The 47203-nt window shown below is 59.0% G+C and carries 47 protein-coding genes, 3 pseudogenes and 1 CRISPR repeat array; of the genes and pseudogenes, 20 read left to right on the forward strand and 30 right to left on the reverse strand.

The window, feature by feature from the left end; translation table 11 throughout:
- The 8 genes and pseudogenes from ACK41X_RS06225 to ACK41X_RS06260 all read left to right on the forward strand — a co-directional run.
- On the forward strand, positions 1 to 796 hold a 796-nt coding region (locus tag ACK41X_RS06225), incomplete at its 5' end, for a hypothetical protein (protein ID WP_409720360.1).
- Positions 797 to 934: 138 nt separating this feature from the next.
- Positions 935 to 1486, forward strand: a complete 552-nt coding sequence (locus ACK41X_RS06230; RefSeq protein ID WP_409720362.1) for a hypothetical protein — start codon at positions 935 to 937, stop codon at positions 1484 to 1486.
- An 8-nt stretch (positions 1487 to 1494) separates the two neighbouring features.
- Positions 1495 to 1755, forward strand: a complete 261-nt coding sequence (locus ACK41X_RS06235; RefSeq protein WP_409720364.1) for a hypothetical protein — start codon at positions 1495 to 1497, stop codon at positions 1753 to 1755.
- 75 nt (positions 1756 to 1830) lie between these two features.
- Positions 1831 to 2664 (forward strand): hypothetical protein, encoded by an 834-nt coding sequence (locus ACK41X_RS06240; RefSeq protein WP_409720366.1) that lies wholly within the window; start codon positions 1831 to 1833, stop codon positions 2662 to 2664.
- Positions 2661 to 2948: a hypothetical protein gene (locus tag ACK41X_RS06245; RefSeq protein WP_409720367.1), complete on the forward strand. Its 288-nt coding sequence runs from the start codon at positions 2661 to 2663 to the stop codon at positions 2946 to 2948. The genes ACK41X_RS06240 and ACK41X_RS06245 overlap by 4 nt, the downstream gene beginning before the upstream one ends.
- Positions 2948 to 3400, forward strand: a complete 453-nt coding sequence (locus ACK41X_RS06250; protein WP_409720369.1) for a hypothetical protein — start codon at positions 2948 to 2950, stop codon at positions 3398 to 3400. The genes ACK41X_RS06245 and ACK41X_RS06250 overlap by 1 nt, the downstream gene beginning before the upstream one ends.
- 281 nt (positions 3401 to 3681) lie before the next feature.
- A pseudogene (locus ACK41X_RS06255) lies at positions 3682 to 3996 on the forward strand (transposase); the annotation flags it as partial.
- 129 nt (positions 3997 to 4125) lie between these two features.
- A complete protein-coding gene (locus ACK41X_RS06260; protein WP_409720447.1) occupies positions 4126 to 5892 on the forward strand; it encodes a PHA/PHB synthase family protein in 1767 nt (588 codons plus the stop codon).
- 78 nt (positions 5893 to 5970) lie between these two features.
- On the opposite strand, the gene ACK41X_RS06265 is transcribed toward ACK41X_RS06260, so the two are convergent.
- Genes ACK41X_RS06265 through dnaK form a run of 6 tightly spaced genes read right to left on the reverse strand, consistent with a single transcriptional unit; the run spans position 5971 to position 12981 of the window.
- The gene (locus tag ACK41X_RS06265) at positions 5971 to 6804 is read right to left on the reverse strand and encodes a universal stress protein (protein ID WP_409720371.1); all 834 of its coding nucleotides are present in this window, start codon (positions 6802 to 6804) and stop codon (positions 5971 to 5973) included.
- 23 nt (positions 6805 to 6827) lie between these two features.
- Entirely contained in the window at positions 6828 to 7163 is a 336-nt protein-coding gene (locus tag ACK41X_RS06270) for an NADH dehydrogenase ubiquinone Fe-S protein 4 (protein ID WP_409720373.1), read from the reverse strand.
- A gap of 6 nt (positions 7164 to 7169) precedes the next feature.
- Positions 7170 to 7709: a nucleotide exchange factor GrpE gene (locus ACK41X_RS06275; protein ID WP_409720375.1), complete on the reverse strand. Its 540-nt coding sequence runs from the start codon at positions 7707 to 7709 to the stop codon at positions 7170 to 7172.
- A 44-nt stretch (positions 7710 to 7753) separates the two neighbouring features.
- Positions 7754 to 8413, reverse strand: a complete 660-nt coding sequence (locus ACK41X_RS06280) for a hypothetical protein (RefSeq protein WP_409720377.1) — start codon at positions 8411 to 8413, stop codon at positions 7754 to 7756.
- 43 nt (positions 8414 to 8456) lie between these two features.
- A complete protein-coding gene (clpB, locus tag ACK41X_RS06285; protein ID WP_409720379.1) occupies positions 8457 to 11045 on the reverse strand; it encodes an ATP-dependent chaperone ClpB in 2589 nt (862 codons plus the stop codon).
- 49 nt (positions 11046 to 11094) lie between these two features.
- Positions 11095 to 12981 carry a molecular chaperone DnaK gene (gene dnaK, locus ACK41X_RS06290; RefSeq protein ID WP_409720381.1) on the reverse strand — a complete coding sequence of 629 codons (1887 nt, stop codon included), beginning with the start codon at positions 12979 to 12981 and terminating at the stop codon, positions 11095 to 11097.
- A 234-nt stretch (positions 12982 to 13215) separates the two neighbouring features.
- On the opposite strand from dnaK, the gene ACK41X_RS06295 reads away from it, so the two are divergent.
- On the forward strand, positions 13216 to 14001 hold the full coding sequence (locus tag ACK41X_RS06295) for a TIGR00730 family Rossman fold protein (protein WP_409720383.1): 786 nt from the start codon (positions 13216 to 13218) through the stop codon (positions 13999 to 14001).
- Positions 14002 to 14079: 78 nt separating this feature from the next.
- On the opposite strand, the gene ACK41X_RS06300 is transcribed toward ACK41X_RS06295, so the two are convergent.
- The 15 genes and pseudogenes from ACK41X_RS06300 to ACK41X_RS06370 form a co-directional block, all read right to left on the reverse strand.
- Positions 14080 to 15450: a cation:proton antiporter gene (locus tag ACK41X_RS06300; protein WP_409720385.1), complete on the reverse strand. Its 1371-nt coding sequence runs from the start codon at positions 15448 to 15450 to the stop codon at positions 14080 to 14082.
- Positions 15451 to 15463: 13 nt separating this feature from the next.
- Positions 15464 to 15769 (reverse strand): annotated as a pseudogene (locus ACK41X_RS06305) (cation:proton antiporter); the annotation flags it as partial.
- A gap of 526 nt (positions 15770 to 16295) precedes the next feature.
- On the reverse strand, positions 16296 to 16649 hold the full coding sequence (locus ACK41X_RS06310) for a DUF308 domain-containing protein (protein WP_409720387.1): 354 nt from the start codon (positions 16647 to 16649) through the stop codon (positions 16296 to 16298).
- A 91-nt stretch (positions 16650 to 16740) separates the two neighbouring features.
- Positions 16741 to 17385, reverse strand: a complete 645-nt coding sequence (locus tag ACK41X_RS06315; RefSeq protein ID WP_409720389.1) for a MarC family protein — start codon at positions 17383 to 17385, stop codon at positions 16741 to 16743.
- A 14-nt stretch (positions 17386 to 17399) separates the two neighbouring features.
- The gene (gene lon, locus ACK41X_RS06320; protein ID WP_409720391.1) at positions 17400 to 19760 is read right to left on the reverse strand and encodes an endopeptidase La; all 2361 of its coding nucleotides are present in this window, start codon (positions 19758 to 19760) and stop codon (positions 17400 to 17402) included.
- Entirely contained in the window at positions 19757 to 20176 is a 420-nt protein-coding gene (locus tag ACK41X_RS06325) for an Hsp20/alpha crystallin family protein (protein ID WP_409720393.1), read from the reverse strand. The genes lon and ACK41X_RS06325 overlap by 4 nt, the downstream gene beginning before the upstream one ends.
- Before the next feature lie 37 nt (positions 20177 to 20213).
- Complete coding sequence (locus ACK41X_RS06330) at positions 20214 to 21137, reverse strand: HPF/RaiA family ribosome-associated protein (protein WP_409720395.1); 924 nt, start codon at positions 21135 to 21137, stop codon at positions 20214 to 20216.
- Between the two features lie 112 nt (positions 21138 to 21249).
- A complete protein-coding gene (gene dps, locus ACK41X_RS06335) occupies positions 21250 to 21906 on the reverse strand; it encodes a DNA starvation/stationary phase protection protein Dps (protein WP_409720397.1) in 657 nt (218 codons plus the stop codon).
- A 34-nt stretch (positions 21907 to 21940) separates the two neighbouring features.
- Positions 21941 to 22381, reverse strand: a complete 441-nt coding sequence (trxC, locus tag ACK41X_RS06340; protein WP_409720399.1) for a thioredoxin TrxC — start codon at positions 22379 to 22381, stop codon at positions 21941 to 21943.
- Positions 22378 to 22866, reverse strand: coding sequence for a phosphate-starvation-inducible PsiE family protein (locus ACK41X_RS06345; RefSeq protein WP_409720401.1), 489 nt, complete (start codon positions 22864 to 22866; stop codon positions 22378 to 22380). The genes trxC and ACK41X_RS06345 overlap by 4 nt, the downstream gene beginning before the upstream one ends.
- A 53-nt stretch (positions 22867 to 22919) precedes the next feature.
- Positions 22920 to 23750: an SDH family Clp fold serine proteinase gene (locus ACK41X_RS06350; RefSeq protein WP_409720403.1), complete on the reverse strand. Its 831-nt coding sequence runs from the start codon at positions 23748 to 23750 to the stop codon at positions 22920 to 22922.
- Between the two features lie 21 nt (positions 23751 to 23771).
- Complete coding sequence (locus ACK41X_RS06355; RefSeq protein ID WP_409720405.1) at positions 23772 to 24509, reverse strand: rhomboid family intramembrane serine protease; 738 nt, start codon at positions 24507 to 24509, stop codon at positions 23772 to 23774.
- A 3-nt stretch (positions 24510 to 24512) separates the two neighbouring features.
- Complete coding sequence (gene ftsH, locus ACK41X_RS06360) at positions 24513 to 26390, reverse strand: ATP-dependent zinc metalloprotease FtsH (RefSeq protein ID WP_409720407.1); 1878 nt, start codon at positions 26388 to 26390, stop codon at positions 24513 to 24515.
- Between the two features lie 33 nt (positions 26391 to 26423).
- Positions 26424 to 26774, reverse strand: coding sequence for a chaperone modulator CbpM (locus tag ACK41X_RS06365; RefSeq protein ID WP_409720409.1), 351 nt, complete (start codon positions 26772 to 26774; stop codon positions 26424 to 26426).
- Entirely contained in the window at positions 26775 to 27686 is a 912-nt protein-coding gene (locus tag ACK41X_RS06370; RefSeq protein WP_409720411.1) for a DnaJ C-terminal domain-containing protein, read from the reverse strand.
- Positions 27687 to 27922: 236 nt separating this feature from the next.
- Here ACK41X_RS06370 and ACK41X_RS06375 point away from each other — a divergent pair, with 236 nt between their 5' ends.
- The 10 genes and pseudogenes from ACK41X_RS06375 to ACK41X_RS06420 form a co-directional block, all read left to right on the forward strand.
- Positions 27923 to 28363 (forward strand): Hsp20/alpha crystallin family protein, encoded by a 441-nt coding sequence (locus ACK41X_RS06375; protein WP_409720413.1) that lies wholly within the window; start codon positions 27923 to 27925, stop codon positions 28361 to 28363.
- A gap of 17 nt (positions 28364 to 28380) precedes the next feature.
- Positions 28381 to 28764, forward strand: coding sequence for an Hsp20/alpha crystallin family protein (locus tag ACK41X_RS06380; RefSeq protein ID WP_409720415.1), 384 nt, complete (start codon positions 28381 to 28383; stop codon positions 28762 to 28764).
- Positions 28765 to 28835: 71 nt separating this feature from the next.
- Positions 28836 to 29288 (forward strand): Hsp20/alpha crystallin family protein, encoded by a 453-nt coding sequence (locus tag ACK41X_RS06385; protein WP_409720417.1) that lies wholly within the window; start codon positions 28836 to 28838, stop codon positions 29286 to 29288.
- Between the two features lie 35 nt (positions 29289 to 29323).
- Entirely contained in the window at positions 29324 to 30706 is a 1383-nt protein-coding gene (locus tag ACK41X_RS06390; RefSeq protein ID WP_409720449.1) for a DegQ family serine endoprotease, read from the forward strand.
- Positions 30707 to 30723: 17 nt separating this feature from the next.
- A complete protein-coding gene (locus ACK41X_RS06395) occupies positions 30724 to 32130 on the forward strand; it encodes a M16 family metallopeptidase (protein WP_409720419.1) in 1407 nt (468 codons plus the stop codon).
- Between the two features lie 5 nt (positions 32131 to 32135).
- Positions 32136 to 33455 carry a M16 family metallopeptidase gene (locus tag ACK41X_RS06400; RefSeq protein ID WP_409720421.1) on the forward strand — a complete coding sequence of 440 codons (1320 nt, stop codon included), beginning with the start codon at positions 32136 to 32138 and terminating at the stop codon, positions 33453 to 33455.
- 48 nt (positions 33456 to 33503) lie between these two features.
- Positions 33504 to 33845, forward strand: coding sequence for a DUF5335 domain-containing protein (locus ACK41X_RS06405; protein WP_409720423.1), 342 nt, complete (start codon positions 33504 to 33506; stop codon positions 33843 to 33845).
- A 1-nt stretch (position 33846) separates the two neighbouring features.
- The gene (locus tag ACK41X_RS06410) at positions 33847 to 34374 is read left to right on the forward strand and encodes a hypothetical protein (RefSeq protein ID WP_409720425.1); all 528 of its coding nucleotides are present in this window, start codon (positions 33847 to 33849) and stop codon (positions 34372 to 34374) included.
- 110 nt (positions 34375 to 34484) lie between these two features.
- A protein-coding gene (locus ACK41X_RS06415) for an IS3 family transposase (protein WP_409720427.1) occupies positions 34485 to 35611 on the forward strand; the annotation gives its coding sequence in 2 pieces (ribosomal slippage) (positions 34485 to 34737 and positions 34737 to 35611; 1128 coding nt in all).
- A gap of 720 nt (positions 35612 to 36331) precedes the next feature.
- Positions 36332 to 36529: pseudogene (locus ACK41X_RS06420) on the forward strand (integrase core domain-containing protein); the annotation flags it as partial.
- A 172-nt stretch (positions 36530 to 36701) separates the two neighbouring features.
- On the opposite strand, the gene ACK41X_RS06425 reads toward ACK41X_RS06420, so the two are convergent.
- The 9 genes from ACK41X_RS06425 to ACK41X_RS06465 all read right to left on the reverse strand — a co-directional run bounded on the left by ACK41X_RS06425 (position 36702) and on the right by ACK41X_RS06465 (position 44918).
- Positions 36702 to 37499, reverse strand: coding sequence for an ABC transporter ATP-binding protein (locus tag ACK41X_RS06425; protein WP_409720428.1), 798 nt, complete (start codon positions 37497 to 37499; stop codon positions 36702 to 36704).
- On the reverse strand, positions 37496 to 38302 hold the full coding sequence (locus ACK41X_RS06430) for an ABC transporter permease (protein WP_409720430.1): 807 nt from the start codon (positions 38300 to 38302) through the stop codon (positions 37496 to 37498). Before ACK41X_RS06430 ends, ACK41X_RS06425 begins: the two co-directional genes overlap by 4 nt.
- Positions 38299 to 39276 carry an ABC transporter substrate-binding protein gene (locus tag ACK41X_RS06435; RefSeq protein ID WP_409720431.1) on the reverse strand — a complete coding sequence of 326 codons (978 nt, stop codon included), beginning with the start codon at positions 39274 to 39276 and terminating at the stop codon, positions 38299 to 38301. Before ACK41X_RS06435 ends, ACK41X_RS06430 begins: the two co-directional genes overlap by 4 nt.
- A gap of 62 nt (positions 39277 to 39338) precedes the next feature.
- Entirely contained in the window at positions 39339 to 39812 is a 474-nt protein-coding gene (locus ACK41X_RS06440) for an SRPBCC family protein (RefSeq protein WP_409720433.1), read from the reverse strand.
- 12 nt (positions 39813 to 39824) lie between these two features.
- The gene (locus ACK41X_RS06445; RefSeq protein ID WP_409720435.1) at positions 39825 to 40802 is read right to left on the reverse strand and encodes an amidohydrolase family protein; all 978 of its coding nucleotides are present in this window, start codon (positions 40800 to 40802) and stop codon (positions 39825 to 39827) included.
- A gap of 7 nt (positions 40803 to 40809) precedes the next feature.
- Entirely contained in the window at positions 40810 to 43218 is a 2409-nt protein-coding gene (locus ACK41X_RS06450; RefSeq protein ID WP_409720437.1) for a xanthine dehydrogenase family protein molybdopterin-binding subunit, read from the reverse strand.
- Positions 43215 to 43712, reverse strand: coding sequence for a (2Fe-2S)-binding protein (locus ACK41X_RS06455; RefSeq protein ID WP_409720439.1), 498 nt, complete (start codon positions 43710 to 43712; stop codon positions 43215 to 43217). The genes ACK41X_RS06450 and ACK41X_RS06455 overlap by 4 nt, the downstream gene beginning before the upstream one ends.
- Positions 43709 to 44587 (reverse strand): FAD binding domain-containing protein, encoded by an 879-nt coding sequence (locus ACK41X_RS06460; protein ID WP_409720441.1) that lies wholly within the window; start codon positions 44585 to 44587, stop codon positions 43709 to 43711. Before ACK41X_RS06460 ends, ACK41X_RS06455 begins: the two co-directional genes overlap by 4 nt.
- Positions 44588 to 44594: 7 nt before the next feature.
- Positions 44595 to 44918 (reverse strand): NIPSNAP family protein, encoded by a 324-nt coding sequence (locus ACK41X_RS06465; protein WP_409720443.1) that lies wholly within the window; start codon positions 44916 to 44918, stop codon positions 44595 to 44597.
- A 253-nt stretch (positions 44919 to 45171) separates the two neighbouring features.
- Between ACK41X_RS06465 and ACK41X_RS06470 the strand changes: the two genes are divergently transcribed.
- The gene (locus ACK41X_RS06470) at positions 45172 to 46548 is read left to right on the forward strand and encodes a PLP-dependent aminotransferase family protein (RefSeq protein ID WP_409720445.1); all 1377 of its coding nucleotides are present in this window, start codon (positions 45172 to 45174) and stop codon (positions 46546 to 46548) included.
- 122 nt (positions 46549 to 46670) lie between these two features.
- Positions 46671 to 47152: direct repeats of the CRISPR family, unit length 37 nt; unit sequence GCTTCAATGAGGCCGCGGCGTCGTGATGCCGCGGAAG.
- Positions 47153 to 47203 lie beyond the last annotated feature (51 nt).

The following is a 47203-nucleotide window of genomic DNA, read 5'->3' on the forward strand; positions in this document are numbered from 1 at the left end:
AACTGGGGGGCTAACCTTCTGGGATGTCTCGTCCGGGACTGGCCTGGAATGCCTCACGCTCGTCGGTGCCGTCGACGGCACGCTGCCCAAGCTCGGTATTCTCACCGCGGCCGATACGACGAACCGGCTCGCGGTCAAATCCGACGCCATCCTCTTCAGTCATGATGACGTGACGCCCGGATCGGGCGATCTGCGGGTCACGCTGAACAAAAGCGCCGCCGCGAAGGATGCGGGCTTCGTCTTCCAGGACGGCTTCAGCACGCGGGCGCTGTTCGGGCTGCTCGGGGATGACAATTTCACGATCAAGGTCTCGCCGGACGGATCGGCCTTCCACACCGGCCTGTCGATCGACAAGGCGACCGGCAAGGTCTCCTTCCCGGCCATGGCGAAGCTTTCCGCCTATATCAACTACGACCACTACGCCGCGACGACCTACGTTAACACCGACATCAACAACGAGGATCTGGACACCGCGAACGCTTTTGCTTCCAACGTCTTCACCGCGCCGAGCACCGGGCTCTACAAGCTGGGCTATTCCCTCGGCTGGACGCAGAACGGCACCAACCTGCCCACCTCCATGCATGGCCGCCTGCTCAAGAACGGCACGACCGAAGTGCTGCCCTCGGCATCGTCGGCCTCGAACAACGCGGGCAACAGCGGCAAGATCGTCATCTGCACCGAAGGCATCATCTCGCTGACGGCCGGCGACACCCTTCGCTTACAGCACAAGTTCTCGTCGCTCGACGGCTACGCCTCGGCGAACATCACCCGCTTCTGGATCGAGCAGATCACCTGAGCCGATCGCGCGCCGAAGCATCATCGACCCACTGAGCACAGCCCCCGCAAGGCCGCCGCGTCGCGCCCGCCCTTCCGTCCTGCGCGGAGCGCGGCGGCCGGTTCGCTTTTTCCGACCACACATGAGGCGCGAAGACCAATGCAGAAAATCAACGTCATCGCCTTCGGCGGACTCGGCGGCGCCGTGTTTTCCGCCGGGCTCAAGACCATCCTCATGCGGCTGCAACGCGTCGAGGGCGTCGATTACTGCGCCTATGAGGACTATGCGTCCTGGCGGCGCTGGACGCAGACCCTGCGCGGCTGGCGCGATCCAACGGTCATGATCGGACATTCCTTCGGCGTCACCGCCGCGCTCGCGGTCGCGCGGTCCCTGCGCGACGCCGGCGGCGGCCCGCGCCTGCCGCTCCTCGTCGCGTTCGATCCGTCGAAATGGTGGTGGTGCAATCCGTCGCTGATGGCATCCGGCGGCAACGCCGTGCCGGATACGATCAAGAATGTCGTCAATTTCTATCAGGCGTCCGGCCCGATCGGGCGGCAGAAGCTCTATCGCGAAAACGGATCGCAGGCCGGGATCGACAATCGGCTGATCGCCGGCACGATGCACAGCCGGATCGAGGACCGGCGCGATCTGCAGGATGCGACCGTGATCGCGGTGCGGCTCGTCATCGACAGCCTCAAACAAGCGGCATGAGGACGGCCATGGACCTGCAATGGTGGATCACCGTCATCGGCGTGCCGCTGGTCAGCGCTCTGTTCTGGCTGCGCTTCCATGACCGCAACGAAACCGACGCCGCCCTGCGTGCCCTGAAAGACGAACTCGCCAATTACAAGCTTCTGGTCGCAACGAGCTTCGTGACGGCGACCAGCATGAAGGATCTCGAAGGCCGCATCATGAGCCACCTCGACAAGATCGAGAAGAAGATCGACCGCGTGATCGAGCAGAAGCACCCGCCGGCTTGAACGGCGTCACGCACATCCCCGCATTCTCAACGAAAGCCCGCCGCGCGCGGGCTTCGTCGTTTCAGGAGAAGACCTATGACCCTGACCTTCCCGGCCATGGCGGCCGGATATCGCAATTTGTGGCGCGACATGAAGGTTACGCGCGCCGCCGAATGCGAGGCCGCCGCGCAGCGTATCCTCGCCGGCCGCGCGCGCTATCTCGCGGTCGAACGGCAGACCGGCGTTCCATGGTTCTTCATCGGTCTGCTGCATCTGCGCGAGTCGTCCTGCAACTTCGCCGGGGTGCTCCATAACGGCGAGCACATCATCGGCAAGGGCACGCGCACGCGGCTCGTCCCGGCCGGCCGCGGTCCGTTCGCAACGTGGGAAGAAGCGGCGATCGACGCGCTGCGCCTCAAGGGCCTGCACGCGATCAAGGACTGGCCGGTCGAACGCATCGGCTACGAAAGCGAGCGCTTCAACGGCTTCGGCTATATCCGGCGGGGCATAAACAGCCCCTATGTCTGGGCCGGTTCGAACCATTACACGCGCGGCAAATATGTCCGCGACGGCGTGTTCGATGCCGCGCACGTCGATACCCAGCTCGGCACCATGCCGGTGCTGTGGGCGCTATGTCGCCTGGATTCCGAAGTCGCCGATCGCGTTGCCGGCAAGCCTGCGCCACTGCCTGAGATCGCGGCCGGGGCGGGCGCCGCGACCGCCACCGTCGCCGCAACAGGCGCGGGCTCCGGCTGGGGCGCGCTCGAATGGGCATTCGCCATCGCCGCCGCCGCCATCGCGGTCGCGCTCGCCATCGCGGTCATCCGCGCCTGGCGCCGCAGGACGTCGGCCGATCTTCCACCGATCGAAGTCAACGAGAATGCGACCGCCGACCGGGCGGGCGCGGCCGAAGAAGGAGAACAACCATGATCGTCGTCATCATCGCTCTCGCCGTCATCGCGACGGCCGGATGGTACTGGCGCGCCGAAATCAACGGCTGGCTCAATCGCCTGAAGGGATGGCGCACCGTCATCGTGAACGCGATTCCCGCCGCTCTGATCGCGGCGGGTCAGATCGTCGAATACGCAGCCTCGTTCCCGCTCTGGGAATCGATCATGACGCCACAGGCCGCCGCCTGGACGCTGCTCGGCTTCAACGTGGCCAACATCCTCCTGCGGGTCCAGACGACAACGCCGGTCGGGAGGCGCGACTGATGCTCAATCTTCTGTTCGCGGTCCTCTCGGCGATCCCCGGCCTCGCGGGAAAGTTCCTCGACTGGCAGGTCAAGCGCGCCAACGCCGAGCTTGAGGGCTTCCGCCACGGCGCCACGATCGATCTTGAAGCCTTCCGCGCCTATCTCAACGCGCAGGTCGAAACCAACCGAATGAAGCTTGCGCAGAATTCCTGGTGGGGCGCAAAGCTCATCATCCTGATCGCCGGCGTGACCGCCTCGGTGCATTTCGGGCTGGTGATGGTGGACTCAATGTGCCCGGCGTCATGGGGCTTTGGACGCATCCCCGCCAAGGGAGGCTGCGGGATGGGCATCCCCGCGCTGCCACCGCCCTACGACACATACCAGTGGGCGATCGTGCAGTCGTTCTTCCTCGTCATGCCCGCCATGCCGCTCGCCAACGCGGTGTCGCAGTGGCTCGCGCGGAAACGATGAAGGAATTGATTGACTACATAATCGATCCGAGCCGCGCCCCTCCGATATGTGCCGCGCTTTCTGCCGAGGTCGCTCGTGATTCTGTTCGGTTACCGCGACGATGACAGCTTCAATCGGAGCGCTGTCGCGAACGATAATCGGCCAAAGGCGCGCCTCATCTTCCCCTCGCGAAGAAAAGCAGAAGCAACAACGCGTCAGCGACCGACATCCATGCAGGGATTCTTGCCAGTAAGCCGGGGTCCGGCGACGGCGGCGGCCAAGAGGGCGTCGGATTTCCGTAGCTGCCCAACGGGCGGGCACTCACTGGCCAATCGCACGACTACACACGGCATGGCACCACGGCGCTGTTCGCGGCCCTCATTGCCAGCGGCGAGGTCCGCGCCAAGCACTATAGCCGCCGCCGGCGCATCGAGTTCCTCGACTTTATGAACCGGATCGTGGCCGAGCAGCCGAAGCGGCAAATCCATGTTATCCTCGACAATCTCAACACTCACAAGCTGAAGAACGACCGCTGGCTCAAGCGGCATCCCAACGTGCACATCCACTTCACGCCGACCCGGGCCTCCTGGCTCAACCAGATCGAAATTTGGTTCACTGAGAGCAGCTGCGATATCCTAGATGACAAGGATCTGATACTTATTAGGACGCAAGTCATGACCGACATGATTAAGGCGCCTTCGCGTGAGGGTGGCGCCTCGGTGAGGAAAGAGGGCTTAAAGACGGATATGCAAACACATCTTGCGGATGCAAGCCAAGATACGGATCGAGTATCCGATGTTGCCTGGCGCAGTATCGATCGCGTCTTTCGAGCTCGTATTGGGCGGCTTACCGCCGGCATAAGCCCGGTTGGGCTTTCAGAGGCATACTTTGATTGGCTTGGGCATCTTTGGATGTCGCCGGGGAAACAGGCGCAGCTTGTCGAGAAGGCATGGCGGAAGGCGGGCCGAATCGGGTTGTATTGGATGCAATGTATGAGTACATCCAACCCATCGCCCTGTATCGATCCTCTTCCGCAGGATGACCGTTTCGTTGCCGTGGAATGGCAACAGTGGCCGCACAAATTGATTTATCAGAACTTCTTGCTGCATCAGCAATGGTGGCACAATGCCACCACCGGCGTCGACGGACTCGACAAACATCACGAGCGGGTGGTCGAATTCGTCACTCGCCAGCTCCTCGACGTGGTATCGCCTTCAAATATTGCATGGCTCAATCCGGAGGTCAGCACTGCTACAATTAAGCAGGGCGGATTGAATCTGGTCAGGGGGATGCAGCATTTCCACGAGGATTGGCTGCGGTTGGTCGGCGGCAGGCCTCCGGTCGGGGCGGAGCAATTCAAAGTGGGCGTGAACGTCGCTGTTACGCCGGGCAAAGTAGTCTATCGCAATCGCCTGATCGAGCTCATTCAATATTCGCCGACTACCGATGATGTCTATGCCGAACCCGTACTTATCGTTCCGGCATGGATCATGAAATACTATGTCCTCGATCTTTCCCCGCATAATTCGCTTGTTCGATATTTGGTCGAGCGCAGGCATACGGTTTTTATGATCTCATGGAAAAATCCAACCGGATCTGATCGCGACCTTGGCATGGACGATTATCGCGAACTTGGCATTGTCGCTGCACTCGGGGCAATCGACGCAATCTGCGATCATCGCAAAACGCACGCGGTCGGTTATTGCCTTGGCGGGACATTATTGGCGATCGCTGCCGCCGCGATGGCGCGAAATAGAGTCGATCGGCTCGCAAGCCTCACATTGCTGGCGACGCTGGTCGATTTCACCGATCCGGGCGAGCTCGGCTTGTTCATCAGCGAAAGCGAAGTTTCGTTCCTGGAGAGCATGACATGGGAACAGGGCTATCTTGATACGCATCAGATGGCCGGCGCGTTCCAGCTGCTTCGGTCGAACGATTTGATCTGGTCGCGCGCGCTGCGCAGTTATCTGCTGGGCGTAAGGCCGCCAATGCACGACCTGATGGCATGGAACGCCGACGCGACCCGACTACCTTATCGCATGCATTCTGAATATCTCCGGCGCCTTTATCTGGACAATGATCTTGCCAGCGGCCGCTATAAAGTTGACGGTCGGACGATCTTCCTGACGGACATTCGAGTTCCGATTTTCGCGGTTGGAACAGAAAAAGATCATGTCGCGCCTTGGCGGTCCGTGTTCAAACTCCACCATTTGACCGATACCGACGTCACTTTTGTGCTTACGACAGGCGGTCACAATGCCGGTATCGTGAGTGAACCTGGCCACAAGAACCGCAGTTTCCAGATGGCGACAAAAAATATAGCCGATCGCGATACTGATCCGGAAACATGGATGACGACCGCACCCCGCTTTGAAGGGAGCTGGTGGCCTACGTGGCAGTCTTGGCTGGCTCGTCACTCGACCGGGCGGGTCGCGCCACCGCTACTTGGGAACACGGCAATCGGCCTTGCCCCAATTGCCGATGCGCCGGGCACCTATGTTCTTGAACGTTAGATCGCCTGTTCCTCCAACGTGAATATGTAATCTTCGACCGCCTCTTAACTTCCTAAATACAATTTGCATTAGGTTTAATTAATGCGCCATGAGAAGCGGAACCGGCGAATTGTGCATCAAATGATAAGTCACGCCGCCGAGAAGCATCTCGCGAAGGCGAGTATGGCCGTATCCGCCTAGAACGATCAAGTCACTTCTCTTTTTCTTGGCTTCCGCGAGCAATGTTTCGCCTACATTACCGTTCCGGCATTTGACTCGATGGAGTTCCGCTGCGATGCCATGATGCTTCAAATGCTTCTTGATCGCGTCGCCCGCGGTTCCTTCCATCTCTTTGCCGGGCTCGTCGGCAACCATCACGACCGACACCTCCTTAGCTATCCGCAAATACGGCATTGCTTCAACCACAGCCCGCGTCGATTCGCGGCTCGTGTTCCACGCGACCAGAATCCGGTCGAAAATAATGGATTTCGGGCGTTCGACTTCGGGGACCAAAAAAATATGACGGCCTGATCCAAAAAGGAGTCCCTCGACGAGACGGTCGGGATCTTGTGAGCCGTTGGGTCTGATCAAAACGAAGGTGTCGGCGAACCTGGCTTCGCGAACGGCAACATCTGCAATGTCTGATGCCAGAATGTCGAACCTGCGAAGCTCGATGGTCACGTCGTACCGCTTTAATCGGTCGGCGATGACGTTTTCCATCTTTCCGCCGGAGGCGCGCGCCTGGTCCATCAGCGCTGCGATGCCTACCGCGCCTGTGAGGTCGCCATCGATCGGTGCTGGAGGTGGCGGCAATATGTTGAAAAACAAGCCTGTTGCGTAACCTTTAAACTGCCGGACGATATCGAGGACCGCGGCCAGGCGAACCTCATCCGAAACACTTCCGTCAAGCCAAGTAATCACATCTTTGATCATCAGGGTTCTCGCGAATCGATGCGTTAACGCTTCCGGCCTGGACGAGTTGGCGGATCGATAAGCCGATAGTTCCAACCATTCTTTTCCGCAAAATCGACGGCACTTTCACAGTCGGGAAATTCAAGACGAATCGGAGCGAACGGATCGCTGCTTCCAGTCCACCCCATCAACGGCTCGATGAACGGCCTAGCACTTCGTTCAAACTCCAGTATCCAACGTCGCCGACCCCGAGCAGACTGGGTCACCGCACGTTCGGCTTTGTATATGAGCGCCGGTGGAACACCTCCTGGAACCGCCATTTCGGTGCCAGGCAGCTTCGACCATCCCTTGGAGCGATTATGACCCCGATCCGCAGCCATGCTGTATCAGTCCTGAGGCGCAGACTTCTGGTTCGTCGCCAGGCGCCGCTTTGACACAACAACTCGTGCTGGTCTCAACAGACGATCATGAATCATATAACCATCCTCAAGGACTTGCATTACCGTTGCCGGAGGATGTGTGTCGTCGTCCGCCTCCATCAGCGCCTCATGCAGAGATGGATCAAATCGTTGTCCGAATGCAGCAATCTTCTTGACGCCAAATCGCTCTAGCGTCTGGAGAAACATTCTCAACGTCGACTCAACACCCTTTACCAGGGCATCGTTATCGGGGGACGATGTCGCGTTTTTCACCTGGAGCACGCGCTGAAGGTTATCGATAACCGGCAGCAGCTCGCGCGCTAATTCCGCGATAGCAAACTTCCGTGTATCCTCAGACCTGCGATCCGCTTGGCGCCGCGCGTTCTCCGCGTCGGCCAGCGCGCGCAGTAGGCGATCCTTCAGTGCCGCATTTTCGGACAGCAGCGTTGCGACGTCGGTGGCCTCCGTCGCGAGAATTTCATCGTCTTTGCTATGCGGCGAGGACATTGGCTTCACCCACTTGTATCCGACAGTAAGCCAGCCGATGCAGCTTACCGCGGGAGGCTATGATCTTCTCCAAGCCAAGGGTCCGGATTGATTGAAGACAGCGGAATATCTGCCAAGGTCTTCTTCAGTTCGACTTCATGCACATGAATTTTTTCTACCCCATGACGCCGCATGATTTGCTGCGCTTTAACCTCTGCCTCCGGATTACGCACGCGGACCAAAACCACAATGCCCCCGAGGCGCAGCTCGTCTTCAAGATCAACACCGTCTCCGGACGAAAGGAGGCGAGTTCTCAAAATGCCGGCCAAGCCTGCGCCTGTTGCGCCTCCTGCAAGTGCGGCAGCCGCAACCGCAGCTAAGGCGCCGCCGGAGGCCACAATAGGCAGAGTCGCGCCCAATGTACCAATTGTCACAAGCGTTCCGAAGACAAGAGCCGTCGTCGACACCTTGTCGTCTGTCTTGATTAGATCACGGCGTGGCGCATCCGATACTTCTGCTGCTGCAACAGGATCATTGTAGTATACCTTTAACTCGCGCATGATGGTCGTACGACTTGCCATTAAATCTATATCGGCCCGATCAAAGCCAGCATTTGTTAGCTCATCAACCAAACGGTCCAGCGTATCCCGGCTTTTAACTAATCCGACTACTTCCCGTACCCGTACGGCTGCGAGAATATCACTCTTGGGACCGTCGTCGCTCATACAATCCATCCTTTGATTGGCTCGTTCAATAAGTGCGATTGCCTCATGCCGCCTGCGCCAGGATCGTCCCATTGATCGCGATCTTTCCATCGATCACAGTGACTTTCACTTTATCTCCGTCTTTGATTTTTCCTGACAGCAGCATGCTGGCGAGCGGATTCTGGAGCTGGCGCTGAATAACGCGCTTCAGCGGCCGCGCTCCATACACGGGATCGTAACCGGTGTTGCCGAGCCATGTCTTCGCGGTATCGTCCACTTCGAGCGTGATCTTGCGATCCGCCAGCAGCGACTGCAGGTGCCGAAGCTGGATGTCGACAATCCGCTTCATTTCACCGCGGCCGAGGCGGTTGAACAAGATGATCTCGTCGAGCCGGTTGAGAAACTCGGGCCGGAAGGAACGCCGCACAACCTCCATCACCTGCTCGCGCGCGGCCTCGGCCGGTTGTCCCTCAGGAAGCGCGGCCAGATATTCGGCCCCCAGATTTGAGGTGAGCACTATGATCGTATTGCGGAAATCGACGGTGCGGCCTTGTCCGTCGGTGAGCCGCCCGTCGTCGAGCACCTGCAGCAGGATATTGAAAACATCGCTGTGTGCCTTCTCAATCTCGTCGAACAGGATCACCTGATACGGGCGCCTGCGGACGGCTTCAGTCAGGGAACCGCCTTCCTCATAGCCGACATAGCCTGGAGGCGCGCCGATAAGCCGAGCTACCGAATGCTTTTCCATGTATTCGGACATGTCGATGCGAACCATCGCCTGCTCGTCATCGAACAGGAATTCTGCAAGCGCCTTGCAAAGCTCCGTCTTGCCGACGCCGGTGGGGCCCAAGAACAGGAATGAGCCGATCGGCCGGTGCGGATCCTGAAGACCGGCCCGCGCGCGTCGCACGGCATCCGCGACCACGACAATTGCCTGATCCTGCCCAACGACGCGCTCGCGTAGCTTGTCTTCCATATGGAGCAGCTTCTCTCTCTCTCCCTCCATCATCTTATCGACCGGGATACCGGTCCACCGCGACACCACCTCCGCGATCTCCTCGGCCGTCACCTCCTGCTTGAACATCCGTCCTTGCGCAGGAGTTTCGGCAAGTTTCTTTTCAAGCTGCGGGATAATGGAATACATAAGCTCGCCGGCGCGCGTTAGATCGCCGCGCCGCTGCACGCTCTCCAACTCGCTACGCGCCTGATCGAGTTGTTCTTTGATCTTTTGGACCGAGGCGAGTTTTTCCTTCTCCGCCTTCCAAATCGAGGTGAGATCGGCCGATTTCTTTTCCAGTTCGGCGATTTCCTGATCGACTTTCTTGAGACGTTCCTTCGATGCCTCGTCCGTCTCTTTCTTCAAAGCCTCGCGTTCGATCTTAAGCTGAATGATGCGGCGGTCGATTTCGTCGACTTCCTCCGGCTTGGAATCGGCCTCCATGCGGACGCGACTAGCCGCCTCATCGACCAGATCGATGGCCTTATCGGGCAAAAATCGATCGGTGATGTAGCGATTGGATAAGGTCGCGGCGGCTACAATCGCTCCATCGGTAATGCGCACGCCGTGATGGACCTCGTATTTTTCCTTAAGGCCGCGCAGAATGGAAATTGTCTCCTCGACCGACGGCTCGCCAACAAACACCGGCTGAAAGCGCCGAGCGAGCGCCGCGTCCTTCTCGATATGCTTTCGGTACTCATCGAGCGTCGTTGCGCCGATGCAGTGCAGTTCGCCGCGAGCAAGCGCCGGCTTGAGCATGTTGGAGGCGTCCATCGCCCCTTCCGCCTTGCCGGCGCCGACCAAGGTGTGGAGCTCGTCGATGAACAGAATGACGTCGCCCGCGCTGCTAAGCTCCTGCAGCACGGCCTTGAGGCGCTCTTCAAATTCACCTCGATATTTGGCTCCCGCGAGCAGCGCTCCAAGATCGAGCGCCAGCAATCGACGGCTTTTCAAAGCTTCTGGCACGTCACCCTTGACGATGCGCTGCGCCAAGCCTTCCACGATCGCCGTTTTTCCGACGCCCGGCTCGCCAATCAGCACAGGATTGTTCTTCGTGCGCCGAGAAAGAACCTGAATCGTCCGCCGAATTTCCTCGTCGCGACCAATGACCGGATCGAGTTTATTCTGGCGTGCTTCCTCGGTAAAATCGCGAGTGTATTTCTTGAGCGCGTCGTAACCTTGTTCGGCCGACGCCGTGTCCGCGGTCCGTCCTTTGCGGATATCGCCGATAGCCTTGTTGAGCCCTTGAGGCGTGATACCCGCGCGCTTAAGGAGATCGCCAACAGCGCCGCTCGCCATTGTCAGAGCCAGCAGCATATATTCGACGGTGACGTAGGCATCGCCGGCCTTCTGCGACAACTGCTCGGCCTGGTCGAACAACCGCGCCGTCTCCGGAGCGAGATAAATCTGGCCGGCGCCGCTGCCTTCGACTTTTGGCAGCTTTTGCAGCTCCTGTTCGGTCGCTTGTTTAACCTGGGCACTGGCCCCGGCGCCCGCAGCGGCATCGATCAGATTGAGGCTTAGACGGTCTTCATCGTCCAGCAACGCTTTCAGCACATGAACCGGCGTGAGTTGCTGATGCCCGCTTCTTAGCGCGAGCGATTGCGCGGATTGCACCAGCGCTTTGAGCCGGTCAGTATATTTCTCAATCTGCATGGCAGCACTCTCGTTCTGTCGGCGCGTTGTTAAGAACTAAGCTTCGCGGCTAACCGGATTTTCGCTTGTCCACTTCCTCGAATTCGGCATCCACAACGTCTGAATCCGGCGAACCGGACGCACCAGATGATGTACCGGCCCCGCCGCCTGCTGGCTGCAGCCGCGTTGCCGCTTGCGCGAGCTTTTCCGTCGCCTGTCGGATGCGATTTATCTCCTCGCCTGCCATGACCTCCTTGGCGGCTGAAATGGCCTGTTCGACCGCGGTCTTCACGTCGGCCGGGACCTGATTTCCGATCTCTTGGAGACGTTTTTCCGCGCCGTAAATTGTAGCGTCCGCCTGGTTGCGGGCCTCGACCAGCTCCTTGCGGCGCTTGTCCTCCTCCGCATGCGCCTCCGCTTCCTTGACCATGCGCTGGATGTCCGCTTCTGTCAGGCCGCCGGAAGCTTGGATGCGAATTGTTTGCTCCTTGCCGCTGGCTTTGTCCTTGGCGGAGACGTTGACGATGCCGTTGGCATCGATATCGAAAGTGACCTCGATCTGAGGCAGTCCTCGCGGGGCGGGCGGAATTCCGACCAGATCGAATTGTCCAAGCAGCTTGTTGTCAGCCGCCATTTCGCGCTCGCCCTGAAACACGCGAATCGTCACCGCAGTCTGGTTGTCCTCGGCGGTCGAGAATACCTGGCTGCGCTTGGTCGGAATGGTCGTGTTGCGCTCGATGAGCTTTGTCATGACGCCCCCGAGCGTCTCGATGCCGAGCGAAAGCGGCGTCACATCGAGAAGAAGAACATCCTTGACATCGCCTTGCAGAACGCCCGCCTGAATCGCCGCACCGACCGCCACGACCTCATCGGGATTGACCCCCTTATGCGGTTCGCGCCCAAACAGCTTCTGTACCGTCTCCTGAACCTTCGGCATACGTGTTTGGCCGCCGACCAGAACGACCTCGTCGATTTGAGAGGCCGCGATGCCGGCGTCCTTAAGTGCCGCTTGACATGGCGGCACCGTCTTCTGAATGAGGTCGTCGACTAATGCTTCTAGTTTGGCGCGGGAAAGCTTGATCGTGAGATGCTTCGGACCGTGCTGGTCCGCGGTGATGAACGGCAGATTGACCTCGGTCTGCGTCGCGCTTGACAGCTCGATCTTGGCTTTCTCGGCGGCGTCCTTCAGACGCTGGAGGGCGAGCCGGTCGCCCCGAAGATCGATGCCGTTCTCCTTTTTGAACTCATCCGCCAGGTAATCGATGATCCGTTTGTCGAAGTCTTCGCCTCCTAGAAAAGTGTCACCATTCGTCGATTTGACTTCGAATACTCCGTCGCCAACCTCAAGGACTGAAATGTCGAAGGTTCCGCCGCCAAGATCGTACACCGCGATCTTGCCAGTGCCCTTCTTTTCGAGACCATAGGCCAATGCTGCCGCCGTCGGTTCGTTGATAATCCGCAGCACCTCAAGTCCCGCAATTCGTCCTGCGTCCTTGGTGGCTTGGCGCTGGGCATCGTTGAAATAGGCGGGAACCGTGATGACAGCCTCGGTCACCTTGGTGCCAAGGTAAGCCTCCGCGGTTTCCTTCATTTTCGTGAGGATGAATGCGCTGATCTGGCTTGGGCTGTATTTTTTGCCACGGGCCTCCACCCAGGCGTCACCATTGGGGCCCGGAACGATCTTATAGGGCACCATGCTCTTGTCCTTCTGCGTCATTGGGTCGTCGTAGCGGCGACCGATCAGGCGCTTAATCGCGAAGATCGTGTTTTCGGGATTCGTGATGCTTTGCCGCTTGGCGGGTTGCCCAACAAGAACCTCTCCCGTATCGGTAAAGGCCACCATGGAGGGGGTAGTGCGCGCGCCTTCGGCGTTCTCAATCACTTTCGCCCGATTGCCTTCCATGACGGCAACGCATGAATTGGTCGTCCCCAGGTCAATCCCGATCGCCTTCGCCATCACGTTCTCCTCTCGTTCCGGGGACGACTCTGATCGATTGTCAGATGCCTAGCCCGATTTCATAGCGTCGCCTGCTCTTCAACCATCTTGCGTGCCCGATCACGTTGACGGGTATCAAGATTCCGTTCATTCGATCAGCATTCTGCGTCCGATTTTCTGAGGCGGCAACTGGATATCCAGGCCCGGCAGCCGCGAAAGCGCGGATTTTACTATGTCACCTCGAAGGACCCCCCAATGGCGGCACAAACGACCCCTGCCGACAACAGACGGCAGCTCCAGTCCCAGACCTACCAGCTCGCCGCGCTCGACCAGGACTTCATTCTTGGCGAGTCGACGCGCGGCATCCGGCTTCAGCTCGAATACGCAAAAGTGGAAGAGGCTCTTCGCACGTGGGGCGTCCGCTCAACCGTGGTGGTGTTCGGTAGCGCGCGCGTGCACGAAAATGGGCCTCCTCGACATATAGCCTGGTACCGGCAGGCTCGCGAATTCGCTCGCATCGTATCGGAACTTGCCGGTGCGAAGACGTCGAATGGCCCGGTTCGCGACAACGTGATTGCAACCGGCGGAGGACCGGGCTTGATGGAAGCCGCCAATCGAGGCGCTTGCGATGCCGGTGCGCCTTCCATCGGATTTAACATCACGCTCGTTCACGAACAGCAGCCCAACGCCTATTCGACGCCAGAGCTAACATTCCGCTTTCAGTATTTTGCGATCCGGAAAATGCATCTTGCCATGCGAGCCAATGCGCTTGTGGTGTTTCCAGGAGGATTTGGCACGCTGGATGAGATGTTTGAGATTCTCACGCTGAAGCAGACCGCCAAAATTTCGCAGATCCCAATTCTTCTTTTCGATCAATCTTATTGGCGATCGCTACTAAATCTTGATGTTCTGGTGTCGGAAGGCTTGATCGCGCCTCAGGACACAAGCCTTTTTATGTTCGCGGACGATGCGGAAGAGGCGTGGACGTTGCTGAAGCAGCATCTGTTATGCGCTTTTCCACCACGTCAAGACTCTCCATGACACCTGTCTGCGGACTCGACGCCGTATCGCAAGCTAGCACCATGTCCTATTCAGTTGCACGGTCAGCCCGCTCGATGTTCAATCGTCTTGGAGTTCCCGATGTAATTGTGAGAAAAGCGCCTCAAGGCGATCGCGAGCCAATCCAACTTCCAGCAAACATTGCCTCGCAAGGGCTAGCCCTGCGGCAACATGCTCATGGAACACGGTGATATTGTCGATGGCTACGAGATCTTCCGCTAATACTTCCGTTCTCGCACTGACAATTAAAGCCAAGTGCGGAAAGCGATGCCGCAATGCGCGAAGTATCCGAAGTGCCGGTCGGTGCTGGTGAAAGGTGACGACAACCGCCCGGGCGCGCTCCACACCAGCCGCTTCCAGAGTGGCGATCCGGCTCGAATCACCGAAAATAACCGGCAATCTCATCTCTCTCGCTTGCAAAAATGGCTCGTAACGTGTCTCGAACAGGAGATGCGGTATCCCGGCTTTTGAGAGCGCCTTCGATACGATCCGACCAAGAGATCCAGCGCCGCAAACCAGCACGTGATTTTGTAATCCCTTCGATTGATTAAATCCTTCCAGCTCTTCAAGCTGAGGCTGATGTTGCCGCAGGTTAGCGTGAAATAGAAGTTGTACTAACCGATCATGTTCACGAATTAACAGCGGTGCCATCGCCATAGATATTGCGATTGCAATCATTGCCGGCTGGCCGATGGTCGCGGGCAGAATGCCTACACTGAGTCCCAGACTCATGAGGAGCAATCCGAATTCGCCGCTGTGACCAAGAATAATTGCGCCCCGTCCGGCATCGATCCAACTTTGTCTCGCAATTCGTAACGCAAGCAGATTTATCATCATTTTTCCGGGCACAAGCAGAAACAGCCAAAGCAGCACGTTAAGCGGCGATTGCGTAATCATACTCAGATTGAGCTGAGCGCCGGTCGTAATAAAGAACAATCCAACCATCAAATCACGAAATGGACGAATGTCGTCTTCAATGCGATGCCGGAAGTCACTCTCGCCTAAAACGAGGCCGGCGATAAAAGCGCCCAAAGCCGGAGAAATACCCAGGTGATGGCTTATCCATGCAGTCGTTAGAACGAGAAAGATCGAGGCGAGCAGAAATGCTTCAGCATGGCCGCGACGCGCAACCCATTCAAGCAATCGGTGAAGTATCGGTTTTCCCATCAGGATGATGATGCCGAGAATCGCCGAGATTCGAACCACTTCAATCGCAATCTGGGCGCCGGCCCCGGTCCGACTAGCCAGCAATGGAAGCGCCGCTAGAAAGGGAGCGGCTGAAATGTCCTGGAATAGCAGAACCGCCATGCTGATGCGGCCATGGCGCGTGGTAAGCTCGCCTTGATCGGCCAATTGCTTGGCGCATATCGCTGTCGAAGACACGGCCGCGGCAGCGCCAATGATAATTGGCCGCACTTGCAGAGGCGCCAAGCGAATACGCCACCCCCCCGAACGCAACGCCAGCCAAAGTGAACTGCAGCCCACCGGCAGACAGAACACGCCAGCGTGTGGCCCAAAGTTCGGCGACGGATAGTTCGAGGCCAACCGTGAACATCAGCAAAACGACGCCGATCTCGGCCAGAAACGTCAATGCTTCACCCGGCTGCACGAGCCTCCCGACTGACGGACCAATCATGAGGCCGGCGAGAAGATAACCAAGGAGCGTTGGAATTCGCATTCGAGCGCACAGACCGGCTGCAACAGCGGCTGCGGCGACCAGAACGACCGAAAGAGAAAAAAGGCTTTGCATGAAGCTAAGCGCCTATTTCGACATTCCATGACTGATTCTTAGCCTGCAATCGATCTGCAGACCGACTGACAGCAGATTGGCTCTAAGTCATTGATGATGGTCGCGGTCGCAACCGTCCTTCCGCGGAACATTGGGCTTCCCGAAGCATTTTTTTTGGTCTGCCTGTCGCAGAAAGACTGGTGTCGGACCGCTGCCGAAGGGATTGAAGCCGGCCCTTAAGCAGCGATCGAAGATCGTCTCGTCCCAATGGGTGAAATCGTCGTCATCGCCGGTGGGCCGCCCGGTTTTCCCCGAGCGCGTCATATTCCAGTCCGCTGATAGATGCCGGGAGCTTTGTCGTATTCTGTGTGATTCGCGCGGCGCAACCGTAGGCCGAGCAGAATCATCATTGCTCCGAAGAAGGTGGCGTAGAAGCAGAGAAGCCAGCCGAGCGCAAGAAAGGTCTCCAGCGGGCCTGTCAGTAGCATCCAGGTCAGAACGACACTGAAGATGACCGAGAGAAGCTCTACTGAGGATGAGCTAGACCTCACCCTTGATTTATCGCAGGTGCATCGCTGCCACGATTTCCAGGACGCCGGAACACACACACCAGAAGGTGATGCTGGCCCAAGGGAATGTCGCGAGCACCAGCGTCGCATCGAAGGGCGAGACGGCCGCGACCACGCCCGTGGCGATTCCCAAACCCCAAAATGCCGCTGGACATAAGCCAGCCCGAGCGCTCGGCCTTGCGAATGTTGCAGACGTCGGCGACCGGGCCGAACACGCCGGCGGCGAAGGAGAACGCGCCGAACACCAGTGTCAGAGCCAGAAACAACTCCGCCGGCGTTAAGAAAGCAGGCGCCGCGATCATCAGCGCCAGCACGCCGCGGCGCACAAACATCCACTAGTTGCCCGAGAGGGTGCACAGCATATCCTGTATCGAGTTCGTTTCCGAGGTTGTTGTCATTGCCTCACTTCCTTTACGATTTTCGTCACGCGCCAAACGGTTTGAGTATCGTAATGTACGCCGCAAAACCGTCCAGAATGTATTGAATGGCGAGCCCTGCAAGTACGATGCCGAAAACGCGTCCTATAACATTGACGCCAGTTACTCCGAGCACTGTCATCAGTCGCGACGCAAAGATGAATACCAACAGGCAAAGCAGCAACACAGAGATGAGAGCAGACATTGCAATTAGCTGAATCAGGAAATCGCTGCCTGCCTTTCCCATTATAAGAATGACGGAGGTCATTGCGCCGGGGCCAGCAATCAGTGGAACCGCAAGCGGAAAAACCGCTACGTCAGTGCTTTCCTCAGCCTCGTCCTCTTCAGCTTTGGTCGCGGTCCGCAGACCACTTGGACGCACAAGAATCATGTCGATCGAAAGCAGCAGAAGCAATAGGCCTCCGGCAATTCGAAACGCCGGAAGGGTTATTCCCAAAAAGCGAAAAACAATATCGCCGGCGAATGCAAACGCGATCAAAATTACGCCAGCGAGAATGACGGCACGAGCTGCAATTTTCTTCCGGACAGCGACGCTTTTCTTTCCGGTCAAAGCCATGAAGATCGGGAGAATCCCGAGTGGGTCTATCACCACAAAGAATGTAACGAAAGCCGTGACGACGAATTCCAGCATTGTCGACACTTGCGTCACTTCTCCTTAGGCGGTTCAAGTGCTGCGGCGACAGCATCGTCAACGGTCTTCATCCAAACGAATTTAATCCGTTGCCGCGCATCAGAAGGGACATCTTCGAGATCCTTTTTGTTTCGTTCGGGAAGCATGACCGTTTCGATGCCGGCCCGCACGGCCGCGAGGACCTTTTCCTTGACGCCGCCGATCGGAAGAACCAGTCCACGAAGCGAAATCTCGCCTGTCATCGCGGTGTCGCTTCGTGCCGTACGGCCGGTAAGCAGCGAGGTCAACGCGATGAACATGGCGACGCCCGCGCTCGGGCCGTCCTTCGGAATCGCGCCTGCAGGCACATGCACGTGGACGTCGGCTTTTTCGAACAGGGCTGGATCGATACCGAGGCACTCGGCGCGCGATTTGACAAGGCTGAGCGCGGCCTGCGCGCTCTCCTTCATTATATCGCCAAGTTGTCCCGTCAGAATGAGTTTGCCGCTTCCAGGCACACGCGCCGCCTCGATGAACAGGATGTCGCCGCCGGTCGGCGTCCAAGCAAGTCCGGTGGCGACGCCCGGCACGCTGGTGCGCATCGCGACCTCGTCCTCGAAGCGAAGAGGTCCGAGAATCGTTGCCAGGTCCGCCTCGCCAATCTTGACTGAGGTATCCTTGCCTTCGGCAATCCGCATCGCGGCGTGGCGGCATAGCGCGCCAATTTCCCGCTCCAGATTGCGGCAGCCGGCCTCTCGCGTGTAATACCGGATTATCCCCCTCAGCGCTTCGTCGGAGATTTCGCATTGCTCGGGCTTCAGCCCGGCGGCATCGAGCTGTCGCTTCACGAGGTAGCGCTTGGCGATCTGCAGTTTTTCATCTTCCGTATAACCGGGGACCGAGATCATCTCCATGCGGTCGCGCAACGGACCGGGGATGCTGTCCGGAACATTGGCTGTTCCAATAAACAGGACTTTGGACAGATCGAACGGCAGGCCCAAATAGTTGTCGCGGAACGTAAGGTTCTGCTCGGGATCGAGCACTTCGAGGAGGGCCGATGACGGGTCGCCGTGAAATCCGGCGCCGAGTTTGTCCATCTCATCGAGCATCAGGACCGGATTGCGGGCGCCCGCCTTGCGAATGGCCTGAATGATGTTGCCGGGAAGCGCGCTGATATACGTGCGGCGGTGACCGCGAATTTCGGCCTCGTCGTGAACGCCGCCGAGACTCAGGCGCGCGAAGGGACGGCCGGTCGCCCGTGCGATGCTTTGTCCGAGCGAGGTCTTGCCGACGCCCGGCGGGCCGACGAAACACAGAATAGGCGCCTTGCCATCTGGATTGAGCTTGCGCACCGCGAGGTATTCGAGGATGCGTTTCTTGACTTTGTCCAGATCGTAGTGATCCTCGTCGAGGATGCGGCGCGCTTCTGGAATGTCGATTCTCTCCTCGGCAAGCTTTGCCCACGGCAATTCAATGAGCCAGTCGAGATAGGTACGGATCATCGAGTACTCGCCGGCGGCGTCCGGCATCCGTTCGAGACGCCGCAGCTCCTTCTTGGCCTGATCCTCGACCTCCTTCGGCATTCCGGCCGCTTCGATGGCGCGCTTCAATTCTTCCAGCTCCGCGGACCGATCGTCGGATTCGCCGAGTTGACGCTGGATCTGCCGCATCTGCTCGCGCAGGATATGCTCGCGTTGCTGCGTACTGAGTGTTTCCTGCGTCTGCTCGCCAATCTCCTTGCTAATGCGGAGCACTTGAATCCGCTCGGTCAGGAACCGAATTGTCTTGTCGAGACGGTTTTTGACGTCGAATGTTTCGAGGATGTCCTGCTTATTCGCAGGCTTGATGTCCATCAAGTTGGCGACGAAGTCGGAGAGCGCCGAGGCGGACTGAACTCCGTCGAGGCCCGCGACAAGCTCCGCCGGCACGTTCGGCAAGAGCTGCATGGCCTCGTGCGCCCGCTGTCTCAGCAATTGCATCCGACCTTCGATTTCCGGCGTGAGGACTTCAGATTCCCCGATTTCCTCCACCTGCGCGGCCAGAAAGGGATGTCCTGGCAAGACGCTTTGGATGCGAAACCGGCGCGTGCCGCGGACGATCAGATGATGGGTGCCGTCCGGCGCCGTCACGTAGCGCAGGATTTCCGCGACCGTGCCGATACGATGAAGCTGCTCGTCGCCAGGCTCGTCGATAGCCGGATCGGTCTGCAGCACGACGCCGATCGGGCGTTCGCCGCGCAAAGCCTCCTGTGCGGCTGCTTGGGAGCGCGGCCGCCCCACCGTCAGCGGCATCACGACGCCGGGAAACAGCACCATGTTGCGCACGGGCAGCAAGATCAGCGCGCCCGGCGGAAGCTTGGTGCTGCTTTGGCCTGATGGCGAGACTTGTTCGTTCATCTTTTTGCGCCTTGTGCCGATTTGGCGAGACGGAGAAGGAGGCAGCCATCCTCAAACCCCTGCGCCTCGAGCGCTGCGGCCGCCTCGGGAAGCGTGAACCGAAGCAAAAAACGTCCCTGAGGAATCTCAAGCCGATGAATGGCCGCGCCTCTGACCAATGCCGGCAGTCGTCGATGCCCACGCACTTCAAGCGTCCGCCCCATGAGCCTGATCTCGACATCGCCCGGAGTCACGCCCGGCAATGCGATCAGTGCAATGAATTCGCTTTCCGTCTCATACAGGTCGACGGGCGGCGACCAACCGATTGCACCTTCGACGGCAAGAGGCGTGAAAAATTGACGGTGTAGACGTTCCGCACGAGCCAAGAGATCGCAAGCGTCTGCCCACATCCATCGTTCGATATCGCCAAATGCCATGGACTTGACTCCCTAACGCCCCTTCGGTGCTGCCTTCCTATTTCTCAACCGGCTCCGAGCGCAAGCTCCTACGGATTTGATTCTCGATGACCTGAAGAGCATCCTTAACCTGACTCCCCGGCTTTCGGGTAATCATAGCGATCTCGTAGGTCTCGAAGCCTTCGACGTAATGCAAATCGAAAACCTCTTGCTCGAAGGGGGATAATGTAGCTAGCACCTGATCCATCGTCGACAACAAACCGGATTTTGGAGAGGTTCCTTCGGTCGGCGATGAAGGCGCACTCGGAGTATGCCCTTTTCGTGAGCCGCCTCCGCGCTGTGCGATGGCCTCGCGGACGAGACGATAGAGCTGCGCGCGATCATTTGTCGGCTTTTGACGTTTCGACAAAGCCGCCAGCTTGTCTTCTGCCTCCCCGACTAATTCCGCAAGCTCGCGGTCGGTGATCTGGTCGCCTTGGCTGCGAGCGCGATTGGCAACTCTGCGCGCAAACCGCGTCAAACGGCTACGATGACTTTCAACGAAGGCTTCGCGCATTTCAGTAGCGCTTTGCGGCTCCGCGCCGCTCTCTCTCGGCACGGAAGAGAAGGACAGCTTATTGCGCCTCGTCTTGCGCTTCCATTGCGGCTCTTCCCGCAGCCTCTCTTTGAGATCCCTTAATTCTTCCAGAAGCGCCTTCACCGCGCTCGACAAGGCGGCAATGACCGATTTTGCCGACTTGTCAGCGTGCAGAATGTGCGACGGGAGCCGAAGCGTCAAAACGGCGCGGTGCTCTTCCTTGCGGGGATGTCGTTCAAGCTCAATGAGAAGATGTACTGCATCCGCCGGGAAACGCTGCAGATGCCTTTCAAGGGTTCGAATCTTACTGTGAATCTTCTGGCGTAGAAACGGATGTCCATGCAGGCCGCGCGTGACGATGTTCCAGCCGAAATGATTGGCTTTTTGGCCCGAGTTTGCGGTCATCTGCAATTGCGTCTCTGCTTTCTAAGGAAATGGAAGAGTTGTCGCCTTTAGGCGTTTCCGGTGAGCAACAGATGTGCGGCTTCTGCTTGAGCGCTTCCTCCCTTTCAAAGGCTCATGCCTTCGCCTGTCCGTGGGCTTCGACAAACCAAAGCGTCTTGTCGATACTTCGCGATATCTCGGTAAACAGGTCGGCGGTTCCCTGGTCACCAGCCTCTGCCGCCTCCTCGATGTTGCTTCGGACCTTTGCGCCGAATGAGGCAAGCGCATCCGCAAGGGCGGCGACGTGGGCGCGCCCTTCAATGATATCGATTGGGTATTCTTTCAGTGTCGATTGCTTGGCAGCCGCACGTACCGTGCCCTCGGCCGTACCGCCAAGCGTTGTAATGCGTTCGGCGATCATGTCCGTATGCTCACGCACGGTCGTTGCGACTTGATCGAACAGTTCGTGCAGCGCTATAAAGCTTGGTCCCTTGACGTTCCAATGGGCTTGTTTGGCTTGGCTCGCAAGATCAGCGGCGTCCGCCAGGCGTGCCTGAAGCAACCCGATGACAGTTCCACGGACGTTGGACGGCAAATCGATTCGGGTATCATGCATGGCTACCTCCTGATTTCGCGTACGTGAAGGCTCTTCGGGCCGGACAGGCACCGCGGGCCCGATGCGTGCCGGGATCCACCCGGGCGGATCGCTGGCAGGAAACGATTCGATGTCCGCTTCAATGACGGGATCGTCCTCGGGCTCAGGAGGATCCGGTTCAGGCTTTCTTGCCATTTGCATACTCTCATTTTTTAGCGCGTTAGGGCACTCAATGCGCGTGCGACACGATCCATTGCTGAAGGCGGCGTTCATCCATGGCGCCGCTCACGCGATCGACGATCTGGCCGTTCCGGAACATGATCAGGGTTGGAATCGATCTTATGCCGTAACGCTCGGCAGCGCCTGGATCATTCTCGGTGTTCAACTTCAGCAACCGCGCGTTCGGCTCAAGTTGTCCGGCCGCGCGCTCATAGGCCGGCGCCATCATGCGACATGGTCCGCACCACGGCGCCCAGAAATCGACAACAACGGGAATCTCGTTTGACCTGATGTGCTTCTCGAGACGTTCGCCGGTGACCTCCGCCGGCTGACCGTCAAAAAGTGCACGATGGCAGCGGCCGCATTTTGCCTCTTTCGCCGGCTTTTCTGCCGGGATCCGGTTGACGACATCGCAATGCGGGCAAACTATATGTGTGACGTGTTGACTCATTTTACCTGCCTCTCGCGCTCTGCGATCTCGGTCTTTCGGTCCTGATCGCGGACTAGCCAATAGACGGCACCAAGAGCGAGAACACCGGCCGCCAGTGCGAACATCTGATTGGCCGTGGTGGATGATAGATCGATTATTATGAATTTCCGGATCACCGCGAGCATGGCAATCAGAACGACGGTCCGCACTTGCACAATACTCTCATGCCGCTTCACCATGATGAGGATGGAATGCTTGAATTCGAGAGCGATAATCACGGTAAAAATCATTCCAAAGACTGTCTGGAAAACGCCGGGTTCGGTCGGGTCAAAACTAGTCAGGACGAGGCTGAATAGGATCTTAATTGTCAGATGCCAGACCGCAATGGCGATAACGACGATGATCAAGCCGGTCAGAATGAGAACGACCACTTGCTCGAATTTCTCGTAGGCGCTGGCCACCTCCCACTGCGTGGTCTTGATGTCCAAATGTTCGAGAAATTTCATCGTCGGCTCCGTCTGCTGCGCCAGCGGCTTATCTCTGGCCACGCCGGTTCAAGTCACTTTCGCAACGCTTCCTTCTGACGCGGCATCGGAAGATATTCGACCCCGCCCCCTTGGGACCGAACCGGCTGGGGATAAAGGGTCATCAGCTCAAGCACGGTGTCCGGCATGTCCGTGCTGACGGGCAGGCCTAGGTCTTTGGCCTCCTTGGGCGAAATCGGATAGTCGTGCGTCCATTGTCCGGTCGATAGCTTTTCAGCGAGCGCTTCAGCCTTGTCCTCGGCCATCTTGTCGGCAAGAAGCTCCTTCGCCGCCGCCTTGACCTGAGCGATGGCCTTGCGGCCGACATCGGCAAGAACCAGGGTCTCGTCGTCGATCTCCGCAATCGGCTTCTGCTCGACCACCTTGAGTAGAGAAGCGGCGGGCGACTGTCCGAGCTGCGGGTCAATAGGGCCAAGCACGGAATGCCGGCACATCACGATCTCGTCGGCTGCGAGCGCAATGAGCGTTCCGCCGGACATCGCATAATGAGGCACGAAAACGGTCACTTTCGCTTTGTGCGCGCGGATGGCGCGTGCGATCTGCATCGCAGCCAGCACGAGACCGCCGGGGGTGTGAAGCACGATGTCGAGCGGCACGTCGTCATCGGTCATGTGAATGGCGCGCAGGACATCCTCGGAGTCGTTCACGTCGATGTAACGCATCAGCGGGAAGCCGAGCAGCCGCATTGTTTCCTGCCGATGCACAAGCAGGATGACGCGCGAACTCCGATCCCGCTCGATCTGCGCGATTTTTCGCGTTCGCATCGCCTCCAGCATCCGCTGCCGCAGCAATGGCTGCAGCGCCGTGAACATGAAGAACAACCAAAAAATGTCGGTGATGCTCATAAACACCTCTCTTTGAATTGCTTAGCGTCGACCGTTCGGCGTGAAGCCATAGATTCCCTCGTCAAGATAGTATTTGCGATAGGCACGAATTGACCGTGTCAATAGCGGCGTTAGCAGAACTCCCGCCACGAAACCGCCAATGTGAGCCCACCAAGCAATGCCGCCGCCCACCGAGGGACGCAGAAGTTCAATCATACCGGGCACGATTTGCATCAAAAACCACAGTCCAGCAAACAGCAGCGCCGGCACTTCAAAAAAGAACGGAAAGAAGAAGATCGGAATGACGACGATCAAATTCGCCAGCGGAAAAAGACGGACGAAGGCGCCGATGACACCGGCGATTGCGCCGGAGGCGCCCAGCGCCGGAACGAACGAGGTTGCATTAAAATACGCGTGGGCTGTCGAGGCCGCGATCCCGCAAATCAAATAGAAAAGCAGGTAGCGGCTTCTTCCCATTCGATCTTCGACCGTCGGCCCGAACAGAAACAAGGTCCACATGTTCAAGATCAGATGCAGCCATCCACCGTGCAGGAACATGTTGGTTGCAAACGGCAGATAATCCTGAAGCGTGGGCTCGGGCAGGAAGGGCAGCGGAACGAAATAGCGTCCGGGAATGAGTGCGTACTCCACCAGGAATCGATCCAGCGCCGCCGGCGACAGACTGACCTGGTAGAGGAATACGGCCACGTTGATGGCGATCAGGCTCCAGGTGACAAATGGCGCACTGCGGTGGGGAACGCCATTTTGGATCGGAAACATGGATCATGCCCTCGTGGCTTGCGCTGCCGCCACAGCCGGTGAAGCTGCTGTCTGAGTGTCTGACAAGCGCAGGTCGTGGGTGAGTTCGCGCAGCTCGTCCTCGTTCAAGGTCTCTTTTTCTAGCAGGGATTTGACACACCGTTCCAGAACGTCGCGGTTTGCCGTAAGGATTGCGATCGCCCGGTCGAAAACGGCATGAACGATCGACTTCACGGCCGCGTCGATCGCTTCGGCCGTTGCTTCGCTGAAATGACGCTCGCTTGGCGCCGGGCCCGGAACGTTGCCCAAAAACGAGGGCCGTTCGGGTTCGTACACGACATAGCCGAGATTTTCGTCCATGCCGTAGCGCACCACCATATTGCGCGCGATGTCGGTCACCTTAGCGAGGTCGTCAGCGGCGCCGGTCGAGAGCTTGCCGAACACCAATTTTTCGGCCGCGCGTCCGCCCAACAGAACAGCGATTTTGGCTTCGAGTTCGTCGCGGGTCATCAAATAGCGGTCCTCGGTCGGCCGCTGAATCGTATAGCCGAGTGCTCCGACCCCGCGCGGAATGATCGAGACCTTGTGCACGGCGTCGGTCTTGGATATCGCAAGAGCCACCAACGCGTGGCCCATCTCGTGATAAGCTACAACCTTTCGTTCGTCCGGGTTGAGAAGGCGGTTTTTCTTTTCCAAGCCAGCAACAATGCGCTCGATGCCCGCGGTAAAATCCTGCATGGCCACCGCCGACGCGCCCCGGCGGGTGGCCAAGAGGGCGGCTTCGTTGACCAGATTGGCAAGGTCGGCGCCAGTGAAACCTGTGGTCAGAGCCGCGATCTTTTCCGCGTCGACATCCTCGGCCAAGGTCACTTTCCGCATGTGCACCTTGAGAATCTGAACGCGGCCGGTCTTGTCGGGACGGTCGATGAGAACCTGGCGGTCGAAGCGCCCTGCGCGCAATAGGGCGGGATCGAGGATTTCCGGCCGGTTGGTGGCGGCGAGGAGAACGATGCCTTGGGCCGGATCGAAGCCGTCCAACTCGACCAGAAGCTGATTGAGCGTCTGTTCACGCTCGTCGTGACCGCCCACGGCCGGAAATGCTCCGCGCGCCTTGCCAAGCGCATCCAGTTCGTCGATGAAAATGATGCACGGTGCCATGCTTCTCGCCTGCTCGAACAGGTCGCGAACCCGCGCCGCGCCAACACCTACAAACATCTCCACGAATTCTGAGCCGTTGATCGACAAAAACGGCACACCGGCCTCGCCCGCGATCGCGCGCGCCAGCAAGGTCTTGCCCGTGCCCGGCGGGCCGACAAGTAGGACGCCTTTCGGGATGCGAGCTCCAAGCCGGCCATAGTCCTGCGGAGCTCGCAGGAACGCGACGACCTCCTTCAGTTCTTCTTTCGCTTCATCGACGCCGGCAACGTCATTGAATGTGACCTTGATGTCCTTCTCGACATAGACCTTGGCCTTGCTCTTGCCGATCGGCAGGAAGTTGCCAAGCCCCTGCTTCTCGGCAATCCGCCGAAACACGAACATCCACAGGCCAAAGAAAAGCAAAATGGGAAGAACCCACGAGAGGATGTCGCGAAGGAACGTGCTTTCGACGGCCCCAGTAAAGCGCACGCCCTTTTCAGCAAGCTTTTGCGCCAAGGCCGGATCGACTCGGGTGGTCACAAATTGCGTGCGGCCGTCGCGCGGCTCCTTGAAGTATCCGCGGATGAACTGATTGCCGACGACGATGTTGTTGATTTGGCCATCGTCGAGATAGCGCTCGAATTCGCTATAGGGAATGGGCTCGACGCGCTGACTCTCGATCCAAAAGTGCTGAATCAGCAACACGCCAAAAATGGCCGCCACGACGTACCAGATGTTGAACGTCGTTTCCTTACTGAACTGCATGATGCCTCTCCAGTGGCGATGAATCGAGCATCGTCATGAGCTTTCTGGGCCTTTCATCGGAATTGGCCGGCGACTGCGCATATCGACAAGGATACGTTGTTGCAGCTCGGCTGGCTGGACACCAACGGCTTCGCACAACTCGCGAAGCGTCTTTCTGAGACCGTGCATCTGGTCGACGAGATCGAGAATGATTGCGATGCCTTCCTCGTTGACGCCCAAGTCCTCGCGCAGATCGCGGATCAGTTGCGCGCGGGAGACATCCATTTCCGTAAAGGCCAGCCCTTTATCGGTACGTTGCGGGCGTAGCCATCCTTCCTCAATCCAGGTCTCTACGATGTCGGAAGCGATGCGCACGCGGAGAACGAATTCGTCGATGTCGAGCATCTACGCCTCCATGCCGCGGCGCGGGTCTTGGGCTTTACCGGCCGTCCAGTTCTGGACGAATTTTTCCAACTCGGGGTCCGGCTTGTCCGGCAGAACGACCCTCAATTTGACGTATTCATCCCCCCGCGTTCCATCCGCGCGAGCGACACCTTTGCCGCGCAGGCGCAGGACTGTGCCTGTATTGGAGCCCTTGGGGACGTTCATCGTGACCGCCCCGGTCGGGGTGGGAACCGAAATCTTACCGCCCAGTACAGCTTCGGTGAGGGACACCGGCAATTCCAGATGAATATCGTCACCTTTGCGCGTGAACAGTGGATGTGGCTTCACAACTATTTCAATGAAGGCGTCGCCGGCAGGTCCGCCGCCGATGCCCGCGCCCCCCTTTCCGGCAAGCCGCAAAAGTTGGCCGTCGCGCGCGCCAGGCGGGACGGTAATATCGATGGTTGAACCGTCGGAGAGCGTTATGCGCCGCTTCGCACCATTGACCGCCTCCAGGAACTCGACGGGCAGACGATAATGCACGTCCTGCCCGCGCATCTTTAGGTTCATCCGGCCACCCCGGCCGAACAGGCTGGAAAACAGATCCCCCTCGTCGCTGAAATCAGAAAATCCTTCTGACGATGCATAGGGATGGTCACCGGCGGCCCCGCCGGCAAAATCCCGATAATAGCGCTGCCGCGGCCGCTCCTGGCCCGAGGCGTCGATCTCACCGCGGTCGAAACGGGCACGCTTCTCGGGATCGCTCAAGATGTCGTAGGCGGCGGAAACCGCCTTGAACTGGTCCTCGGCTTGCTTGTTGCCGGGGTTGAGGTCGGGATGCAGCTTTTTGGCAAGCTTGCGGTAGGCTTTCTGGATGTCGTCCTGGCTCGCATCCTTCTTGACGCCGAGCACGCTGTAGGGGTCTTCGTTCAAGCAAGGCTCCCCGGCAAAAATCAGAATTATCGTTACCGGCCAACAGAGTGACGGCAACTGGTCCACATAACGCTAACCCGGACTTGGGAGTTGGGGAAGGGCAGCGTGCAGGGAGGCGTTCTGAGTTTGGCTTCTGGTGTATTGCGATTCAATTGAACGGTTCGCGCGGAATGGTGCATGATAAGGCTAGGCATCGCCTGATCAGGTGGTGCGATTTCCGCTAGGGAGCGTCAATCATGCTTACGGATCTAGCACTCGGCGGCCGATGGCCCGATCTGGCCCGCGACATGCGCCGACTTCAGGAAGAAATGAACCGAGCCTTCGGCGGCTTCAGGCTGGCCGTCCCGGCGGAGTACCCGCCCGTCAACGTCTGGGCGGGGGCGGACGGCGCCATCATCACTGCTGAAGTTCCGGGTGTTGCACCCGACCAGATCGACATCACGGTGCACCAAGATACGGTGACGCTGCGCGGGAAGCGCGAGCCCGCGGCGCCTGGCAAGGACGCGACGGTACACCGCGAGGAGCGTGCGACCGGCTCTTTTGCCCGCACGCTTGTCCTTCCCTTCCGAGTGGACTCCGAAAAGGCCTCAGCTCGCTTTGAGCGTGGCGTGCTCATTCTCGAACTGCCGCGACCGCCTGCCGACAAGCCCCGCCAGATCAAGATCAACCCGGCGTAAACGAGGGGAGCTTTTCCATGACCGACAACACATCAGCCGCGACGGCACAGACCGAGACTGTAAGCCAAGCGCCGACATTCCTCCCGCCGGCCGACATCTACGAGACCAAGGATGCGGTGGTCATGCTGCTGGAAATGCCGGGGGCCGACCCACAGAGTCTCAACGTCACGCTGGACAAGCGAACGTTGACCATCACCGCCAGCGCCAAGCCATTCGCTCCTCAAGGATATACGCTGGTCCATGCGGAATATGAGGACGGCAACTACGAGCGTGTATTCACGCTGTCCGAACTGGTCGATGGAGACCGCATCGATGCCGAATTCAAGGACGGCGTATTGCGGCTGACCCTGCCGAAGACCACGCCATCGCCGGCCAAGAAGATCAACGTGCGCGCCGCATAGCCGCTCGGAGGAGGACTAAGATGAAAATTCGCGATCTTATCCCATGGAACTGGGGCAAGCGGCAGGTGCCGGTGCGGCGCGAGCAGCAAGGCGAGCCGCTCCGTTCGCTGCAAAATGACATCAACCGCGCGTTCGACAATTTCTGGCGCGGCTTCGATCTGCTTTGGCCGTCGACATCGTCGTGGTCGATCTCCATGCCAAGCGTGGATCTTTCGGAAACCGATAAGGAAATTGAGGTCACGGCCGAGCTTCCCGGCATGGACGAGAAAGACATCGACGTCAGCCTTGCCGAAGGCATACTGACCATTCGCGGCGAGAAAAAATCGGAGATCGAGAAGAAGGAGAAGGACTATTATCTCCAGGAACGGACCTTTGGCTCAGTCGAACGCGTCATCCCGCTTCCCGATACAGTCGATCTCGACTCCGCCAACGCAACGTTCAAGAATGGTGTCTTGACCGTCAAGTTTGCCAAAAAGCCGGAAGCAGCGGCCGCCACCAAGCGGATTACTGTGCGGCGCGCTTGATCGAGAAGCCCTCAATGAAGGTGGCTGCGATGAGAATGCACGTGCGAACTGTCCTTCTGACCCTGTGCATTGCCGCCGTGATCGGCAGTGCTCCTGCAGTCGCGCAACAGGCAGCACTCGTTCCGTCGCAGCCAACGCTCGCTCCGCTGGTCGAAAAAGTGGCGCCCGCGGTTGTCAACATTTCCGTGCTGTCGCGGTCGCCGGTGCAGGACAATCCGCTGCTCCGGGATCCGTTTTTTCGCCGATTCTTTGAACTACCCGATCCCGACAAAATTCCCCCGCAGATGAGCGCGGGTTCGGGAGTGATCGTCGACGCCGGCAAAGGTTACGTGATCACCAATCATCACGTCGTGGACAAGGCGACCGAAATCGTCGTTACGTTGCGCGACCGTCGCCAATTCAAGGCAAAGCTCATCGGCAGCGATTCTGCGACCGACATCGCCCTGGTGCAAATCGAAGCCGATCGCCTGACGCAGCTTCCGCTTGCCGACTCGGATAAGGTGCGCGTCGGTGATTATGCTCTTGCCATCGGCAATCCGTTTGGCCTCGGGCAGACCGTGACGATGGGCATTGTGAGCGCACTTGGGCGCAGCGGCATCAATGCCGAAGGCTACGAAGACTTCATCCAGACCGACGCCTCGATCAATCCGGGCAATTCCGGCGGGGCTCTGGTGTCCCTTAGCGGCGAACTGATCGGGATCAATACGGCCATTATTGCGCCCTCCGGCGGAAATGTCGGGATCGGCTTCGCCGTATCGAGCAACATGGCTCGCTCTGTCATGGACCAACTCATTCGCTACGGAGAGGTCCAACGCGGTAGGCTCGGATTTGTGGTGCAGGACCTCACCCCCGATATTGCGAAGGCAATCGGAATATCCACAACGAGCGAAGGTGCCGTAGTGGTGCAGGTCGAGCCCGGCTCAGCAGCCGACAAGGCCGGCATCAAGGCCGGAGACGTCGTGACCGCTCTCGGCGGGCGAGCTGTACGCGGGGCATCCGACCTTCGCAACCGCATTGGGCTGACCCGGGTCGGCGAGGACGTTGAGTTGAAGATCCTGCGAAACGGTTCCGAACGGCGGCTGCGGGCGCGCGTCGAGCGCGGCTCGTCTTCCCCACAGGCGGCCGCATTGCAAACCGACAAGGGTGCAGTCATCCCGCGGTTGCGTGGCGCGACCGTGCGCGACATCGGTCCGGGCATGCCCATGTACGGCAAGGTCCAAGGCATTGTTGTGGCAGAAGTCGAAGCCGGCAGCCCGGCAGCGGCACGTGGCTTGCGCGCCGGCGACGTCATCGTCGCCGTCAACCGTAAGCCCGTGCGTAATGTTGCGGAGTTTCAGGCAGCGCTGCAGGAGGCAGGCCGCGTCGTCGCGCTCGATGTAATGCGCGGAGACATGTCACTCTTTATCTTGATCACGTAAGCGGAGCGCATCGGGTTATGCCTGCGTCGAGGCCATCGGCTAACGGCTGGGGCGCCACTGCAGCGTTCCGTGCCCACCTGTCGCTTACAACGATCGTTTGGATTTTGGTACTTGCATTCAGCCTTGCAGCGATGGCCAGCTTGCAGACAAATGCTAAGGCACAATCCCTAAACGCCCAGACCTTCGAACTGGCGAACGGGATGAAGGTCATCTACGTGCCCGATCGCCGTCTCCCGATCGTCACTCACATGCTTTGGTATCGCGTTGGCTCAGCCGACGAGGAGCCTGGCAAATCGGGGCTCGCCCACTTTTTCGAGCATCTCATGTTCAAGGGGACGCCCGCCAACCCGGGTGACTCCTATGCCCGTTTCATCGGTGGGGTGGGAGGCGAGCTGAACGCATTTACGTCTTATGACTATACCGCCTACTACGCGACTGTAGGCTCTGCTCACCTTGAGAGAATCATGGAGCTTGAGGCCGACCGCATGGTCAATCTCGCGCTCACTCCGCAACAAGTCGCTGTCGAGCGAGAGGTGATCGTCGAAGAACGGCGCTTGCGGACCGACAACGACCCCGAAGCGCTACTTCTCGAACAATCGCTCGCGACACTTTTTCTCAACCATCGCTATGGAATTCCCGTCATTGGATGGATGCACGAAATTCGCTCTTGGACTCAAGAGGACGCACTTTCTTTCTATCGTCGATGGTATACCCCCAGTAATGCGCTTTTGGTGGTTGCCGGCGACATCGATTTCGAGCAGCTCAGGCATCTCGCGACCAAGCATTACGGGAAGCTGGCGGCTTACGCCGTAACGCGTAAACGCGCCACCGAACCGCCCTCGCTTGCGGAGCGGCGCATCGTTATGAAGGACGCGCGGGCGGGCCGGCCCCTCTGGCTCCGCCTGTATTTGGCGCCTTCCTATGGAACTGCAGATCGACCCAAGACTATTGCATTGGAAATTCTGGCCGAACTGCTTGGCGGTGGAGCAACCGGCATTCTTCATCGTCGTCTGGTGATGGAGCGCAGATTGGCGGCCGAAGTGTCTACGAGCTACGACCCCGCTGCGATTGATGAAACGATGTTCGCGATCAACGCCATCCCCAAACCCGGAGTTGCTTTGGAGGATTTGGAGCGCGCGATCGACGAGGAGCTCAACGCCTTGGCGAAAACTCTTTCAAAGAATCCTGCCGATCTGACGCGCGCAAAACAAAAGCTTATTATCGCCGGTCTGCACGCCCGCGATGGGACCTACAAAGCTGCACTTGCGGTTGGCGCTGCGCTGGCGACCGGGGCCGCTCTGCCCGACATTGAGCGACGGCAAGATTTAATTTCCGCCGTGCCCCCTGACGACATCGCGGTGGCGGCCCGCGATCTCTTCCAGCCGACGCGGTCGGTAACATCGTTGCTGTTGGTCGACAGGTAAAAAACATGTCTGCTCGGGCAAAAAAAGCCTTCAAAGTTCTATGGGTGACGGCTTTTATGTTTATGCAAACCCACCACGCATTTCCATTAGATATTCGGACTGTTACCAGCTCTTCCGGAGCCTTGGCTTGGCTAGCAGAATCTCATCACCTCCCCATCATTGTCGTCGACTTTGCCTTGGTTGGAGTTGGCTCTGCTTCTGATCCTGACGACAAGCAAGGACTCGCAAATTTCGCCGCTCAAATGTTTCTGGAGGGTGCCGGTTACTTTGACGCCAAGACTTTTCAGGAACAGCTCGCCGATATTGGCGCCACGATAACTTTTGCCGCGGACAGGGATGCTCTCGTCGGGCGTCTTGAGGTCGCGCGCGAGCATCGAAACCGTGCATTCGATCTGCTACGATTGGCTTTATCGCAACCGCGCTTCGATCTCGATGCCATTGAGCGGATTAGGATCAAGCGGGACGCTGAACTCGCGCGCCTCGACAACGATCCAGCTTATGCGGCTTCGCGCGCATGGTGGAAGGCTGCCTTCCCGGATCATCCCTATGGAAATCTTCCGCTTGGCTCACGTGAAGCGAATGGGCGCATTGTGGCGGCTGATTTGCGACACTTTCAGTCTCGGTTGTCGAATGCAAAATTCGTTGTGGCAGCGGCAGGCGACGTGAGTGCCGCTGAGTTATCGGATTTGCTTGATCGGGGTTTCCAAGATGGTGCAAAGCATCGAGAACCCGACCATCTGGTAAAAGCCGAGCATCGGACATTTGCTCCTGTCGTTGTCCGTTTACCTTTTCCCCAATCCGCATGTGTTTTCGGTCAGCCGGGCGTCTCTCCGACATCGGCCGATTATCTTCCACTGCTTGTGCTGAATCATATTTTGGGAGGCGGCGCGCTGACGTCGCGCCTGTTCGTCGAACTGCGAGAACGGAAGGGGCTCGTGTACTCAATTCGCACGGCCGCGGAGACGCTTTTGCAAGCCGATCTTCTCATCGGTCGGTTTGCCACGGAAAACGCCAAGACGAAAACCGCAATCGAAACAGTTCAGGCGGTGTGGCGCCGTGCGGCTCAAGGAGATATTTCCGATGAAGAAATCGCAGCGGCAAAGTCCTATCTCAAGGACATGTTGCCCGTGTCGATGGATGGTACATCGGCCATTTCCGCAAAGCTTCTCGCTGTACAACGCATGGCGCAAGGTATCGACTACATTCAACAATGGCGCAATAGGATCGAATCGATCGAGCCGGATTTGGTTAGACATACTGCAAAGACGACATTTTCGACCGACGTTCTGACTTTTGCTATTGCGGGCGAGCCTGAAGGTCTCTGAGTCTGGTTTTAGAATTCAACAAATGCACTCAACGAGGAGCTTGAAACAATGCCGATCCGCCAACTCCAAAAGAGCGAATGGAAATCATACTGCGATCGAATCTCCAAGGGACTGGAAGGCAAGCGGGCTCAGATTGAGGTCGCTGCCCTGCCTATAGGAGACCAAATTGCCGCCAAGCAAGTTCCCATCTTTGGCATCACTTATGATCCGAAGAACGATATCATCGAAGTGGCTCTCGAAAACCTCGATCACATCATCCACAAGCCCCGGAGCTTGGCTGCGGACGAGGGCGCAGCCGGCCTTTCGAGCTTGGAGATCGTCGATGGAGAGGGCCGAAAGCAAATTGTGAAACTGATGGATCCACTGATGTTGCCCCCGCCGGAACGGTGAGATGCCGGACAACACGATCGAGGTTCGCATTGAGGATATCTCGCAACTCTTTCATACTCTCGATCCCTATCCGTTTCGTGAGCGAGACCTTGACCGGGACGCAGAAGAATTCATTATCAATTGGGCACGTGAGTTGCCGAGAAATCAACCCATCCATCTTGTGGTCTATCTTTCCGAGTCGCAACTCACGCTACCACATGCGCAAGAAGTGCCTGCCGGAATCAAGCAACATTTCAATCACCGTGTCGAGCAGGCATCCTTCGATCTTCGAGAGACGTTTCGGATCGGATGGAGATCCCTTGCAGTTGGCTTGTCTGTATTGACGGCCGCCATCGTTGCAAGTCAGGCAATCCACGCCACGGCTCCACCACCACTTAACCGCGTTTTCGAGGAGAGCCTCATCATTTTCGGCTGGGTCGCCAATTGGAAGCCGATCGAGACCTTTTTATACGACTGGTGGCCAATCATTCGCCGCCGAAATCTGTATCGGCGACTGGCTGACGCAACGGTTGAAGTGAAGGCGAGGTAGAGAACGCTCTCCCTTAGCACTCCATTTCTGTTAGATTGGTGCAACATGACCTGCCACTGAGTTTTTCCTCCACGGGGAGTTAGAGTCCGGCCTCAGGAAGGGGACGGACGATGAAGCGCAAGAGGTTTACGGAAGAGCAGATCATTGCGGTTCTGCGCGAGCACGATGCCGGGGCGAAGACGGCCGATCTGGCGCGCAAGCACGGCATCTCGGAAGCCACACTGTACAACTGGAAGGCCAAATACGGCGGCATGGACGTTTCGGACGCCAAGCGGTTGCGGTCGCTGGAAGAGGAGAACCGCAAGCTGAAGAAGCTCTTGGCAGAGTCGATGCTGGACCAGGCGGCGCTGAAGGAGCTTCTGACAAAAAAATGGTAGGGCCCGCCGCCAAGCGCGAGGCTGTCGCTCACCTGCGCAACGTGCTGGGGATGAGCGAGCGCCGGGCCTGCACCCTTATAGCCGCCGACCGCAAAATGATCCGCTATCGGTCTCGGCGGCCGCCTGACATTGAGCTGCGCACCCGCCTGCGCGATCTCGCTAACCAGCGCCGCCGGTTCGGCTACCGGCGGCTGTTCATCTTGCTGCGGGAACAGGGCGAGCCGTCAGGCATCAATCGCATCTATCGGCTTTACCGCGAGGAAGGGCTGACCGTCCGCAAGCGCAAGGCCCGGCGCAGGGCGATCGGGACACGCAGGCCGATCCTGGTCGAGGCCAGGGTCAATGCCCGCTGGTCGTTGGATTTCGTTCATGACCAGTTCGCTCAGGGCCGGCGCTTCCGTATTCTCAACATCGTGGATGACGTGACGCGGGAGTGCTTGGCGGCCATTCCCGACACCTCGATCTCCGGCAAACGAGTTGCTCGCGAGCTGACGACGCTCATCGGCCTGCGTGGCAAGCCTGGAATGATCGTGTCCGACAACGGCACCGAGTTCACTTCGAATGCCATCCTGGGCTGGTCGAAGGACCATGGCGTGGATTGGCATTACATCGCACCAGGCCGACCGACGCAGAACGGTTACATCGAATCCTTCAATGGCCGGATGCGAGACGAGCTGCTCAACGAGAGCCTGTTCCTTGATCTCGATCAGGCCCGTCAGCTTATCCGCGCCTGGGTCGCCGACTACAACACGGCGAGGCCGCATTCCTCGTTGGGCTACAAAACACCGGCAGCCTATGCCGGTACACTCACCGCGCCGAACGGCGTAACATTGGCCGAGGCTCTAATCGCCGCTGGATGAAAGTTCAGTGGCAGGTCAAACAGCGTCCGTTTTCCGTTTGTCTCAACATATGCCTACTGGAGTTGCAAAAATTCGGCTGTTTTTTTCAATTGATCGTTTGTATTCGAGTCGCACTCCCATGTGGAAGATTGGGCACAAAAAAGTCGGAGAATGTTCGTTCACAGTTTCTGTCGCTCCGCCAATGACGGCTGATTTCTCAATAAAATCTCACACTTAAGCGAAGAGCCGGGGTCGCGCCCACACCCCGGCGGGCGATGGCACGGAAAGCTTTATTTGGCGGGCTTTCCTGAAACCGGTCGGACTGAATTCCCACCAAACCGGTTTTCCGGGCCGCTGGCGCGTTTTTCCGGGGCTCCCGGCCATGTCGTCCGTCCGGGCGGCTTCTGCGCACGTTGGATGGCCCGCAGGTTCGGGCACATGGGAAGCAGGAAAGGACCAAAGCCTTGGATTAAAAAGGCCGGCAGCGCGGCTTCGCCAAGGCTTCCAACAAAACCCTTCTAGAGTCTTTTCGCTTTTCTTCGAATCGCGAAAAGACTCTAAGTTGTTGTGTTGGCGCGTTTTCTTCACGCGAACCGGTGCCCACTTCGCTCGAAAACGCTATAAGCTCTGCGTCAGTGCAGCGCCGTTGGATATCGTTGTAGTGTTTTATGTATTCCTGCGCCCATTGCCCGGCGTGAAGTTCACCCCGAATGCTGTGTTGGCCCGGGCACAGGCGCCACGGTCGCCTGGCACTTCATCGTGCCCGGCAAGCCGATGCGGAACGGCATCTGCGAGGCCTTCAACGGACGCATGCGCGATGAGCTGTTGAACGAAACACTCTTTTACGACCTCGACCACGCCCGATCCATCATCGCCCGATGGGTCGCCAGCTACAACCAGCGCCGCCCGCAATCGGCGCATCTGACCCCGGTGCCTTACGCCGCCACGCTTACCGCACCGGGCGATCGGCTCCGCAACCCCGACCAGCTCCGCCGATCGCCCGTTGCTCCGCCTGCGCTCCTGCGCCAATCTCAACCGACGACTCTGGCTTCAGCCGGATCACAGGAAGGGGGAATAGCAAGAGTTAGAGCCTTCGAAAAACCCGGGCGTTTCAGGTCGCCAGGATTTCACGGATCCTTTCACGAATTGCCTCTTTTTCCGGCGGGCTCATTTCAGGTTTCAGTTCTGTATCGTATGCAATCTTAGCCGGCCGCCGAAGAACGACGATTCGATCGCCAATCTGTAACGCCTCATTGATAGAATGAGTGATGAAAACTGCTGTCTTGCCGTTCTCTCGCACTAGACTGGTGAATTCCTCACGCAGACGCTGTGCAGTCATTTCGTCAAGCGCTGAGAATGGCTCGTCACACAATAGCAGCTCGGCATTGGTCGCGAAGGCTCGTGCGATGCTAACCCGTTGCCGCATGCCGCCTGACAAAGCATGCGGATAATCCTGCTCGTGGCCGTCAAGGCCGAGCCGCGAAAGCCAGCGTTGCGCCGTATCCCGGCGCTCCGCCTTCGAGACATTCAGCATTTCGAGACCCAGCTCCACATTATCGATGGCAGTGCGCCAGGGTAACAGACGGTCATTCTGGAACACGATTGCCATCTTGCCGCGATACCACTCGAAATTTCGAAACGGATCGCGGCCAAAGACAAGCACCTTCCCCTCGGTGGGATCGAGAAGTCCAGCAATCATGTTGAACATTGTCGACTTGCCGCAGCCGGTTTTTCCGAGCAAGGCGACGATCTGCCCCGGATAGACGTCAAGGCTGAGATCGTCGACGGCACGAAACAAGTCACTGTCGTTGCGCCCGAATGTCTTGGTGACATGCTCGAACCGGATTTCCGGTTCGAGTTGCGTGACATTGGCTCCCGGTGCGGCAAGCGGGGAAATGACATTGCTCATAGCGAGCGCTCCGAAGTGGCACGGTAACGGAAAGCAACGATTTCGATCCAGGTCAAAAGCTGCTGGAAGATGATGACAAACATCACCAGTTGCAGCGTCCAGGCTAGGGCGCCTGTCATGTCGAAAACCTGCTGTTGCTGAATCAGTTCGTAGCCGACGCCGCCGGTTGCTCCGACCAGCTCAGCGACCACGACCACGCGGGCTGCATTGCCGAGATTGACCTTCCAGGCCGTCACGATCTCTGGGAACACCGACGGCCAGATCATGGTGCGAAACATCTGCGCCTTTGTCGGACGGAAGGACAACACCATCTCGAAAAGATCCTTCGGTACGGCCCGCAGTGCACCGAGAATCTGGAACGTGAAAGCAGGCAACGTCGTCACGATCATGATGAACAGAATGCGGAATTCCGTGCCGTGGAACCAGATGATCGCGAACACGACCCAGGACAAAGCCGGAATGCCCTGGAAGAAGGTCAGAATAGGCGACAGGAAATGATCGGCGGCGCGCGAGCGGGCCATGACGACCGCGAACACTCCGCCGATCACGAAGGCGCCGGCGAGGCCGGCCAGAATGCGGCCGACCGTCGTCAGAACCTGAACGAACTGATCCCATGACACCACAATCGTCAAAAATCGCAGGAACACATCCACGAGCGACGGAAACAGGTAGCTCGGGAAAACCGATGCGGCGACCTGCCATGCCACAGCGAGCAGCACGAAGGGGGCGGCAAGGGTCCCGATACGCGTCAGCGCCGGCGTCATGGAGACGATCCAGTTCGATTGCAGTGTCTGCTGAGTCATTTCATCGGCCCCGCATAGATGGTTGCGGCACTCGGATCGCCGCTCAGGAATCCGATTGATTTCCCGGCTTGGTACACCGAATTGATCTCCTTGCGCACCTGCGAGGCCCACACGACATTCATGCCCAGGCGATCGTTGGCCTTAATCAGGTCGGCAATGGCTTTCTGGTCTTCCGCCGCGCCCTTGGGATGGATGAGCTTGGCTGCAGCGTCAGGATTGGCGGTCACCCAGGCGGCCGCGTCCTTGTAGGCTGCGTACATCTTCGGGATCAGATGGCCATTCTTGCTGGCCCAGCCGACATGCGCGGCCACGCCGAGATAGGGGATGTTGGTACTGCCTGCGAACTTCTTCCACGTTTCGGGAATATCGAGATCGAGTGCGCGGATATCAGGCTTCTTGGCCTTCAGAATTGTGTAGGCGGGCTCCCAAAGCTGCACCGCCACTGCACGGTCCGCCAGCGCATAGCCGACCAGACCCGGTGTTGCCGTGTTCACCACCGACAGCTTGGAAACGTCGAGACCCTGCTGACGGGCGAACCAGTCGAACATCACAAAATTGGTCGTGCCGCGGGCCGCGACCAGACCTTTGCCGTCCAGATCCTTCAATTGCTTGATCTCAGGTCGAGAGGTGACGACCGCGCCCCAGAAATCGAAGAGATTAAAGAGATAAGTGACTTTCACACCGCGCTGTTCCGCCAGACCAACGGTCAGCAACGCCGCACTTCCGCCAACCTGGAATTCTCCCGAATTGAACTGCGTTGTGTAGGCATCAGGCGGACGCTCCACGAACTCGATCGAAAGACCGTGTTTCTCATCGAACTTCTGGTTCTTGATAACAGGCGGAAGGAAAGCGCCGAGCGATGGAGGCCCGAATACGACGATCGATACCTTCTCAAGGTCCTGCGCCCATGCACCGGGAGAGGCGAGTATTCCTGACACCAATGCAGCCAACCCGATTGCTTTCAATCTGCTCATAGTCTCCTCCCAAAATATTTCGATGCGCAACCATGCGTCGTTTCTGCCTGCTCGGCAGGCAGTCAGTTTCTTGCGCCCGCAGCTTGTGCTGCCGGTTCGAATTGCTGCCGCAAGGCAGTGAAAAAACGTCCGATCAGATGTTTTGAGACGCCGCTCAGGATGCGCTGCCCGACGCCGGCCACAAGACCGCCGATCTCGCCGGTACCGGCATAGCTGAGCAACGAATGTCCGTCGTCCTGCGCGGTGATCTCAAAATGCGCCTCGCCGTTCCCATGCCCGAGCGAGCCGGAGCCCGAGACACTGATCCGGCAGCGGCGCGGCGGCTCCTTGTCGCTCAGCGCAATCTCGCCCTCGAACGATCCCCCTACCGCCGCGACGCGCAACTGCATCTCGACCGTATAAGTGTCAGGGCTGGTTTCGATCATGCGCTTGCATCCGGGGATGCAGCGGGTAAGCACCGCCGGATCGTTGAGACTTTTCCAAAGCACATCGACCGGCGCTGCGATCACTTCCGATCCCGAAATATCCAGCTTCATGGCTCGGTCCCTTCAGCAGCCGAACAGCTTCTGTGCAAGACCGCCATTGATCGCGGCGCACTCGGCTTCGCTGAAGCCAGCCTGCGTCACGATGTTCAACGGCTCGAGATCGCCAATCGGGAACGGCATGTCGGATCCCATCATCAGCCGCCCGGTGCCGACGATTTCCGCGAGGAACTTCAACGCACGATGATCGTGCACCAGCGTGTCGTAATAGAGTGCCTGAAGGGCCGCGTCGGGGTCCCCCAGCTTGGCCTTGTCGAGCGTGTAATTCCGCCGCAACCGGCCGAGCACAAACGGCAGCGCCGCGCCGCCAATGCCGACAACAATCCTTGCGTTCCGGTAGCGGGTGACATGCCCGGCATAGATGAGGCGGCTCACCGCAATCAGCGTGTCGGTGATGCGCCCGACGGCATTGGCCATGCCGTAATCGTGCACGCGGTCATCGCCGCTCTCGAAGACCGGATGGATGAAAAGCACGCTGCCCAGATCGTCTGCTGCTTTCCAGAACGGCTCAAGCGCAGGATCGTCGAGCACGCCGCCGACGCCCTTCGGCTGCGTGCCGATCATGGCGCCGCGGAAGCCCGCGGCATGCGCTTCGCGCAGCACCTGCGCAGCCGCCGCGCCATCCTGCAACGGAACTGTTGCGAGCGTCACAAACCGCGGATCGGACTTCGCGGCCGCAATGAGATGCTCGTTGATCAGTTGCGCCCAGCGGACGCCTTCCGCCGCCGGAATCTCATAACCGAACATGTCGAGCCAGGCGCCGCAGACCTGCTTGTCGATGCCCTGTTCCGACATCCACTTGATGCGTGCCGCGAGATCCATGAGCGGCTTCGACACCGGGCGCGTCGGCTTGCCGCCGGCAAAAGAAAATCCCATGCTTCCGCCATCCTCGATGGTGCGGATCGACGGGAAAGAGCCGGCTTTGGCACGGATCGCGTCGATAAGGCTTGGGGGAACGAGGTGGCCGTGGCAATCGATGATCATGGACGTCTCACGTTGTGGCTGAAGCGGTGGCCCGGGCCGCCGCAACGGCATCGCTGAGGGCGGAAATGCGGATCGGCAGCTTCGCGACGGAAATGCCAAGCGGGCGGATCGCATCGTTGATAGCGCCGGACAGCGCGGCTGGGGCGCCAAGATAGCCGGACTCGCCGGAGCCTTTCTGCCCGAACACGGTGAAGGGCGACGGCGTGCAATGGTGCACGATCTCAACCTTGGGCACTTCGTGCGAGGACGGCAGCAGATAATCCATGAAGCTCTGTGTGATGAGCTGGCCGTGTTCGTCGTAGACGAACTCCTCAAGCAGGGCCGCGCCGATCCCGTGCGCGATGCCGCCGAGCGTCATGCCCTTGACGATGTGCGGATTGATGACGACGCCGCAATCGTGCCCGATCACGTAACGTCGGATTTCCGGCTTCCCAAGCGCGGGATCGAGCGCCACCAGAATGACGTGGAACTCGAAAGAATGGCAGGGGTACATCTGAACGCGGCCGTCCGCCGTCGGCAAAATGCCGCCGGTCGGCACCTGATAGACATGGCTCGCTTCCAGACCGGGCTCCATGTCCGGCGGCATCATGTGGATGTGCCGGTGAGCGATCAGCACCAGATCCATCCATGACAGCCGGCGCTTGCCGTCTCGGTCGGAGACGGCGCCGTTCGCATAGACGAGCTGATCGTCGGGAAGTCCGAACTGGTGGCCGGCGATACGCAGCAATTTGCGCTTGAGTTTCTGCGCGGCGTGGAACGCGGCGCCGCCCAGCATGATCGCCATGCGGCTGCCGACCGGAGAATTGCTCGGGAGGCTGGTGAGCGAATCCGGCCGCATGACACGGATCTTGTCGGGGTCCATTTCCAGCACCTCCCCGACCACGGTGGATGCCAGCGTGTCATGCCCCTGCCCCGACGAGGTCGTGTGGACCGTCACGGTGATATCGCCCAGCAGATCGATATTGATCCGGCAGGAATCCATCCAGGTGGTGGTGGTGTTCTTCGGATTGAGCAGCGGCTCGAAGGACGAATTGCCCCCGCTCGGCTCCAGACACGCTGCGATGCCGATGCCAGCCAGAAGTCCGGTCGCGCGCAGGCGGTCACGCTCCTGTTCCAGCGCCGGCCATTGCACATGATCGAGCACCTTGGCGACGACGGTGTGATAATCGCCGCTGTCATAGGTGCTGCCACTCGGGATCTTATAGGGAAATTGCTCCTTACGGATGAAATTGCGACGGCGCATCTCGATCCGGTCGAGGCCGAGATGGGCGGCAACCTTGTCGATCGCGGTCTCGATCGCATAATTGGTCGGCGACTGACCGAATCCACGCACCGCTTCCTGCGCCGCCTTGTTGGTCGTGACCGAGATCGCGCGATATTGCACGCTCTGGATCTGATACGGACCGACAATGGCGCCGACCGGCTTGCCGAGCTGGAAGGGCGAGCGGCCCGCATAGGCGCCGACATTGTCAAGCGCCCGCATCTTCATCGACTTGATGATGCCGTCGGCATCGAACGCCACCGACACATCAAAGATGCGGTCCGGCCCGTGTGCGTCGCCCGCACGCATGTTTTCCAGGCGATCCTCGATCAGACGCACGGGACGCCCAAGGAGCTTGGACAAGTAGGCAGCAATAACCGTCTGTTTGATACCGCGTTTGACGCCGTAGCTGCCGCCGACATCGACGTCGTAATGCACGCGCACAGCGTTGGCCGGCAGCCTCACCGCGCGCGCAAGCTGATCGGAATATTTCGGCATCTGGATGGAGGCCCAGATCTCCATCATGTTGCGCCAGGGATCCCATGAGGCCAGCACGCCGAATGTCTCGATCGGCACCGTCGAGCTGCGGCCCCAGACCACACGAAAACTGAGCGAATGCGGAGATTCCGCGAAGTGCTTCTCCACCTCGCCCCAGACGAATGTGCGATCGAGCAGGACGTTCGATCCGTGTGCTGGGTGTACCGGCACGCTGCCGGGCTCGAGCGCCTGCTCGGCGTCGAGCACATAGGGAAGCACCTCATAATTGACGCGCACGCGCTCGGCCGCATCCTCGGCGAGCGCGCGGCTGTCGGCAACCACGACGGCGACCCATTCGCCGGCATAACGCGCCTGCCCTACCGCCAGCGGATATCGGCGCACCTCCGGCGTATCCAGACCGTTCATCAGCGGCTCGGTCGCCGCCGCAAGTTCCTCGCCGGTCAGGACATGATGCACGCCGGGCATCTTCAACGCGGCGCTGGCGTCGATCGACACGATGCGCGCGGCAGGATGCGGCGACGCCACGGTGGCGACATGCAGCATACCTTCGGCCTTTATATCGGCGACATACCGGCCATGCCCGGCAACGAAGCGCCGATCCTCGCGCACACGTCGGGATGTGGATATGAAACGGAATCCGGTCACGTTCGCGTTCATCGCCCGCCTCCGGCTTGCGGCGCATTGATGCGCGAGAGCCGGTCCGCGGCGAGCGAGATCGCCTCAATGATCTGCCCGTAACCTGTGCAGCGGCAGATATTGCCGGAAATGGTTTCCACGATCTCCTCGCGCGTCGGCGATGCGTTGCGCTGGAGCAGCGCGTGCGCGGTGAGGATCATGGCGGGCGTGCAATAGCCGCACTGCATGCCGTGCGTCTCGCAGAACGCATCCTGGATGACACCAAGTTCGCCTGGCGCCGGCGCAAGACCCTCGACCGTCGCGATGTCGTAACCGTCAGCCTGGACCGCGAAGATGAGGCAAGATCGCACGGGCTGGCCGTCGAGCAGAACCGTGCATGCACCGCAAACGCCATGCTCGCATCCTGTATGCGCACCATTGAGGCCGAATTCGTCGCGCAGACAATCGAGCAAGGTCATCCGTGGCTCGACCTCGGCCGCCATCTGTTTGCCATTGACGGTAAGCTCGACCTTCATTGCAGAACTCCCAACGCGGCCTCGCGCGCATCGATCACCGCGCGTCCGGCCAGCACCGCTGCGACGCGCCTGCGGTAGTCGGCCGACGCATGCAGGTCGCTGATCGTCTCAAGCTGATCGGCGTCTCCGGCAACCGCGTCGCGAATCTCCCGGTCCGACAATTTCGTCCCGACCAGCGCCGCCGATGCACCGTCCAGCCGTACCGGCCGGTCGCCCGCGCCGCCGATACCGATTGCGCATCTGGCGCACACACCCGCGGCATCGACAGCCACCTGAGCGGCCGCTGACACGAAGGCGAAATCGCTGCGACGCGCCGAAATTTCGTGGAAGCCTACGCCGATGCGTTTGTCGGCCCAGACAGGGAACCTCACTGCCGTTAGGCATGCTCCCATCGGAATTGCCGTGACCATCGGCCCGACAAAAAAGTCGTTCGCCAACATGATCTCCATGCCACCCTCACTGTGCAAAACGATCTCAGCATCCAGGGTCACGGACACGAGCGGTATCTCAGCAGAGGGATCGGCATGTGCGATCGAACCTCCAACGGTACCGCGGTTGCGCGTTGGCGGATGCCCGACCCAAGGAAGCGCCTTTGCCAAAAGCGGCAATCGCGTCGCGACCAGATCGTGCTTTTCGGCAATCGCCTGCCGTGTCGCAGCCCCAATCACGATCGCGCTGTTGTCCTCGCGGATGTCCGACAATTCGCGGAGTCGCTGGATATCAACGAGGCGCGATGGCCGCGCCAGCCGCATCGCCAGCATCGGCACCAGTGTTTGCCCACCTGCGATGATGCGTGCCCCCTCGTCGGCCGCAAGTATGGCGCAGACTTCCTCAAGCGAATCTGGCCTGATATAATCGAAGGGCGCTGGCTTCATGTAACGCTCAGCTCAGAAGGAGACCGACAACGGTCGGCGTGAGGATGGTCACGAGTTGCTGGCGGATCAGCGGGCCATTCTTTTCAGAATCCGCCTTGACCGTGCGCCACTCCTCGTCCGCTGAGAAGGATGCCCAAGCGTGCTTACGCGCGTCTTCGCTTTCGAAGCGACTGAGATAGGTCAGCTTGCCGGGGGCGGCATCATCGGTGAAAACACCCAACAACTCGATACCATGACGCGGCAGCCGCGGCACGACCTCCGCTTCGAATCGCCGACGCATGGCCTCAGCATGGCCCTCTGCGGCTTCGTACACCCTCATTTCGTAGATCATTACGCCTCCCCACACGCCGCCATTAAAAAAATGGCTGTTATTGTGTGAGACGATAACGAACCAAATGTCTAAATGTCAATTCTAAAACTGCTACAATATGTCTTTTGTGACATATAACATTAATCAAACAAGCGTTTCATTGATACACCCTATGCGACTTTGAGCGTATCGGACTTTAATCTCGTAAGAATGCTATTGATACAATTAAGTAATTGTCATATCCGACACTGAACGTAGCGCAAGCATTCGATTCATGTCTCATTGGATCCCTTCCTTCTCTTCTCAAGCCGGGCCACGCTATCTGGCCATCGTCGAGCGTCTAGAAGCGGACATAGCGGCCGGACGCGTCAAACCGGGCACGCGATTGCTGCCGCACCGGGACATGGCCGAACGGCTTGGGTTGAGCGTTGGAACGATCTCCAAAGCATATGCTGAAGCGGAGCGCCGCGGACTGATCTCCGGCGAAGTCGGACGCGGCACATTCGTGATGCGCCGCCGGTCCGCAGCGAATGGCGATCCCGATTTACGCACGCGGGAAACCACCAACCTCACCTTGAACGTGCCGCCGGCAACCGGCGAAGACGAGGTCATTGCCGCCACTCTTTCCGACATCGCAGCCGACGGCATGGTCGTGGACCTACTCGACTATCTGCCGCATCAGGGCCGTCGCGAACATCGCGAAGCGATCGCGGTCTGGCTCGGCAGCCAGAGCATCGAAATCGATCCCGAGCGTATTTTCGTGACGCAAGGCGCGCAGCACGCGATCTCCATCGTCCTCGGCATGCTGGCGGGACGTGGCGATGTCGTTTTAGCGGAGAAGCTGACCTATTCCGGAATGCTGGCGCTGTCATCGCAAACCGGCTGCCGGCTGCATGGCGTCGATATGGATGAGCAAGGTCTCGTTCCGGAATCGCTTGATCGCGCTTTCGCGGAAACGGGAGCGCGCGTCCTCTATTCGATGCCGACGCTGCAGACGCCAACCGGAACGGTGATGTCAAAGGAGCGCCGACAACAGATCGCCGAGATCATTCACCGCTATAACGCCTACCTCATCGAAGATGACGCGTACGCTTTTCTCTTTCCCTCACCACCTCAACCGATCTGGACTCTGATACCGGAGCGAAGCTTTTACATCATCAGTTTCGCGAAATGCCTGGCGCCGGGTCTGCGTGTCGGCGCGATGGTTGCGCCGGAGGCCTTCCGCGACCGTGTCATCAATGCAGTGCGGGCGACTGGCTGGATGGCCGCGCCCATCATGGCCGAAGTCGTGGCCCGCCTAATTGAAAACGGTGGCCTCGCCCGCCAAGTTTATCTGAAGCGCGAAAAAGCGATCGCATGGGGCCAGGTCGCCAGACGCATTCTCGGAAACCGATTGTCCGGCAGTTCGTCGCCGGCGGCATTCCATGTTTGGTTGCCGTTGCCCGCGGGACGTACAGTCACCGCACTCATTACACAGGCTGCGCTTGCCGGTATCACGCTGGCAGCACCTGTTGCGCTTCAGCCGCTCGATCCCGCCAGTTCCGGCGTGCGGTTGTGCCTCGGCGCGATCAGAACTCAAGCCGAACTCGAAGGCGCGCTCGCAATCCTGCGGCAAATTCTCGAAACTGCTGAAACTATTTCCGTTGTCTGAGCCCATGCTGTGGCATCAATCGCTTGATCCGATGCAGACCGCATGGTCTGAAACACGCAGGCTCCGCCGCGGAAACGGGGGAAGCCGGTGGCGGAAACGCTCCTGCGCGCTATGAGGTCATGGCTTCAATGAGGCCGCGGCGTCGTGATGCCGCGGAAGATCGAGAAGCATTCGCCGAACACACGATACCGAGTTCTGCTTCAATGAGGCCGCGGCGTCGTGATGCCGCGGAAGCACCCGCGCCCGCGTCGAAAAGCAGATCGAGCGGCTGGCTTCAATGAGGCCGCGGCGTCGTGATGCCGCGGAAGGCCGGGCGGGCCGTAAATCAACACGCGCGGCGGCTGCGCTTCAATGAGGCCGCGGCGTCGTGATGCCGCGGAAGACCGCGCCACGGCGAAGGCATCGGCCTCCCGCGGATCGCTTCAATGAGGCCGCGGCGTCGTGATGCCGCGGAAGCTCAAGCGAGGCGCGGACCAGAACGTCGCCATCCATGCTTCAATGAGGCCGCGGCGTCGTGATGCCGCGGAAGAAGAGGTTCGCCCCGTCAGCATGGCGCCACTCGGCTCCGCTTCAATGAGGCCGCGGCGTCGTGATGCCGCGGAAGTGGCAGGGCGCCGGCGTGGGCCTGCGCTTTCTGAACGGCTTCAATGAGGCC

It is taken from the genome of Pseudorhodoplanes sp., assembly GCF_046289595.1.
In the GTDB taxonomy this organism is placed as follows: domain Bacteria; phylum Pseudomonadota; class Alphaproteobacteria; order Rhizobiales; family Xanthobacteraceae; genus Pseudorhodoplanes.

Coding starts and splice junctions, on each gene's coding strand:
- ACK41X_RS06395 (WP_409720419.1), top strand. CDS start 30,724: ATGCCTGCGTCGAGGCCATCGGCTAACGGCTGGGGCGCCACTGCAGCG.
- clpB (WP_409720379.1), bottom strand. CDS start 11,045: ATGCAGATTGAGAAATATACTGACCGGCTCAAAGCGCTGGTGCAATCC.
- ACK41X_RS06410 (WP_409720425.1), top strand. CDS start 33,847: ATGCCGGACAACACGATCGAGGTTCGCATTGAGGATATCTCGCAACTC.
- ACK41X_RS06365 (WP_409720409.1), bottom strand. CDS start 26,774: ATGCTCGACATCGACGAATTCGTTCTCCGCGTGCGCATCGCTTCCGAC.
- ACK41X_RS06390 (WP_409720449.1), top strand. CDS start 29,324: ATGCACGTGCGAACTGTCCTTCTGACCCTGTGCATTGCCGCCGTGATC.
- ACK41X_RS06315 (WP_409720389.1), bottom strand. CDS start 17,385: ATGCTGGAATTCGTCGTCACGGCTTTCGTTACATTCTTTGTGGTGATA.
- ACK41X_RS06405 (WP_409720423.1), top strand. CDS start 33,504: ATGCCGATCCGCCAACTCCAAAAGAGCGAATGGAAATCATACTGCGAT.
- ACK41X_RS06450 (WP_409720437.1), bottom strand. CDS start 43,218: ATGAACGCGAACGTGACCGGATTCCGTTTCATATCCACATCCCGACGT.
- ACK41X_RS06275 (WP_409720375.1), bottom strand. CDS start 7,709: ATGTCCTCGCCGCATAGCAAAGACGATGAAATTCTCGCGACGGAGGCC.
- ACK41X_RS06375 (WP_409720413.1), top strand. CDS start 27,923: ATGCTTACGGATCTAGCACTCGGCGGCCGATGGCCCGATCTGGCCCGC.
- ACK41X_RS06435 (WP_409720431.1), bottom strand. CDS start 39,276: ATGAGCAGATTGAAAGCAATCGGGTTGGCTGCATTGGTGTCAGGAATA.
- ACK41X_RS06230 (WP_409720362.1), top strand. CDS start 935: ATGCAGAAAATCAACGTCATCGCCTTCGGCGGACTCGGCGGCGCCGTG.
- ACK41X_RS06325 (WP_409720393.1), bottom strand. CDS start 20,176: ATGGCATTTGGCGATATCGAACGATGGATGTGGGCAGACGCTTGCGAT.
- trxC (WP_409720399.1), bottom strand. CDS start 22,381: ATGAGTCAACACGTCACACATATAGTTTGCCCGCATTGCGATGTCGTC.
- ACK41X_RS06350 (WP_409720403.1), bottom strand. CDS start 23,750: ATGAGCATCACCGACATTTTTTGGTTGTTCTTCATGTTCACGGCGCTG.
- ACK41X_RS06265 (WP_409720371.1), bottom strand. CDS start 6,804: ATGATCAAAGATGTGATTACTTGGCTTGACGGAAGTGTTTCGGATGAG.
- ACK41X_RS06330 (WP_409720395.1), bottom strand. CDS start 21,137: ATGACCGCAAACTCGGGCCAAAAAGCCAATCATTTCGGCTGGAACATC.
- ftsH (WP_409720407.1), bottom strand. CDS start 26,390: ATGCAGTTCAGTAAGGAAACGACGTTCAACATCTGGTACGTCGTGGCG.
- ACK41X_RS06295 (WP_409720383.1), top strand. CDS start 13,216: ATGGCGGCACAAACGACCCCTGCCGACAACAGACGGCAGCTCCAGTCC.
- ACK41X_RS06245 (WP_409720367.1), top strand. CDS start 2,661: ATGATCGTCGTCATCATCGCTCTCGCCGTCATCGCGACGGCCGGATGG.
- ACK41X_RS06460 (WP_409720441.1), bottom strand. CDS start 44,587: ATGAAGCCAGCGCCCTTCGATTATATCAGGCCAGATTCGCTTGAGGAA.
- dps (WP_409720397.1), bottom strand. CDS start 21,906: ATGGCAAGAAAGCCTGAACCGGATCCTCCTGAGCCCGAGGACGATCCC.
- ACK41X_RS06455 (WP_409720439.1), bottom strand. CDS start 43,712: ATGAAGGTCGAGCTTACCGTCAATGGCAAACAGATGGCGGCCGAGGTC.
- ACK41X_RS06345 (WP_409720401.1), bottom strand. CDS start 22,866: ATGAAATTTCTCGAACATTTGGACATCAAGACCACGCAGTGGGAGGTG.
- ACK41X_RS06470 (WP_409720445.1), top strand. CDS start 45,172: ATGTCTCATTGGATCCCTTCCTTCTCTTCTCAAGCCGGGCCACGCTAT.
- lon (WP_409720391.1), bottom strand. CDS start 19,760: ATGAACGAACAAGTCTCGCCATCAGGCCAAAGCAGCACCAAGCTTCCG.
- ACK41X_RS06400 (WP_409720421.1), top strand. CDS start 32,136: ATGTCTGCTCGGGCAAAAAAAGCCTTCAAAGTTCTATGGGTGACGGCT.
- ACK41X_RS06260 (WP_409720447.1), top strand. CDS start 4,126: ATGCAAACACATCTTGCGGATGCAAGCCAAGATACGGATCGAGTATCC.
- ACK41X_RS06440 (WP_409720433.1), bottom strand. CDS start 39,812: ATGAAGCTGGATATTTCGGGATCGGAAGTGATCGCAGCGCCGGTCGAT.
- ACK41X_RS06280 (WP_409720377.1), bottom strand. CDS start 8,413: ATGAGCGACGACGGTCCCAAGAGTGATATTCTCGCAGCCGTACGGGTA.
- ACK41X_RS06445 (WP_409720435.1), bottom strand. CDS start 40,802: ATGATCATCGATTGCCACGGCCACCTCGTTCCCCCAAGCCTTATCGAC.
- ACK41X_RS06380 (WP_409720415.1), top strand. CDS start 28,381: ATGACCGACAACACATCAGCCGCGACGGCACAGACCGAGACTGTAAGC.
- ACK41X_RS06310 (WP_409720387.1), bottom strand. CDS start 16,649: ATGTTTGTGCGCCGCGGCGTGCTGGCGCTGATGATCGCGGCGCCTGCT.
- ACK41X_RS06235 (WP_409720364.1), top strand. CDS start 1,495: ATGGACCTGCAATGGTGGATCACCGTCATCGGCGTGCCGCTGGTCAGC.
- ACK41X_RS06250 (WP_409720369.1), top strand. CDS start 2,948: ATGCTCAATCTTCTGTTCGCGGTCCTCTCGGCGATCCCCGGCCTCGCG.
- ACK41X_RS06240 (WP_409720366.1), top strand. CDS start 1,831: ATGACCCTGACCTTCCCGGCCATGGCGGCCGGATATCGCAATTTGTGG.
- ACK41X_RS06355 (WP_409720405.1), bottom strand. CDS start 24,509: ATGTTTCCGATCCAAAATGGCGTTCCCCACCGCAGTGCGCCATTTGTC.
- ACK41X_RS06270 (WP_409720373.1), bottom strand. CDS start 7,163: ATGGCTGCGGATCGGGGTCATAATCGCTCCAAGGGATGGTCGAAGCTG.
- ACK41X_RS06465 (WP_409720443.1), bottom strand. CDS start 44,918: ATGATCTACGAAATGAGGGTGTACGAAGCCGCAGAGGGCCATGCTGAG.
- ACK41X_RS06425 (WP_409720428.1), bottom strand. CDS start 37,499: ATGAGCAATGTCATTTCCCCGCTTGCCGCACCGGGAGCCAATGTCACG.
- dnaK (WP_409720381.1), bottom strand. CDS start 12,981: ATGGCGAAGGCGATCGGGATTGACCTGGGGACGACCAATTCATGCGTT.
- ACK41X_RS06430 (WP_409720430.1), bottom strand. CDS start 38,302: ATGACTCAGCAGACACTGCAATCGAACTGGATCGTCTCCATGACGCCG.